The sequence below is a fragment of the Vibrio sp. 1159 genome (assembly GCF_033340395.1).
Lineage (GTDB): Bacteria > Pseudomonadota > Gammaproteobacteria > Enterobacterales > Vibrionaceae > Vibrio > Vibrio alginolyticus.
This window is the reverse complement of the sequence record NZ_JAWOWL010000031.1, coordinates 1-57,671: the sequence shown is the minus strand read 5'-3', so window position 1 is coordinate 57,671 and position 57,671 is coordinate 1. Positions and strand designations below refer to the sequence as shown.

Below are 57,671 nucleotides of genomic sequence, written 5' to 3'. Positions count from 1 at the left end.
GTCTCCGGCGATGGATGTGTACGCGAAGCAGATGACGCTACTGGGTGAAAACGGTCAGGGTCAACGCTGTAAGATGGTAAACCAAATCTGTATTGGAGGCGTTTTACAAGGCTTGAGTGAAGCTTTGCTGCTGGCACAAAAATCAGGCTTGGACATCGCTCAAGTTGTAGAAACGCTTAAGCATGGCGCTGCAGGTTCTTGGCAGATGGAAAACCGCGCAAATACGATGGCTGAAGACAAGTTCGATTTTGGCTTCGCTATTGATTGGATGCGCAAAGACTTAGGTTTCTGTCTGCAAGAAGCTGAGCGAGTAGGTCTAGAACTTCCACTGACTAAGAAAGTGGATGAGCAATACGCAGACCTTCAACGTGATGGTTTAGGTCGCATGGATACATCAGTACTGATCAAAGCGGTAGCTAAAAATCAGTAGTTGATGAATCAGTAATAGATAAACAGTTCTTTGGTATCAAAGAGCTTAAAGAAATCTAAGTTAATCATAATGAATCTCCTTGAGCATGGTTTGTGACTTGTGATTAAGGAATAGTGATTTGAAATCAGGAGGTGCTGTTGGGCACCTCCTTTTTTTCGTCTTTAAATCACACAGTGTAATGATTGCAGCGTTCGCTTACTTGTTTAAGCCTAGTGCAATCTCAAGACCTTTGCCGTACGCTTCGTCCGCTTGGTATGCGTGTTGAACCTGGCGCTGTTGGATGAACTCTGGTACACCGTCCATTGCGCGAGCTGTGTTGTCGAACAGAGTTTGACGTTGCTCTTCGTTCATCAGACGGAATAGGTCACCCGCTTGGCTGAAGTAGTCTTCGTCTACACGGTGATCGTAGTGATCAGCGTTGCCATTGATGCGTAGAGGTGGCTCAGAGTAATCTGGTTGCTCTGCCCATTCTTGTTTGTAGTTTGGCTCGTAACCTAGTGTTGAACCAAAGTTGCCATCAACGCGCATTGCGCCATCGCGGTGGTAGCTGTGAACGGGGCAACGAGGTGCGTTCACTGGGATTTGATGATGGTTCACACCTAGACGGTAACGCTGAGCATCGCCGTAAGCGAACAGACGACCTTGTAGCATTTTATCTGGAGAGAAGCCGATACCAGGTACAACTGCTGCTGGGTTAAACGCTGATTGCTCAACTTCTGCGTAGAAGTTTTCTGGGTTACGGTTCAGTTCGAACTCACCAACTGGGATCAGTGGGTAGTCTTTTTGAGACCATACACGTGTTAGGTCGAATGGGTTGAAGTTGACTTCATCCGCTTCTAGCTCAGGCATGATCTGTACGTACATCTTCCATTTAGGGAAGTCTTGACGCTCAATCGCTTCGTAGAGGTCACGGTGATGGCTTTCGCGGTCTTTACCTACGATTGCTTCTGCTTCTTGGTCAGTTAGGTTTTTGATGCCTTGCTGAGTTTTGAAGTGGAATTTCACCCAGTAACGCTCGTTTTCTGCGTTGATGAAGCTGAATGTGTGGCTACCAAAACCATGCATATGACGGTAAGAAGCGGGGATACCACGGTCACTCATTACGATAGTCACTTGGTGGAATGCTTCTGGTAGTGATGTCCAGAAATCCCAGTTGTTGGTAGAGCTACGCATGTTAGTGCGAGGGTCGCGTTTTACTGCGTGGTTTAGGTCTGGGAATTTTAGTGGGTCACGTAGGAAGAATACTGGTGTGTTGTTACCAACCAAGTCCCAGTTACCTTCTTCAGTATAGAATTTTAGTGCGAAACCACGGATGTCACGTTCTGCGTCTGCTGCACCGCGCTCACCAGCTACGGTAGTGAAGCGAGCGAATAGTTCTGTTTTTTTGCCGATGTCAGAGAAGATCTTAGCGCGAGTGTATTTTGTGATGTCGTGCGTTACTGTGAACGTACCGTAAGCACCAGAACCTTTTGCGTGCATACGACGCTCTGGGATCACTTCGCGGTCAAAGTGTGCCAATTTTTCAAGGAACCAAACGTCTTGTAATAGTTGAGGGCCACGAGGACCTGCAGTCATAACGTTTTGGTTATGTGCGACAGGGCAACCTGCTGCTGTAGTCAATTTCTTGTTTGTCATTTTTCTTCCCCCTCCAGGGTTCAATACCTTAGAAACTGTAGAGGAGGTTATTACGGAAAAGCTGGGGGAGAAAACTGATATTGCTTATCAATTCAATAGATGGTGACTATGGTCGAAACTATATTAGAATCAGAAATTTACTACATTAGCTTGATTGACATAACAATCGACGTTCTCGAAAGCGATTGACTGGGGGGAGCGCTATCCAGTTAGCGTGTCTACGATGTTAGTAATATCGCCCCTTAAATGAAGTTTTACGCGTCATCAAAGGGGCGAAGTAATTAAGAGTACTTCACTTCAAGTTGTTCAGCTTTTGCAAATGCTGGGTGTGTCGCGAGCTGTTTCCCATAACGTTCAATATTAGGGAAGTGATTAACTAAACCAAACTTTTGAACCAATTCGACAATGAAAGACATCATGATGTCTGCGCCAGTCAGACGCTCTTCTACTAGGTAAGTTTTGCCTTCTAAAGATTGCTCGAAGTAGCCTAGTACATTCATTGCTTCCTTGTCGGCATAGCCTGATAAAAACTGAGTTTCATTTGGCTCTTTGCTTACGAAGATTTTTAGCAGCATAGGTAAAATTGCAGAGCTTTCTGCAAAGTGCATCCATTGCAAATATTCTGTGTGTGCTTTTGTACCGCGCTCAGGAGCAAAGGCTCCGTCACTGTATTTCTCAATCAAATATTCGGTCATTGCACCTGACTCAATGATAATCTCGCCGTTATCTTCAAGAACAGGTGACTTTCCTAATGGGTGAACACTTTTTAGTTCTGGCGGTGCCATGAAGGTCACGGAATCACGGACATAGGGTACAATCTCGTAATTTACATCTAGCTCTTCAAGTAACCAAATGATGCGCTTTGAACGAGACTGATTGAGGTGGTGAAGTTTAATCATTTACATATCCCTTTTTATAATGGGTCGTTAATCTGTACTACAAGCTTGCCGAAATTCTTACCTTCCAACAGACCGATGAATGCTTCTGGCGCATTATCCAGTCCTTGTACTAGATGTTCGCGGTATTGGATCTTTCCTTCTGCCAACCATTGATTAATATCTTGCGCAAATTCACCGTAACGATGTCCGTAATCATCAAAAATGATGAAGCCTTGCACCTTGATTCGTTTGGTCAGGAGCTTACCCATTAGTAATGGAAGATGGTCGGTACCTTCAGGCAGCTCTGTCGTGTTGTACTGAGAAATCAAACCACAAAGTGGGATACGCGCATTTGTATTCAGAAGTGGCATTACAGCCTCGAATACTTTGCCACCTACGTTTTCGAAGTAAACATCAATACCTTTGTCACAGGCATTTTTCAGTTGTTCTGCAAAGTCTTCAGCTTTGTGATCAATACACTCATCGAAGCCAAGCACCTCTTTAGCGTAACGGCATTTTTCTTCTCCGCCTGCTATACCAACAACTCGGCAACCTTTGATTTTACCAATTTGACCAACTGTTGCGCCTACAGGCCCCGTAGCAGCTGCTACCACGATGGTTTCCCCTGGTTTTGGCTGACCAATGTCGAGTAAACCCATGTACGCGGTAAATCCTGGCATACCTGCAACGCCTAGCGCGTAAGAAGGATTTTGCGGTTCTTTACCAAGTTTAATGACCATCTCACCAGTTGAGATAGCGTAGTCTTGCCAGCCAACAGTGTAGGCAAGAACCCATTCACCTGCTTCGTAATCTGGGTGGTTTGATGTTTCTACCTGACAAACTGTACCACCGACCATTACGTCATCAATTGCAACAGGGTCAGCGTATGATTCGGCATCACTCATGCGACCACGCATGTATGGATCTAGAGATAAATAAACCGTTCTCAATAGCATTTCACCCTCTCTCGGAGTCGGTTTCGTTACCTCTTCTAAACGAAAGTTTTCTTGTGTCGGTGCACCATGGGGACGTGACGCGAGTACGATTCTGCGATTTGTTGCGTTAGTCATATCTATCTCACTTGTTGATTAGACCGGTCGTCTAGTATTTATTTCAAAATATCCCGCTTATTTAAAGCGGGAAGGTTTACTGTGTTAACACTGACGCTTTTTCTGACAGTGAAACGTGTGTAGGGTGTTCATTCTGCTTCCACGCCGCCTGTTATGGACAAGTGCGCGTATTCTGCAGTAAGTGTTGAGTATAGGTCAGACTTTGCGTCAATGCTGCCTGATCTTGATAAAGTTTGTTCAGCAAGCTAGCGCCATTCCAAAGGTAGTATATCTGCCTTGCTAATAACGCACTGTCACCATTGGGGATTGAGCCATCTTGAATGCCGATGTCTATGCAATCCGCTATCGCTTGAATGGTTTTGTCTGCTCCTTGGCGTAATGCCAAGCGCATTGACTCAGAGAGATCGGAGACTTCTGCACTTAACTTGACCAATAAACATTTGTTCGCATTACACACGTCGTCTTCTACTTTGACCATTTCTTCGAAATAGCTCATTAGGCGTTGGTAGCCACTCAGTTCAGTATTGGTAAAGCGTGCGTTTAAACGCTCAAAATACTTAGTAAAGTAGTCTTGAATCATCGCTTCACCAAATTGTTCTTTGGACTTGAAGTAATGATAAAACGAGCCTTTTGGCACTGCGGCCTTTTTTAACAGCTCTGAAAGACCAACACTCGTGAACCCTCGGTTTACGATCAACTCGTATCCGACGTCGAGAATATGTTGGCGTGTGTCATTCGTCTTTGCGTTCATGGAGTGTACTATAGAATGAATTAGACCAGTCGTCTAGTGTTTGTTGTGGGTTATTTAATCAGCTCATACTCAATAACAAAGAGCGTGTCGGTATTTGGGTAGATTTCTCGAATTAACTGCTTGAGTTTTGGTAGTTCGATGGCTTCTTGTTCTGCATGAAACTCATTAATATCTTCAAAGTGAAGTGGTTCTACAGAACGTATCTTGATATCGCAGACTTTACTATCCGTTTCTAAGGTAAAAACTTCGACTTCTGTATTGGGAACGTAATGGCTTTCTGATTCATCTCGAATCGTTATCGTCTTTTTGCCTGACGTGATCAACGGGGTTAAGAATTCAAAAAAAGTAATCTTGGTTGGATGAGATGGCATGATGTACTCGTTAGTCTGGATGTTTGGCGCAATTATATACCCAAATCCCCCAGAGATTCCTGTATTACTAGAACGATCGAGTGCGGATGAAGCGAATTAACTTGGCACTAAAGTAACCTGAGATAACGCCTATCCAGTTGGTGCTGAGATCATCAAAACTAAATGATCGATTTGGAATAAAAAGTTGGCTTATTTCTTCCATTGAAACGATAGCCAACAGCAGTAGCAAAAGACGAATCCCAAAAACGTCGGTTTTATTCGAGCTCACCAGAGAAGGGAACGTGAAAACCGATAAAAAGCCGATCAATAAACTGAAAGTAAAGTGAAGCGTACTCGATCCGCCTAAGTAGGTTTCCATTTGCAGGTAAGCAGTATGGTGTAGGTCAGAGCTTTTCCACAAAGAGAGTGAAGCGGTTAGCATCAGGACTAAAACAAAACTCGTGCGTGCCAGTATTAAAGCCATAATTAACCTATTGGAAAGAAGCCTAAGTAACGTTTTACAAAGTACAGTGCAGCTAAATTCTGGATAGCCATGCCAATTGCCATTGCCCACGCTGCACCAATCACCCCAAACATTTGGCAAAGCGTAACAAGTAGGCAGATGGACACCGTACCGGAGGAAATTGTAATGTATTTCATGGTTCTCTCATGACCACTCATTAATAATAAAAAACCTACTGAACCAGTCGCAACATTGACTAACTGCCCCAGAGAAAGGACGACTAATAGTGGCGCCGCGGCGAGAAACTCCTCACCAAAAAACTGCATTACAAACTCGGGGAAGAGGGTGCAAATAATTACGGGTACAATCGCTAAACCAACATTAGCTCGGCACGCCAAGCGGCTCAGGTTCTGCAGTTTGCGCATTTGACGCTCTTTGTAGAGAGAGGCAAACATCGGGGCGACCACAAAGTTAATGGTAATCAGCACGAAGCCAATCAGTAGTGATGTACGTTGGGCTGCGGCTAACAAACCGAGTTCCGCTGTTGAGATAAAAAAGCCCGTAATAACAAGGCTTCCCCATTGAAGAACATTCGTGAAGATACTGCCAACCCAGACTTGCTTGGCAGAAGAGACCATTTTTTTGTTTGGTACGAAAGCCGATGTTTGATATTGATCTGAGCCAAGCCAATTGGCACTAGATATGACCGCGACACCTATGCTCGCTAAAAGCAGTGCGGTCATTAGATTGTTGATATTTTGCTGACCGATATAGTCTAGGGCAAAGACAAAAATGACCATCAACATGCTTACCCCAAGCTGCAACGCAAACAGAGATGATACAACTTTTCTACATGCTTGAAGCACCCGACTGTTGGTTTGCGCAAGCACCAAGAAAGGTATGCAAAGCAAGCATAAAGTAATCGCATACATTGGTGATTGAGTCTGGTTTAGCTGTTCTGGAAACAGATTAAACCCTGCCAACAAAACGCCTATGGCGAGCAAGCAAAATGCCATACTTCGATAAAGTGCGGTTTTATAGTTTTGGCTTTGTTCAAGCTTCTCTTTGTTATTAAAAGCGATCGCATTGTAACGAACTAACGAGACATCAAAACCTAGCTGAGAAACGATAGCGAGTAGCGAGACTAGGTTGAATAAAAAGAAGAATTGACCGGCCGTCGAAGCGTCACTGGTCTTCGATACAATCAGAGTCAGTAAAAAAGCAAATAGCGCACTCAACACACGCGTGATTGCGGTTTTTAATCCGGTAGATAACAAGCTTTTTTTACCGCTGGGCATCAACAGTAATTTTTGTTGAACAGTGTGAAACATAGGGGCATTTAACCGTAAAGTTTATTGAGTGCGAGGCGCTGTTTTTCTTCACTGAAGGCATCGTTTAATTCTGCTGTATATTGGCGAAAATCGATGTCTTCATAATGATTGACACTATGCGCGATCTGCTTGGCCATTTCTTCAGGTGTGAGCGCTAAAAACGGGTAGTTGAGATCTTTGGTTGCGCCGATGGTCCGAATAACCATAGGAAGATGTAACTTGGATGCTTCTAGAATGGTTAACGGCATCCCTTCCCATGCTGCAGTATGTAGATAAAGGTCTGAACCCTTGAGCTTTTCAACTACCTCATCGCGAGGCAGCATGCCCGTTACATCCACATTTTCAGTGCGTAATTTCTGTTCGAGTACGTGGTCACCGCCACCTATCCATGTGATCTCTATCGGGCGGTTAAGCGCATACCGATTAAGGAACTGCAATGTGCTGATAAGAAACTGAGGATCTTTTTGGGGCGCGACACGACCAAGTACAACGAGCTTCAGCGCTTCTTGCTTGTTTCGCTCTATACGATCTTCACTTTGATAAGACACGTAGTTGTTGAGCAGTTCGGCACGTTTCGCACCAATGCTAATGGCTAGGTCACACTCTCGTTGGCTACAGCCTGCAACCACATCAATTTTGCTCAGTTTTACTTTCTCTAGTGCTTTATAGATCTGGCGTGCAAGCTCTGAGATATCTTCACGTTCGAAGGCATAACAGTGCGGTGTGTAAACCAAGCGTGCCTTGCCAAGCTTTAGAAATCGGCCGAGAAATCCCGCTTTACTCGAGTGCAAATGCACGACGTCGGGAGCAAGTGATGCAATCATGTGGTTTGCATCGCGAATAAATTGAAGCAAGCCGCCTTCTACCCACTTTGTCTGTACGAAAATGTGGTGGTTGTTCTCATTGGTCAAGTCGTTTTCTCGGGCTCTGGCTAGCAAGAAATGTTGATAAGGCTCGTCTCTGGATGAGTGAACATAACTATAGAGGGCGGTTTGAACGCCACCTCCAAACGCTTCTGTAACATGGAGTACTTTCTTCATGATGATTTTGTCCCTGGTGTTTGCATCCATTTGTGTTTAAAAGCATCACGCTCTTGCTCTGAATAAACGTGGCGATACAAGGGAAGATCGTACATATAAAACAGTTTTGAGAAGTCGTAGTGATTCTTAAAGTGTTGGTGGATATTGGAGTACCACTTGTTTTTCGCTTCGTTGCTGTTTTTCAGTACGAAGTCTTGCAACTCAAGAAACTCACCGATTTCTTTATCAAGAGAACTGAGCTGTTCGCATTTGATTAGCATGACGTTGGCCTGATCGTTCTGGAATGTGAAGAAAGGTTGAGTGTTGTCCAGCTCTTGGCGCATCACATCGATATTGAAATTACGCTTTAACTCGTTGTCGAACCAGTCCGCAAAATAGTTGAGATTGATATAGTTATCAAAGCAATGCTCGAGGTGCTGATACGTGACTTCCATATCTCGGTGAATTGCATCATTCTTTTTGCCTTCGATAAATTGCAAATGGAGGTCTTGAAAGAAACGAGAAAAGACAGTTGCGATTGGATCGCGGACCAGCGTAACGATTTTAATCTGCTCGCGTTTTTGTAAGATACGTTTTCGCTGCTTGAGCACTAAGCGATAGAGTGCGCGGTTTCGGAAGTCGAAGAATTTACTCACGTCTTTTTTATTGTGATACATGTGAAATTCTTCGTGATCATCAAAGGTGTGGATGTGATAGCTCGGGATATTTTTCTCCCCTAGCGTGTGCTCAATTGATGAGGAGCCAACTTTGCCCATTTGGTAAACTAAAACAAAATTATCAGCTTGGAGTTCTCGGTTCTTTTCAAATTGTCGAGAGATTGAATACTTCATCTATCCTATCCTTGATTATTCATATTCGTGGTGATGGTTTACCGGAAAAGTATGAGCAATGGCCCTTGAGTCGTTGCTCATGCTGATCATGACGGGTAATAAGAGTATTAAAATTATGGTGGTGTTTACCGCAACGAAAAACACCATGATGAGGGCGTATATCGCAAGTAATAGGCTTTTTCTGTTTTCATTAAGACTACGGAAGCAAAAGCGAATAAAAAGAAAATAACCACCAAACAGCAGACCGATACCAAACAATCCGTATTCAATTGCGGTATCTAACACAAAGTTGTGGGTGTAGATCGCCAGCTCATCATAATTAAAGTAACTGATCATAAAGTTGGGTAACATTTTCGCGCCGACACCTAACACTGGGTGTTGAAGTAAAATATCTAGCCCATTGGCAAGTAAAAGTTTTCTATGAAGATTTGATACCCAGCGCGCTTCACTTTGGTTGGCAAATAAGACGTCTTCTTGGGTTATTTCCAATGTGTCTGCTAGCGTTTCAAACCCAACGTAGAGTGTGGTTGTGACGGCAGTAAACACAATGAAGCTCAAGGCTAATAAAATTGTCCACGTGTACGTTTCGCTGAGCGATTTTCTCATTAAGTTTTTTACGAGCAGTTGGTCAAAGAAGAAAAGCAGACAAAAACCAAGTAGCGCTTTTCTTTCTTGTGACAACACCAGTAATACTAAAGCTACGAGCATCAAAAGGTGGAAAGCGCGAATTTTATCTCGATAAAGGTACAGTAGTGAGCACAGTACACCGAACCCGTATTTACTTACCCCGAGTAACTTAAACCCACTTTGATAGCCCTGAGCAAAGTGCCATAAGGCAACGAGCGAACAGATGAAAAACAACAGATACGTGAAATAAACCATTACCCGTTCGTCATCAAACACGCCATAGGCGTACATTAGGCTCAGTAGGCACAAAATCGCTAACCATTGCACAGTTTCTATAACTAGCGGCATTAAAGGGACGCGATTTAGCAGACCATTTATGAACACATACCCAGTGAACAATACGAGGAACCCCATACAGGGATGTATGAGTTTTTCAGCTTTTCCTTCCAATACCACTAATGCAGTAAAACCAATAGACAAAAGGCTTGCGATGTCAGATGGGGCTAGCGCTATTCCTCCAGCACGAAACTTCATTGGAATAAAGAACAATACTAATAGGCATGCTGCAAGCAATGAGGCGCGATGGCTCGATGGCGCGGAACTATTTGTTGGCGCAAAGCTGCTGGTAGATTCCATAGTAACCTTCACGAAATTTATCGATGGTGTAGAGAGAGGCCCTATTGACTGAGTATTGACTTGCAGCGTCATACCGCTCAACACTTTCACACAGTTGGAGAACTTTTTGGCTCAGTTCAGTGGCGTTACCAACTTGAAATAAATATTCGGCACGTCCGGTGACGTCATCCAAACCAGGTACGTCCGACGATAGTACGGGTAAGCCTGCTGCCATCGCCTCAACCGCCGCCAAACCAAAGCCTTCGACGTGCGACGATTGCACGTAAATATCCATGTCGTTCAAAAAGGCTGGAACGTCAGAAACTACGCCATGAAAGTGAACACGTTGCGCGACGTTGATTTTTGTTGCCAATGCTTGCAGTGACGATTTTTTTTCTCCATCTCCCGCAAGGTGGAGTTCGTATCGTCTTGGTAAATGGATAAGTGCTTGGATAAGCGTTTCATGGTCTTTATGTTGGTGAAGTCGGCCCACCATTCCAATCTTGATAACTGGTTTGTCGATTAGGTGGCTGGCGAATCTTGGCGTCATAGAAAACCTTTTTAAATCAACGCCATTGTGCACCACGTGATATTTATGTTGATAGCGAGGCATGAACTTCACCAGTTCATCTTGTACTTTTTCACTAATACTGACCGTCAAGTCGTGGCCCCAATATAAGACGTATTCCATGAACTTAAACAGCGGATAGTCACGTCGACGGTTATAAGAACAGTGCTCAGTCTGGATTCGTTTTTTTACCTACCGCCAATAGCGCTAGGTAAATGGAAGGGTAGAGGTGCCCGTGAACGACATCCGGCCAACGCAGCAAAGAGAATTTCTCACTCAATGACAATGTGCGCCAGTTAAAACACTCTATCCCTTGGGCGGATAGCATTAGTAAGTAATCATTTTCATCACACAAGACCAAAATTTTGATTTCGTATTCAGGCTTATGTTCTAAAACAAGGTCGACTAAGAACTTCTGAGCACCGCCGTTCTGAGAAAGATCATTAATAATATGTAGAATCTTGGTTTTCATGATTAATTGGTCAGATATTGCTGTTTAAGGTCGGTGATTTCTGCATTTGAGAAAAAGTGCTTCGTCAATTTAGAATTCAGCATTTCTTCAACGTACTCGGGTGTAGGTTGAAATTGCGTTTTGAATTCTTTCATTAGTGGCGAGTACCATTTGTTGTCTGATTGATTTTCATAAACAACATCTACGGGGTAACCTAAAAAGTCTTCAACTGCGGAGTTAGCCTTCGTTAGCTTGTCACTTCGAATGACCAACAGTGAGAAGTTATTGTTATGGTATGTTTGATAGCCTACTTCGTGATTAAAAGACTCGTTAAACACGTCAATCCCTGTTAGTTGTTTGATCTCGTTGTCAAACCACTGCAGCGCATATTGATGATTCATGTGCTTATCAAATGCTTCTTGGAGTAATTGCGGTCGTTCGGTACGTATTGCGCTGTCATCCTTTAGATATTTGTCCGCCATCCAAAAAGGAAGTGCTTGAAAGAACATTGAGACATTTCGTCCGATCGGTTCACGCACCAGCGAGATGATTCGAACTTTTTTCTTGCGCTTTAACATGTGGCTCATCGTTATACGCTTTAGTCGTCGCTTTAACGCATTGATCTGAGGCTTATGCAATTGCGCTCTAACGGGGGATATTTGTTTTTGCGCATCGACGGTCATAAGGTCGTGCAAGTGAATCGAGTCAGGAATGGAATGCTCTAATGCACTCGAACCTACTTTGCCCATTTGATAGATCAATACCGGCTGTTCTTGGCTTTTCAACGTTTGGTACCAAGATAGGTTTACGTTAGTAGGCGTATTTCTGGACATAGAGCGTCTCTCCTTCCTTGGCCTTGGCTTGTGTGATTAAGACGCCAAGAGATGGAACTGAGTGTTGTATTTGTTTAGATAACGCAAGGTTAACCAGTGATGATTTTGTTGATTCTGAGCGAATGACGGTGATCAGACCATTGGCATACTGACCAAGAATAAGTGCGTCACTCACTGACAGTAGGGGCGGTGTATCGATAATGATCCGGTCATACTTATTTTGAAAATGTTCGAGCAACTTTTTAAAGCGATCAGAAGCCAATAATTCCTGTGGGTTTGGCGGAATTAGGCCGGCCGGTAATACATCTAAGTTGGCTTCTTTTATATGTGTAACACAATCTTTGATTGGCGTATCCATCGTCAGGATATGCGTTAAGCCAGGGCTTGATTCAGCAATACCGAATCGCTTTGCGATGGAAGGTCGACGTAAATCGCAGTCGATGATCAATACCTTTTCCATTTTTGAAAACGACACCGCCATATTGATACTGGTTGATGTTTTTCCTTCTTCTGGAATAGCAGAGGTAAAGGGCAATATCTTTTGCTTCGTGTTGGTTAATCTGAGCAGAAGCGAGGTTCTGACTGAGCGGCAAGCTTCACTAAATAGCTTTTCTTCATCATCTAAATACGCGGTATAACTGACGCCGTTTTTACGCAAATTGCGTTTTTTGACCATAGGAATCACACCTAAACACGTAACACCAAGTTTTTCCTGCACGTCGGCTGTGCTTCGGATAACTTCTCGCATCGTTTCTAAGATGATGACTAGAGCGCAAGCAATGGCAAAGCCAAAAAGGGTGGCAATCAGTACCAGTTTGATTCGTTGTGGTGCCACCGGGAATAGAGGAATGATGGCTTTATCAGTAAAGCGAGCAGTGACATTCTTGTAGTCGCTGGTGGCGTTGGTCTCTTTCTCACGATTTAAGAACGCTTCATAGAGTGCCTTATTAGATTCAACCTCGCGTTTTAACTGTTCGTAACGCGCTTTTTGTGACCCTAACGATTGGAAGTCTGACTTTTTGTTATCGAGCTCTGCTCGAAGCATGTCCTCTTGCGCTTTTGCAGCAAGAAGGTCTTGTTGCTTACTGAAGGAAATGCCACGGATGAGTTGCTGGGTTCTTGATTGAATTTCAGCAAGCTGTGCTTTCGCCTGAATCATTCGATCATGTTTAGGTCCGTAGCGCTGTGCCAGTTCAGAGAGATTTTTGGCTGCCTGTGCTTCCGACAATTTTAGATCGCGGATTTGCGCTTGATTAGCGAATTCATCAATTGACAACAAGCTGTCTAAACTTTGCGAAGATTTACGTCGTAACAGTTGGATTAACGTCTGCGCTTCAATACGCTTATTAACAGCGATATTCAGCTTGCGAGTGAGTTCTTCTAGCTCATTTGCGTAAATTTCATCAATACCGTTTATATCGATCAACCCTTCTTTTAACAAGAATTCTTGCAGCGCTTGCTCCGAGTTACGTAATCGCTCCTCCAATTTTTGAGAGTTATTTGTCAACCAAGTAGCCGCATTTTGTGTAACGACCAATTTGGCTTCAAAATTTGCGTCAATGTAGGCTTGGCCGACCGCGTTGGCGATTGTCGTCGCAAGCTTAGGATCGGTAGAACGAAAGCGAATTCTGACTAATTGGGTGTTACGTACTGGCTCAATATCGAGTTTACTTCTGAAAGCTTGAAGTGCCTGATAATAGGACTCTGAAAACTGGGCGGTTTCTTTTGGGCTTGGTGCCACATTCAGTAGGTCTTGAACAAAAGGAATCGACTTTATTTGGTCGATTTTTTTATTTAACCCCCCTGAGCTTGTGAATTCAGGTAATTGGGTGAGGTTCAGCTCTCTAATGACCTTATCTGCAATATGATTCGATTTTAAAATGGCGATTTGCGTTTGAAAGTACTCTTTTTTTGTCGTGTCGACGCCATATACTTCCTCGATTGAAAGGGCGCTTTTTTGCTCCTCTTGGATGAGTAGCGTAGCTGTAGCTTGGTATATCGATGCTTTGGAGTAGATATACCAAGTACAAGTTAATGAGAACAGAAGCGTGAATGCTGCGATGCTTAGCCAATTCTTTTTAATCGCTTTGAAGTGATGGCCAAAACGAATCAGTTCTACTTTGTTCATCTGGAGATTATTTGGATGAGTCCCGTTCATTTGATTCCCTGTCACTTAAAAGAAGCTCTGGTCAATAAATACAATGTCACCAGGTTCAACGTTGCGGTGCATACTGACCCCTTCCATCGTTTGACCCGTTTTATGCTTGGTGAGGTTAATGCCTTTGCGTGAGGCTCTGTCGGTCAAGCCGCCTGCTAGAGCGATGGCCTTCTCTATGGTTAATCCTGGACGGTACTCAAATCCACCAGGCTTCCTGACTTCGCCATTAACGTAAAACAGACGAAAATTATTGATGGTGACCATCACTTTTGGATTGATGAGATAATCGCCTTTTAAGCCCGTTTCTATTTCGTACTTGAGTTGTTTTGGTGTTTTTTTGATTGCTTTAATTCGGCCAAGGTAGGGGTAATCAAAGTAGCCATCTGACGTTATTAGAATATTTTTAATCGTAAGATCTTCTTCACCATAGACCTGCACGGAAATGGTATCGCCAGTATCGAGTAAGTAATCTTCCTCGTTTGAGTCAGCGTTGACCAAAGTGCTAAATAGCAACAACGCTACACTCATGAATTTGATGAATGCCTTCATTAATAATCCTTTTTACAGAGAAAACTGTGCGCTTAAAGTCCAAATATTTTGTTCGAAGCTATAATCCGATCGGCTAGAGTTTTTATCTTGGTATTGCCAATCGGCTTGCAGCTGTATCCAACGTTTGATCTGATAATCGATACCAAAAGATAGAGTGTACCGATCGTCGTTTCTGGAGATTCCCGTGTAATCATCTTGTTGATAAACAGCACCTAAGCGAGTTGCAAGGTAACTATTCCAATCGTGCTTCAGGTTCAGTCGGTAACGAGTTTGTAGGTTGTAATCGCCATCTTGATCGGGGTTAACCGCCGCTTGAGTGGTTTTCACGCTGACTAGAGTTTGTTCTTGAGGCAACCATTCAAAGCCGATATCCCAACTAAAGCCTTTAAATGTCTCTCGTTGAGCGCTGTCAAAATCTTTGATTTGATAACCGAGTCGAGCGATGCCTTTGGTTTTTCCTGTGACTTCCCATTCGGCACCGGTGTAATAGAAACTGGTGTTGTTATCTTTCGATGGCTGCGCAGAATTTCGGTGCTGATACTCGGTTACGATTTGGTTTGTTCCGACTAACCAATAGGTTCTTGGCGTCGCTCTTAAATAGAACTCCAAATGTGCATTGGGAGCTCGAAAATCGTTGTATTTAGTTTTAGCGTTTGGGCGCCCAGGCAAGCCGTCACGATAGTTTTGATAGGTTTTATCACTATAGCCTAAACCGAATTCGAGTCTGCCTTTGGCACCGTTAGATCCAAAGACATAATTGGTTTTTACATCGTTACGGTTGAACTCTATTGGTGAGTCGATTGCGCTACCATTACCTTCGGTAATATCTTCTCCTCGAACTTCATGCTGGGCGCGAAAACGGTAATCAACCACTAAACGATGACGATGATTAAATTCGAAAAAGTTGGAAAACTGAAAAGTGTGGTCGTCGAAGTCGTTGCGATCGTCAGATGAAAAGCCAGCTTTTAACTTATATAAAATATCTGCGCGATAGCGATTCCGTTCTATACGTGCTAGTAAGCTTGGTTCTATACCCCAAATATTGACCGATTCTACATTGCCGGATTTTTCCGCTTTATTGATGTTGTCATCTCCCTCGTAGAAAGTTTTTACGAGGGGAATCAACTCTATACCAGACTCGGTTTGGTAAGCCATCGGTTCTGCGAGCAAGTCAGTAGAAGACAGACTCAATGCTATTGTCATTGTCAGTTTCTTCATAATCTCAACCTTAGTAAGCGTTAGCACCAGTGAAGCCTTTGAAAACGGTCATAAAGATGATTTTGATGTCCATCCAAACCGACCAATGGTGGATGTAATCCAAATCAAACTCGACTCTCTTTTCCATTTTTTCTAAGGTGTCGGTTTCGCCGCGATAACCATTAATCTGTGCCCAGCCAGTAATGCCTGGTTTTACTTTGTGACGTAGCATGTAGCGATCCACGATCTGACGGTATTCTTCATTGTGTGCCACGGCATGAGGGCGTGGGCCGACAATAGACATGGTCCCTTGCAGTACATTGATAAATTGAGGTAGTTCGTCCAAAGAGGTGCGACGTAGAAATCCGCCAAAAGGCGTAATACGAGGATCGTTCTTTGTCGCCTGTTTCACGTTGGAACCTTGATCCATGGTTGTCATTGAACGGAACTTCCAGACTTCAATCTTGCGTCCATCAAGACCGTAACGATGTTGTTTAAAGATGACAGGGCCTTTAGAAGTTGCCTTAATGCCAATCGCAATGACGAATAGAATAGGGGCGATTAAGACCAAAATAATGCTCGAAAACAAGATGTCTTCAAACCGTTTTACCCAAGAAGAAATTCCAGCAAAAGGTGTATCAAAGACACTTAGTGTTTGAACTTGGCCGATCTGCGCCCAACGAGAATGTAAAAGGTTATAAGTGAAGAAGTCGGGAATCAGATACGTATTTGCGGTGGTATCTGAGAATTGGTTAAGAAGTGACGCAATGCGCTCTTTTGCGTGCATTGGCATCGCGATATAGACGTAATCTACTTCCCCTTTTTTAGCTCGCTCAAGGGCGTGGTCAACAGCTCCTTTAATAGGATAATCAGAATTTGGCAATCTGTCGGAAGATCGTTCGTCGTAAAAGCCATCAAAAAGCACGCCGTGTTCTGTGTGGTTTTGAATTTCGTTAGCTAGGGTAATGCCGTGAGGAGTTTGGCCGATGATGATCGCAGTGCGAGTGTTGAATCCTTTTTTTCTCAAATAGGCTAATCCGGTACGGAATGTTACTCGCCATGCTAAAAGCAGAGCGGGCGTAATCGCAAACCACAGCGCTAAAATTGTGTTATCAAATAAGGTATGGACTTCAGAAAAATACAGCACAATAAAGATAAGTGCAGAAGTCACCGCCCAAGCAACACAGACAATAAACATCTGCTCTTTAAACGAACTGGTTCGCCAAGAGCGATACAGATTGCCGCTTTCTGCCATAAATAGAAAGGAGATGCCTCCAACGAAAGCCAATATGACGTAATCTTTCCCCATCGCAGTATTCATGTCTTTGAACACTAAAAGCAGCATAAAAGAGACGATGACAGCAAGATCTGAGATGCGATATAAAAAAGCGAACTCCATCTCATGAGAGCGGATAAGTCCTTTTTGTTTCATGACTCAGTTTCCCTTCTGACACGCTACCGCCCTTGGGTGTCTTCCCCAATTGCCGTGTCGTGAACGTTATTAGTAGTTAGTGCACAGAGCATTCTGTGGAATGCTGCTGAGTTTTTTGTCACGTGTAATTTCGTTGATAAGTGTAAAAATTTGCGTTGTTGAGGTAAGTGGAAATAAGAATGATATTTAGCCCTTTGGCTAAGTTTGGCGGGTTAGGAAAAAGCTGGTACTTACTTATGAGGAATGAGGAAAAGTATTAAAAATGAAGTATCAGTACAAAGACAATGGTTTATGTGAGGGTAGAAGAAACGGGTGATTTGATTCGTTCACGATTAATGATTTAGTATCGAATTGCTGATATTTATTAAGATAAAAAAATCCCTCTCACTTGAGAGGGATTTTTTGAGTAAGGACGAATGAATTATTCGACTTGTACGCCGTTTTCTTTGTATAGGCGGCGGCATGCGCGACCATCACTGTGGAATAGGTGACAACGATGAGCTGGAATACCGATCTCGATTTTATCGCCAGTGTCGACTGCAAGCGTGTCAGGCTGACGGAAAATAACGTCGGCGTCCGCACCTTCTAGGTTTAGGTATACTTGAGTTTCGTTACCTAGCTTCTCAACAATCATCACTTCACCGTGAATACTTGCATCAGCTTCAGAAGCGGATAATAGGTGCTCAGGGCGAATGCCTAAAGACATTCGGTCGCCGCGGTTAACTGTTGTACCATCCACCGGAATCCAGAAAGATACGCCGTTAGATAGTTGAACTTTGACGCGCTCTGCTTCTACTTCATCAATGAATACGCTCATGAAGTTCATTTTCGGAGAACCGATAAAGCCAGCTACAAAGCGGTTTTGTGGGTAATGGTAAAGCTCAAGCGGCTTACCAACTTGCGATACATAACCGCCGTCTAGTACAACGATTTTATCTGCCATTGTCATCGCTTCTACCTGATCGTGCGTTACGTAGATCATGGTACAACCAAGTTGGCGCTGAAGTTTCGTGATTTGTGCACGCATGTTTACACGCAGTGCCGCATCCAAGTTTGATAGTGGCTCGTCTAGAAGGAATACATTTGGCTGCGATACCAATGTTCGGCCAATCGCCACACGTTGACGCTGTCCACCAGAAAGTGCTTTTGGTTGGCGCTCAAGCAAGTGGCCTAGTTGTAGGATTTCTGCTGCTTGTTCAACACGCTTGTCGATTTCTGCTTTGTCTGCTTTTGCTAGTTTCAAGCCAAATGACATGTTGTCATATAAGTTAAGGTGCGGGTAAAGAGCGTAAGACTGGAATACCATACCAACACCACGTTTGGATGGTTCGACGTCATTCATGCGCTGGTCACCAATATACAAATCACCTGAAGTAATGTCTTCAAGACCGGCAATACAACGTAAAAGGGTAGATTTACCACAACCTGATGGACCTACGAAAACAACAAATTCACCTTCGTTGATTGTTAGGTCTACGTTCTTAGAAATCAGTACGTCGCCATACGCTTTACAAACATTTTTTAACGTGACACTCGCCATGTAGCTCGTCCTCGATCAATTTTTTATTATTCACCGCTCATCATTATATGAATTATCTAGCGAGCAGTAACAGTAGGAATCGGTAAGTTCTTGGGGTTGGTAAGAAAAGTAGGGTAGCACTTCAATAAAATGTCCTGAATAGAAGTGCTACCCATCATAGCCAAGTACGAGTTTCTCTCCCCCACATTATTCGTATTGTCTCCCCCGTGAAATAATTACCACAAACAACACTAATAATGACATTCCACTCGTCTGGCAATGCAAAACCAGCAAATCTTTTTCCTAATACGTAGGCACTGCTGGGAAAGGGTTCTTACCATCCACTCTTGGATGACTGCAGTTTCTAAGATTGTGCGTAGTGCGACATCCTCCTAATAGAAATAATTGTAGGGGGAGTAGAAAGGGAGGAGTAAAAAAGGAGGAGGAAGAAAGCAGTTGGTCGGAAATCACATTATTGCACCACCTAAAGTTGAAACCGATCACAGGAACTATCCATTTTGTGATTTGAGTCTCTTACCCTTGGCGATTTAGATCACGAAAATACGTCATAATTGTAAGGGCGTAGGGATTAGGAGGATGAGACATATTGGATTATTTCAGATGATATATGTCGAAATACGGCTGAACCTCAATGGACTAGCCCTACATCAAAAATATAAAAAGGATACGAACATGAAAAAGTTAAGCGCTGTAGCACTAGGTACTCTTGTTGCTTTGGGTTCTTTTGGTGCTAATGCTGCCATCGAAGAAGGACAACTTACTATCTGGATCAACGGTGATAAAGGCTACAACGGCCTTGCTGAAGTTGGTAAGAAATTTGAAGAAGACACAGGCATTAAAGTGACTGTGGCTCACCCAGATGGCCTTCAAGACAAATTCCCTCAAACTGCAGCGACTGGCGACGGTCCTGATATCGTATTCTGGGCTCACGACCGTTTCGGTGGTTACGCAGAAGCTGGCCTGCTAGCAGAAATTAAACCTTCTAAGAATATTCAAGAAGGTATCGTTGATTTCGCTTGGGATGCAGTACGTTACGACGGCAAATTGATCGGCTATCCAGTTGCGGTTGAGTCTCTATCTCTAATCTACAACAAAGACCTAGTTCCAAACCCACCAAAGTCTTGGGAAGAGGTTGCAGCATTAGATGCAAAACTTAAAAAAGACGGCAAGTCTGCAATCATGTGGAACCTAAAAGAACCGTACTTCACTTGGCCATTAATGGCGGCTGATGGCGGCTACGCGTTCAAATACACTTCTGAAGGTTACGATGTTAAAGACGCTGGTATCGCGAAAGAAGGCGTTAAAGACGCAATGAGCTTCGTAAAAGGCTTAGTTGATAAAGGCGTAATCTCTGCGGATATGGATTACTCCGTGTCTGAGTCTGCGTTCAACCAAGGCAAAACAGCGATGACGATTAACGGTCCATGGTCTTGGGGCAACATTGAGAAGTCTGGCGTTAACTACGGCGTGACTACGCTACCTAAGTTCCAAGGTCAATCTTCTAAGCCATTCGTTGGTGTTCTAACGGCTGGTATCAGCACTGCGTCTCCAAACAAAGACCTAGCAGTTGAGTTCATTGAGAACTACCTACTAACAAACGATGGCCTACGTATGGTTAACAACGATAAGCCTCTAGGTGCGGTAGCACTTAACTCGTTCCAACGTGAGCTTGATTCAGATACTCGTATCGCAGCAACAATGGACAATGCGATGAACGGCGAAATCATGCCAAATATCCCTCAAATGAACGCATTCTGGGGTGCGGCTAAGAACGCAATCATCAACGTAGTTGACGGTCGTCAAACTGTCGATGCAGCTCTTGCAGATGCAGAAAAACAAATGACTAAATAATTAAGTAAGACCTTTTTAAGGAGGAGGCAACTCCTCCTTACTTTTCTATATTTATTCTATATTCGCTAGCAGGTTCCCTATGCAGTCAGTTCAAGGTACAAATGCTATGACAGCACCAGAAGCCAGCCTTCCGAGCAGCAAAAAAGTGTTCATGAAATGGTCACTTTTAGGCACAGTCGGCATCATCAATGGCTACGCAACAATCCTTATGTATTCTCGCGGTGAGATTGCGTTTGCACTACTTACGCTCATTCTTACCGCTTTAGCGTTGTTCATCTTTGGTAGCAAAAAGACGTACGCACACCGTTACATCTACCCTGGTATAGCAGGGATGATCCTTTTCATTCTTTTTCCTTTGGCGTACACCATAGGTTTGGCGTTTACCAACTATAGCGCGAAGAACCAACTCTCTTTTGATCGCGCTCAGAACGTACTTTTGGACCGAACTTACCAAAGTGGTGATAGCTACCCGTTCACTTTGTATAAAACGGAGCAAGGCCATCAACTTGTGGTTGAAAAAGATGGTGAGCTACTTGCAAGCCCGACTTTTCAGCTTGATAACCTTTCAGCATCGGAGTTTGATCTTTCACCAATTGAAGAAGTAACGGGTGAAAAAGAATCAATCAAGGCGATTGTTAAGAACCGCAGTGCGTTGAGCAGTGTCGATTTACATTTGCCAAGTGGTGATGATATCCGCATGAGTGGGCTGCGCAAATTTGCTGCAGTTGTACCTTTGTACACATTACAAGAAGATGGTGAAACGCTTTACAACAACCGGACTGAAGAAACGCTACGTCCAAATATGGAAGTAGGTTACTACCAGCCTGTCGATGAAAACGGTCAATTTGTTGGTAGCACAGTGTCACCAGGTTTCGTGGTGAACATTGGTACCCACAACTTTGAGCGTGTTTGGAAAGATGATGGTATCAAAGAGCCGTTTATCAGTATCTTTATCTGGACCATTGTTTTCTCTGCGCTAACCGTATTGTTTACGCTTGTTATTGGTCTTGTCCTTGCCAGTGTGGTTCAGTGGGAAGCACTTAAAGGTCGCTCAGTTTACCGTTTGTTGCTAATCCTGCCTTATGCAGTTCCGGCGTTTATTTCTATCTTGATCTTTAAAGGTTTGTTTAACCAAAGCTTTGGTGAGATCAACATGTTGTTGGAAGGCTTGTTCGGCATTAGCCCGGCTTGGTTCTCTGATCCGTTCATGGCGAAAACCATGATCTTAATTGTGAACACTTGGCTTGGTTTCCCTTACATGATGATTTTGTGTATGGGCTTACTAAAAGCGATTCCAGACGATTTATATGAAGCATCAGCAATTGATGGTGCGAACTTTGTCACGAACTTTACACGTATCACACTACCAATGATGTTGAAGCCATTAACACCATTGTTGATCGCGAGTTTTGCATTTAACTTCAACAACTTCGTACTTATCCAGTTGTTGACTGGCGGTGGTCCAAACATGATTGGTACATCAGAGCCTGCGGGTTACACCGACCTGCTAGTAAGTTACACCTACCGAATCGCATTCGAAGGTGCTGGTGGTCAAGACTTCGGTCTAGCAAGTGCGGTAGCAACGCTTATCTTCCTATTGGTTGGCGCATTGGCACTTATCAACCTACGCGTAACTAAAGTAGCTCAGGACTAAGGAGAAATTACAATGGCAATGGTACAAGGTAAGTCATTAAAGTATCGTGTTTGGGCTACTCATATTGCAATGTGGGCATTCTTGGCACTGATTATTTTCCCTTTACTGATGATCATCGCGATTTCATTCCGTGAAGGTAACTTTGCAACAGGTAGCCTGATCCCAGACAACCCAACACTTGATCACTGGAAATTGGCATTAGGTTTCTCGGTGACTAATCCAGACGGTACAGTTACACCGCCACCATTCCCAGTAATGACATGGCTGTGGAACTCGGTAAAAGTGGGTGGTATTTCTGCAATCCTAATCGTGGCGCTATCAACCACATCGGCTTACGCGTTTGCTCGTATGAAGTTCAAAGGTAAGAACACCATTCTTAAAGCGATGATGATCTTCCAGATGTTCCCTGCGGTGTTGGCATTGGTTGCTCTGTACGCGTTGTTCGACAAACTGGGTCAGTACATTCCTTTCCTTGGTCTGAACACGCATGGCGGTCTGATCTTCGCTTACTTAGGTGGTATCGCACTGCACGTTTGGACCATTAAAGGCTACTTCGAAAGTATTGACTCGTCTCTAGAAGAAGCGGCGGCTCTTGATGGTGCTACACCATGGCAAGCATTCCGTTTGGTATTGCTGCCACTGTCTGTGCCAATCCTAGCGGTAGTCTTCATATTGTCGTTCATCATGGTAATTGGTGAAGTTCCTGTAGCGTCACTACTGCTTTCTGATGTAGACTCGTACACACTTGCAGTGGGTATGCAGCAATACCTATATCCACAAAACTACTTGTGGGGTGACTTTGCCGCAGCTGCTGTACTTTCAGCAGTGCCAATCACTGCCGTATTCTTACTTGCGCAGCGCTGGTTGGTTGGTGGTCTAACCGCTGGTGGTGTAAAAGGATAATCTCTTGTGGTCTGAGATTGATAAGAATAACTAGAAAAGGGCGACCACATGGTCGCCCTTATACTTAGCACGGATATTACAATTTTGGTTTGGCCGCCGATCAGTAATATCTTGGCTTTTATTGGCGTTACGCATAGCTGGCTGTTAGCTTAGTTCCTTACGATTCAATCACTAACAGTTTTTGTAACCATAACCTGAGTTTAGACTCAGGTTTTTTTATGCCTGTTAAAGGCAATTTTGCAATAAGTAGATAGAGATTAGCGGCTTTGCAATGGATTACACAGGGCTTGAATAATGCCCTGCGTAGCACTTCACATAAATAACTAGAGCTTAGTAAAAAGCTAAATTGAGGTAGGGAAGGAAGAGATTAAAACTCTCGGCTGGAAGGTGCGCATCCAACGTATTGAAGCAGCGTGTACAAACTTTCTTGCTGCAGTGCGACGCGACGAAATAGATTAGCAAAGGTAACGTCGCCGCCAAAGCAAGTTTGAATGTAATGATTAATTTCTGTTTCGTTATACCCCTCGACGTACATGGTTCTCACCCACTGGTACTCGACCGCTTTTAAATTGGTCAACGTCTCTTCACTTAAGGTCGTTTCTTTTAGTCTCAAGATCCAAACTCTATCCAACTCTAAAATAATGGATGGATTTAAGCAAAGCTAGGTGAAGGATTTATGACAGAGAAGGGCGAGCGTGAAACAAATGGCAAAACCATGATGTAGCTCCACACTCTGGGTCTAGGTAACGTTGAGGTACTTAATAGCGTTCTTAACGGATGCCAGTTACTTGAGATATTTAACGTGTGCTTCCATTTCTTCCCCAATCTCTTTACGCATGTTCATAAGACGGATAGCGGATTGCTCTAAGGCTTTGTCTTCATCTGACTCTGGAATCCATTTCGGTACATCGGTTGGTTTTCCGTTTTCATCTACAGCAACCATGATAACGATACAGTGAGTGGTGAGTCTGTTTTTCATTTGCTTTGGATCACTGGCTTGCACGTCAATCGCAATGTGCATTGAGCTTCGTCCGGTATAAATGACTTTCGCGCTAACTTCGACTAAGTTGCCGACATGAATCGGCGCAACAAACCGAATGCCGCCAGCATATGCGGTAATGCAATATTTACCACTCCACGCTGCAGAGCAGGCGTACGCTGCCAAGTCGATCCATTTCATTACGGCGCCGCCGTGCACTTTTCCGCCAAAATTTACGTCGCTGGGTTCTGCTAAAAAGCGAAGGGTAATGTCTCTTTGACCACTGCTCATCTGTCTTTCCTTGATGGGTTATTGTTTTCCCAATTTAGCAGCAAGATGAATTTTCGGGAATAGCGAATGAAACAAAATTTTAACTTTTATTCGAACGCTGGAAGTGACAAGCCACAGCGTAGTTCTGTGGCTTGGGGTGTAGATGTTAATTGGCGGTAGAGGCAATCTCAGAATTGGATAATGGTTTTCTCTGTCTTACTTTTACTTGCGACAGGATAACGCCAGAGATGACTAACAACCCACCAATAATGTGGTAAGCGTAAATTTTCTCACCAATTAGTGTTGAAGCAAGTATGACGGAAACCACAGGCATTAGGTTCATGAACATAGCACTTGAATCAGCACCAATTGAATCAATCGCTTTTACCCACATCAGCGGCGCGAAAATGGAAGCTGCAATACCAGCATAAGCGATTAACGGCAGCGCATCTTGGCTTGGTAACAGTTGCTCACTAGAGAGCCAAAGTGGTGTGAGCATCAAAACAGAAAAGAAGCCCTGCATGTAAACCAGAGTCAGACTACTGAATGGCATTTTCCAGCGTTTTAGCAGAACACAATAAGCCGCGTATACCATGGCAGCAACGAGCATTAAGCTGTCACCTTGCGTTAAGTCTTGATGTAAAAAGTAAGTGATATCACCGTGACCAAGCATAAATGCCAAGCCGCCGAGCGAAATGACACCACCGACGATACTTAACATTGATATAGATTTACCGAGTAATGGGACACTTAAAAACACACTGATCAAAGGAACTAAAGAGGTGATCAGGGCCATATTAGAGGCCGTTGTTGTTAAACCGGCATAGTATCCAAGTGACTGGTTGAGAACCATACCAAGTAACGCAAGAAACGCCAACTTAGCTAAGTGAGGTCGAATAATGTGTCGTTGTTTGATGATTGCAGGCAGGCAAAATGGCGTTAGGAGTACCATTGCGACAAACCAACGGTAGAAACTCATCGCACTTGGTTCAATGGCGCTCGCAGCCATCTTGTTCACAATTGAGTTACCACCCCAAATCATAACGGTGAAAAACGGAAGTAAATAAATCATGAGAACCCTATAGCACAATTATTGATGGCGCTAGTCTGGCAGGTCTTTATAATAAAAAGTATCTCTTAAAAGACATCGTAAGCGATAGGAAGACAATTTTGAAAAAGAGCGCCAGAAATCTTCACCCCTCCTTATCAATCGATCGTGCGCCATCAGATGTATTTATGAATTTCGAAGCGTTTCTCTCTAATACAGAAACACGAATTCATAGCCACCCTTGGGGGCAAGTGCAACTGATCAGCGGTGGGATTCTGGAGATGGATGCAGAAGACACAAGATTTCTAGCACCTCCACATCTTGCTATTTGGGTTCCCGCCGGAATTCGTCACACTAGCTACAACCGTAAGCCAATCGAATATTGTTCTTTGAATATTGCCCCTGAATTGACGGCGCATTTTCCAACTAAAACGAGCTTGATCAAAGTGACTCCAATCGTGTCATCTATTATTGAGGACTTTCGTCAGCGAGACATTAACGTGGCGCAAACTGATGAAGACAAGCGCTTGGTACAAGTGTTATTGGACCAGCTTGCAAAGCAAGAAGTCGAACATCACTTTTTACCGACTACCGACAATAAGTATCTTGAACCGATTTTAAAAGCAGTAGAAGAATCGCCGACGGATGAGATCAGTTTGGCGGAGTGGGCGGCAAAAGTGCATACCACAGAACGCACGTTAGCGAGACATTGCCAGAGTGAGTTAGGAATGAGCTTTACTGAGTGGCGCTTACGTGTGCGATATTTACATTCTATGGAGTTGCTGCGTAAAGGGCAGACCGTAAAAGAAGTCGCTCTGACGTTAGGTTATAACCAAGCTAGCCCTTTTATCGCGATGTTCAAGAAATACTCCGGCATGACACCGGAGCAATACAAGAATCGATTGTTGTAAAAGTGTAGAGTCTATTTTAAAAAAATTGACAATGCGCTGTATGATGACCGACTCGAAAAGCTGATGGTATTGGAAAGACCTACGTCTATCTTGTGTCAGATTGAGTCAGAATTATAACCTTGAGAATTCGCTTTATTATCATTGCTTTACAACATGCCTGTAAGATTCTTTAGATGATACAATGTGCTAAAGTGACAAAAAACTCAATTGACACCGCTTAGATTTAAGTATTGATTGTTATTAGTTTCTTCAGCCGCCAATTTGTCCCTACTTTTCAAGGAAGTAGAGTTGTACTGTGCAACTATAACTCTTCTACCCTCAATCGTGAGTTCCAATGTGGGTGACCATATATTCTGATCGCGATGCGTCACAATAATCACGGTCGAGTTCAATGTTTGAATATGTTGAGCAATACTTTTTTCGGTTGCTTCGTCTAATGCTGCCGTCGCTTCGTCGAAAATGAGGATTGGCGCCTTTTTAATGAGAGCTCGCGCAATTGCAACTCTCTGTCTTTCACCTCCTGACAACCCTGAGCCTCTTTGTCCTACTGTTTGATGTATTCCTTTAGGAGATGAGTCAATAAGTTTGTCCAATTGTGCGTGTCTTGCAAAGCTCTCAACTTCATAATCACTTGCATTGGGATTACCTAACCGAATGTTATCCGCCAATGTGCCAGTAAAAATGACCGGTTCCTGAGCAACATAGGCTATATGCTGGGTGAGCACGTCATAAGGGATATTCTTTAGATCTATCCCTCCGAGCGAAATAAGACCTTGGTCAGGATCATCAAACCTTAGAAACAGGCCCAGTAAAGTGCTTTTCCCACTGCCACTGACTCCATTGATGACGACGGTATCACCTTGTTTGATCTCCGTGCTAGCATCTTCAAAGAGATCTAAATGGCCCACAAGGTTCAGTTCGAACTTATGGTTTTTGGGGGAGGTTGCAAATTGAGGATTAGGCTCAGGCAGAACAGGGACATTCGTTAACTGAGCGTAATTTTTAATTGAGGATTTTACGTCGTTAATCGCAAAGCCTGCCAACGCGAGTTCACCCAAAGGTGCAGCTGCACGGGTAATCAATATCAATAAAGCCAAGGCTAATAAGGGTTGAGTAATCGGCTCTAAGACGAGATAGATGGCGATACCTGCAAGGGGTAAAATCGTTGCCAATCCTGATACTAAGGTTGCGATAGAAGCGTTACGATTAATAGTTGAATGAGCTTCTTCTTGTGCGTGCCAACTCTGTTCAATACGCTCGATTGAGCGCTCAGGCCCCGCTGTTGAGCGAAGTAACTCAAGGTGATCTATGAGCTCAAGTGTTGATTTAGTCGCTTGAAGCTCTGCGTCATGTCGGTCGCTATCTGAGCGACTTAGGTATCTTTGCGCCTTGTACTGAACGAGCAGTGCAACTAGTAACAATACGGCACTGAGTAGTGCAATTTCACCTCCTCCAACGACCCCAATACCGATAATTAAAAATATGGGTAACATTGGAGCGTGCAAAAATGTTTGTAGCTGATGAGCAGGAATGGCCATAAAGCCAGGTATTCCTCGTTCTGCTAGTTGAGTGAGCTGAGTTCTATGCTGATCATTAAACCAAGCTAACTTTGCTTTACTGAGCGAATGACCTACTGATGAATAAAGATCCCCAGCCAGTTTCGCACCAGAGAGAAATCCAGAACGAGTTACAATAACGGTAACTATCACAGTTAGAACAGCAGCTATTATGACGTTCAATGGTGAAGCTTGTTCGACAATAGATATTGCAAGAAATGTGTAAGCCGTTGCCTCAAATAATGCAACTAGTCCCCAACCTATAGCGACTCGATATAGACGGTGCTTTGCACTTTGTGGAATTGTCGAATTGGAATAGAGGGTATTGTGAGCCGTCATACTTCTTCATCCTGTCGTTGAGCCTTTCTGTTGAGCATCAATGTAGTGTCTGCAAGTTTCGCGAGTTCTGAGTCGTGAGTAATTATGATCAATATCTTGTCTTGTGTTTTCGCAAACTTCGCGAGATTTCTGATCACAGTGAAGGCCGTATTTTTATCGAGAGCACTGGTTGGTTCATCCAGTAATAGAACGTTGGCTTGAGTTAGAAATGTGTTAGCTATTGCGACACGTTGTTGCTCGCCTCCTGAAAGCACGCTTGCATCAGAATTGAGGTCAATCTTTAATTGAGCTTGTTGCAAAGCTTGGTTCAGCTCGTCGTCACTTGAACTTGGCGTTGATAGTTTCAAATTCTGCCTAATGGTAGTTTTGAGTACACCGATATCTTGGGGTACATAGCGTATGGCGGAGTATCGGGATATCTCAGAGAGTTTAGACAGTTGATTGCCTCCTAAGGTAACGAAGCCTGAAAGAGGTGTTTCTTGACCTGCTAATAGACGTAGTAACGTACTTTTGCCTGCTCCGCTAGGCCCCATGATGGCTGTAAATGAACCCCGTGGGAAGTAGTGGGAGAAGTTATCAATAATATTAACAGTTCCATTAGCCACTACGATATTTGATGCTTGTAGTGATAGCGGTTTTTCTCCCGCGCTCAAACTGCCACTTTCTATTTGTGGTTGCTGTAAAAAGTCGCTGATGTTCTTTGCAGCATTCTTTCCTGCGTTAACGTAGTCCAATCCATGGCCAAGCTTCAGTGCGGGTGATACGACGGCCAAACCAAAAAAGAATAGCGACGCCATTGCCACGGGACTTAATTCATAGCCAATGGTATAGGCCATTGCGAAAGTCGAAACCGCTTGAAGTAATGCGGTAGCAATTGCTGCTGGAAGGGCAACGCTACCAACCCATTTCACTATGCCGTGAGTAAAGCGTCTTGTGGCATCATTATAGCTGTCGAGTGCTCCTGCTTGCGTGCCGTAAATTCGATTTACTCGGATACCTCTTGTGTAGTCGTTTACTGCGGTAACGATATCACCCATTATTGTCATGCGCTCTTTGCCATGTTTAGCGGCGAACCTAGGTAAAAAGAGTAGGTAGTACAATGATGCAATTAGACCAGGGAGCAGAGTAAGCATCGCTACCGGACCTGTGAGATTCAACATGATAAAAATAGAAGTTGCGGGTACGACAATGAATGTCACGAGTTCTGAAGGCAAATGCGCAACCATGTGGTGAAGCGTGCTGATGTCTTCGGAAACTATGCGACGCAGTTGATTATCACCATATTGAGAGATGGTCTTGCTTGGCAAGCGCGTCAAGTGCTGAGCAACTTGGCGACGTAATCGAGTGGAAAACTGCGACTCGGCATCATGAACTAACCACGAGCCCACTGATGAGGCAAGTGCGCTAGCCGCCCAAAGTCCTATGGCACCGTAAATCCATTGGTTTGCAAATTTATCGATAAGGTTTATCAAGCATAGCAGTGCACCAACTTTTGCCACAGCGGCAAGTGCTTCACAAAACGTTCCCAAAGCAAGCTTCTTAATCGATGGCTTTAAGGCTGGCATTAAGCTAGGCGTAACGTAATGTTGGCTGATTTTACTTATCATATTGTCACCTTATCTAGCCTATCAAGCGAAAATAAGGAGAACGTGGTAGAGCATATTGAGCTCTTATCGTTTTTCATATAAAGCCTATGGAAGTGGACGTTGATGGATTATGTTTTGAATTAACTTTGGCCGTAGGTGTTGCGAGCTCTTTGTCTGCTTGAATGTTGAAGATGAGTACTTCCTTTGATTTGTTGTGAATTTTCATGAATAGCCAAATGGGAGTAAGTCCCCCTTAGAAGGCAGGCTAAAGGGGAGGTTGAGGGATTAGAAATCCGCAGTAGCTGACAGCATCACTGTACGTGGTGCGCCAAGAGCTAGGTCCGCATAGTGGGTGGTTGTCCAGTAATCTTCATCCAGTACATTGTTTACGCTAAGGCGCCAAACCACGCTTGTTTCAGCAATTTTTGAGTTGTAGCGTGCGCCAAGATCAAGAATAGTCTGTGCAGGTAATGCCTGAGTGTTTTGTGCATCAATGTATTGTTCAGACATATAGTTCGCTTGGCCGATAAGCGTGAGATCACGCATCGCAGGGAGGTTCCATTCTAATGCGAGTTTAGCTTGTAAATCGGGTAGCTTAGTTGCTTGTTTCCCCTCCTCTGTCACATCTGTTGCTTTTGTAATCTCTGCATCTGTATAGGCGATACCACCGATGAGTGTATAGTCCTTTGATAGTGTGCCGTAGAACCCCCATTCAATACCGCGATTGCGCTGTTCACCACCGAAAGAAAAAATGTTGGTATCCGGATCTTGGTACCCATTTGGCTTTTTAATCTCAAATAAACTGAACGTATGAGCAAAGCCGTCCAGGTCAAGCTTCACGCCTGCTTCAGTCTGTTTGGTTTTTTGGGGTTCAAAAGCCTCTCCTGCGTTTGCAGCGCTAGAGCCTGCTGTTTTCCCATTCGTTAAGCCTTCGGTGTAGTTACCATAAAGCGAAACTGAGCTCGAAACTTTGTATAATGCTGCAAGTGCGGGAGTGTAAGTACTTTCCTTAAACTTGGTGGTAGGAAGCGACATTCCGTTCATTATTATTCCAGATTCATAATCAATGCTCTGGTAACGCAAGCCGAGCGTGATTTGGTATTTCCCATCAACAAAAGATAACGTATCGGCAATGCCATAGCTGACCTGAGTTGAATCGATAGGTAAACCATAGTAGTTGTCGTAAACTGAATTTTCTGGTCCCCAAACAGGATCATAAATATTCGAGTTCCAAGGGGCTGGATTATTATTACCTGTTGGAGAATCATTTTTATCTTCTCTAAAGTAAGTACTATTCAGTACAAGGTGGTGTTCTACTGGGCCAGTGTCAAAGTTGCTACGAACACCTATCTCACCTGAAGTCCGTTTGTTCTCAAGCTTAACTGATCCGAGAGATACCTCTAGGTTACCCTCGTTATCGATGATTTTGATTCGTTGCGGTACATTTGAATGAAAATCTGTACGGCTACCACCCAATGCGCTGTATACAGTTACAGAGTCACTAACGCTTAGCTCCCCGCGAATCATCATCCCTTTATCTTCGCTATCATTGTAGGCCCAACTTGGCGTCAATAATGTGTCAGATGGAGGAGGTGATGGGATTTTGAGACCAGAAGCGATGCTTAACCCACGGTTTGCACCTTCAACTCGCTCTGTACTGTAGTAAAAATCTGCTTCAAGGAAAGCAATGTCATTACGCCAATCAAGGCTTAATGATGCAAGTTGAGTTTTGTTGCTTTGGTTGTTTATCGCGGTGTCTCCATCTTTAAATGCACCGTTGAAACGAATACCAAATTCTTCATTTGTACCAAAGCGACGTCCAATATCGATATGTCCTCCGAATTGAGTGTCCGATAAGTAGCTGCTGGTGAAAGATGTGATTGGTGTTTCTTGTGCTCTTTTTGTCACTAAGTTGATGGTGCCACCAACAGATCCATTCGGTGGCATACCGTTGAGCAAAGAAGCAGGACCTTTAAGTACATCAATACGTTGATACATTTCAGGAGAGGTTCGGTAATAAGGAGCGATACCATACAATCCATTAAACATAACGTCGCTAATGTCTGAGTTGAAACCTCTTATTTTGAAACTTTCTTTGTTTAAGCCGGTTTCACCGCTGGTGAAAACAGAGGGATCAGAAGCTGAGATTACATCTGAGATATCGCGTGCTTGTTGGTCTTGAATGTGTTTTTCTGTGTATCCAATCGTATTGAAAGGCGTTTCCATGAAGTTTTTGTCGCCAAGCATTCCTATATTACTCGCGTGAGAAACTTTGCCAGCGGCATAAACTCTGTTTGCTTCACCATAAACTGTCATTGATTCATCTACGACTTCTTCAGCTTGAGCGATACTAATTGGTACGACAAAAGTACTAAATTGAAGTGAAATAAAGAGGGCGATATGACATGGGCTTGGTTTGTTTTTCTGTGAAGAGTCCATCGCTATCTGATGATAGTCATGAGTCATTATAGATTCCTTTTCTTTGTTTGGGCTAGCTCACATCCGTTCTGACGTCGATTGAGTGTTGAATTACTTAAGATCCAACTCATTGTTATTAGATTTAGCTTTGGTAACCTTTTAGGATGTCTTTAATTATGATTTTCAGAGATGTGATGCTTGCTGAAGTGATGTACCAAGCATCGGCATCAACAAAAACGACGTTGTCGTTTTTCCATGCTTTGGTTTGACGGAGTAGTGGGTTTGCTAAGTGTTCCGCATCAATGACAGGCTTTCCTTCCATTACTGCTGTTCGATCAATGATGTAAAGAATGTCTGGATCAGCTTGGCTAATGAACTCGCTAGAAATTGGCTGACCATGCAAACCTGTCTCCACTTTTTCACTCGCTGGTTTTACCCCCAGAACATCGAAAACGAAGCCATAACGAGACTCAACGCCAAATGAGCTGAAAGCACCATTGTTATGCATGACAACCAAAGCTTTTTCAGAACGCTCTTTCGTAACAGCGCGCACTTCTGCGACTTTTGCATCGATTTCGGCAACTTTCTGTTGGGCTAGCTCCTGCTTTTCAAAGATCTCACCAAGCTCTACAAGGTGTTTCTTAATGGTATCGACGTGATGGTCACGACTATTACGGTAGTTGATGTCAAAATGTAAAGTCGGAGCGAGTTGAGAGAGTTCTTCATACTGATTAGCATGTAGCGGAGTCATCAATACGAGATCTGGTTTTAGGGCATAGATCTTTTCCATATTAGGCTGAACTATCGCACCAAGATCCGCTATCTCAGGTGTGTCTTTGTATTTCGCTAGAAAGTGAGGAACAAAGTCTTTCACCATTCCTGAGATTGGAACATTTAGCTGATCTAAAAAGTCCACTTCGTTCATATCTAATGCTGCCACTCGTTGAGGGCGATGAGAAATAGTAGTTGCTCCGAGATTGTGTTCAATCACGATGAGCTTTTCTAATGGCTGAGTATCTTCAATTTTAATTATTTCCGGCTCGCAACCTGATAAGGTTCCTAGAGCGCAGCAAGCAAGCGCGATACTCAAACGTAGGGGGCTCTTAAACATGGGGTATTTCCTTTTTGTCAGTGAGTTGTCTTTAAACAGGCGAGTAACAGTTTTCATATGTGGCTTCTTGTTCTTATCGTGATGGCTAGGAAATATCCCCCACAAAGGACATTCACCAAAATAGAGACGGTGGTTTTAAAGTTAAATAAGTGCTCTACCAGAAGTTGACCAGACAAGAACATGACAATTGCAATAGCACAAGCAACGAGCAATATGTGTCTGTAGTTCGGTGCGCTAGTAACGGAATAAGCAATATTGGCAATAAAAATTCCCATAAAAGCCGTTGGGCCAATCAAGCTCGTCGAAATTGCTACTAAAATGGCGATTACAGCAAAGAACTTTGGTACATATTGCTTATCATTTAGTCCTAATGACATCGCTTGGTCTCGACCTAGACCTATCACATCTAGCTCGCGTGACCATCTGTTAGCAAAGAGTGCCAAAACGCTTAACGCAATACTGGAAAAAAGTAACGTAGAAGGTTTCGCTCGCTCAAACGAGGTATAGCTGAGCCCTTGAAGGATAGAGAATTCTCCAGGGCTTATTCTGAGCTGGATAAATTGAGCAAGAGTTGTCAGCACCATTGTCAAAACAAAGCCAATCAGCAGAACTTGGTGCATGTCATGTTTAAATCTATTGAGTACCCAAGATTGAATCGCTAAGGAATACAACAGAATGAGTATTGCAGAGACAGCGAAATTACCGACAACACCTAATGTAGCAATGCCAGAAGTGCCCCTAGTAATAAGAGTAGGGTTTGCCAAACCAGATAAACCGACTCATATCCCATAATGGATGGCGTAAGAATACGATTACCAGCTAAAGCTTGGAAAATAACAGCAGAGATGGCCACGCAGCTGCTCCCAATAACTATGGCACCAAGTTTAATCAGCCTCTTAGGGATGACGTAATCAAAATCCCACCCAGAGCTTGTAAAGATAAAGGCGATAGACAGTATGCAAACGAGTATAATGCTCACTCGCATGTTTGAGTAATGTGATCTCATACTCGTGCTCCTTTCAAAAGAAACACAAGAAACATGACTCCCCCGATGGCACTGGCTGTTAATCCAATTGGGACTTCAAAAGGAAAGGCAACAACTCTGCCTATGACATCGCAAAAAATAAGTAACGAAGCGCCGCCTAGTGCAACGATTGGTAGGGTGTTTTTAAGGTGATCGCCATATTTTAGTGCGACTAGGTTAGGTATGACTAAACCGATAAAATGAATGGCACCTACGGTCACCACTGTTATAGCAACTGTCACGGAAACTAGCATTAGACCCAAGGCGGCAGTGAACGCAATATTAATTCCTAAGTTGGACGCAACATCTTCGCCCATTCCCATCACAGTAAACTTATGTGCATATAAGTAAGTCAGTAGGGTGATGGGTAAAATCAAGAAAATTATTTCATAGTGTTCTTGGACCACTTTGGAGAAATCTCCCATTAACCAACCGGACATACTCTGTAAGATGTTGTTTTGATAAGCATAAAACTCCGCTATAGCACTTAGTACACTACCAAACATAAGCCCAATCACAGGTATTAACGCAGAGTTACTGAATTTAATTTTCCGTACGATGGCAATGTAGATAAGGCCAGCGGCGAAGCAAAATAGTACGGCGAAGAGCATACGTTCAAGCTTGTCTGAGGATGGAAGCATGACGATAGATACCAAAATACCGAGCTTTGCCGCATCGATACCGCCTGTGGTGCCCGGCTCAACAAAACGATTTCTAACAATATGTTGAAGAATAACACCACATATTGCGAGACCAGATCCGGTAAGAATTAGTGCGATTAGCCTTGGTAATCTGCTAGCAGTAATCGGTAGCCAAGCTTTGTCATCCATGGTCAGCAATAACGACCAATCTAGTTGGTTTGCGCCGACGAAAATTGAAGTTAAGCACAGTATAAAAAACAGGCTTACTACGTGAATACTCATACAGAATCTGCCCCAAAATAAAATGAGTTTCTCTTAACTTATGACTTGGGGATGGAATACGAATAATGAATATCTATTCGCATATAGGTTCTAAATTCCAACAAAACATAACCAAGTTATTTTTTATAAACATTAAGGTCACAATCCAGCCCTCAAAGTATCACTAGGCCATACCTAAAAATTCAACGTGCTGATTTGGCTTTAAAACTGGATTAACTAGCAAAAGAAAAGTGCCGCTTTCAATGCAAAGAGAAAGAGGTTCTCGATTTAAAATACAAATGATAATTATTTTCATTATATCTTTGTTTTTTTCGGTTAAGCAATGAGGTTCATATATGTTTCTCTAAAAAGATCAATCGCGTATAAAAAACAAGGCAATGGCTAATGCATGTGCTTTTGGGTAAGTGATTAAAAAATAAAGCCAAAGAGCATTAAGCTTTCTTATTGTTTAAGGATGTTTTTCGCTTCAGAAGCTCGTTGGTTGAGGTTTGATTTAAATGGTATGACGATAGTTTGTTCAGGAAGAGGAGTTAGTAGTGACGATGATGTCTAGATGTCGTTTGTATTTTAGGATTTATTAGATACCGCATTAAAATAGCGTCATAAAGTCGTGATGCTTCGCATCTTCAGTGTTAGCGATGTTAATGCGGTAATTTCTAATAAACTAGCGGATTAATGTCTCAACTTGCTTTTGGAGCAAAGTAAAGCTGATTCACAATTCAAAGACATCGTCAGTTGCTTTATTGTTAACCTGTGTTATTCGAGCTTACTTAGTACGTAATTCAAACCACCCACCACGGCTGCAACCTGTGCATCGTTACATTCTTCGTCGGTCACCGTTGGGCTGTCTGGGTACACTTCCGTTGTCGTGCCGTAAACGCAATTTGTTACGCCGCCACACAGGCCCAGTTTTACCATTGGGTAGTTGATAACGCCAAACTGTACGACGGGTGAACCGATGATTTCGCCGTTTTCATCTGCTGGTGCAATGTGAGTCACTTTTGCAACTGACTCAATGACCGCTTTTTGGAAGTCAGGCTGAGGGTTTTCACTATCTCCCACCGTGTAAAAGCCATCTGGGATCATACCTTCAATGTACTCAATACCATCACGAGCAGCTAAGGCTGGACGGAACTCAGTTTCGTCAGAGTCTGTCGTTTCATGTAGATCAATGTGCATTAACACATCGCCTAAAGTTGCAACGAGCTTCATGAGGTTAGCGGACTCTTCGGCAGGGCTATCCTTATAGAAAGAGCGGTTTGGATCAATCGCGTTTGGATTCCAGCGGTTGATCACCTCGTAACCCCAAGGGCTTACGCAGGGTGCAACGACAATATTGAAATGCTCTGCATAGCGCTCTGCTTCTGTTTCTACAAACTTTAATGCGCCATGTACACCGCTGGTTTCGTAACCGTGCACGCCGCCTGTGACCAACACAGCAGGTTTAGTTGAATCCCAATTGCGTGTTTTGATACAAAACAGAGGGAAGCGTGCCTCGTTGTATGAGAGCGCACCATATTGTTCAACATCAAAACGCTCGCGTAGGGCATCGATTTTACTGACGACTTCATCTTGGTAGCTACGTTTTACTTCTTGCGTTGCTAACCAAGCTTTACGTTCTTCTTCGTTCCAAGGTTGGCCAGGAGTACCGATCGGGTAAATGTATCCACTTTTCATCTATACTTTTTCTTTTGACTGCTGAAAGGTATCACAAGACTAGACCTGTCTTATCTTTACGGCAATATAAAACACCATTTGGGGTGGTATTCTTTGCAAAATCATCACTTTGATGAGTGATTCATTGGTGTTACATTTTGTTACTTACTCAATTTCATATAAGAGACAAAAAATGGCTGGAGCAAGTTTACTCACACTGTTGGACGATATTGCCACGGTGCTTGATGATGTCGCCTTAATGTCAAAAATGGCTGCAAAGAAAACCGCAGGTGTGTTGGGAGATGATCTAGCGTTAAACGCTCAACAAGTGTCTGGTGTTGCATCTGAGCGAGAGATTCCAGTGGTTTGGGCGGTTGCAAAAGGCTCATTCAAAAATAAATTGATTTTGGTTCCTTCTGCTTTACTTATTAGCGCCATTATTCCATGGCTTATCATGCCATTATTGCTAATTGGCGGCTTATTTCTCTGCTTTGAAGGGGCAGAGAAAGTACTTGAGAAAGTGTTTCCTCACTCGCATCCGCACGAAGAAAAAGAGGAGCTAGTTAATACTGGCGAGTCGATAGAAGAGTATGAAAAGCGTAAAGTTTCTGGTGCGATTCGAACAGACTTTATCCTTTCAGCAGAGATCATCGTGATTGCGTTAGGTACCGTGACAGGAGCCAGTCTTGTTACGCAAATTTTAGTTGTCAGTTTAATTGCAGTGATTATGACGGTTGGAGTTTATGGACTAGTCGCTGGGATTGTGAAGCTAGATGATTTAGGCCTTTACCTCGAAAGTCGCTCAAACGGTAAAGGTTGGGTAGCGAAAGTCGGAGGGGCCTTGGTCGCTTTTGCACCAAAGTTGATGAAGTTGTTAACCATTGTAGGAACTGCTGCGATGTTTTTGGTGGGTGGAGGAATTGTGGTGCACAACGTGCCAGCCATTCATCACTTTGTAGAGCCGATTATTATGAACTTTAGTGGTCATTCGGTTGCTACAGCCATTTTGCCTATTTTACTGAACGGTATTATCGGCTTTGTGGCGGGGTTGGTTGTGGTTGCGGTATGGACGATGGTTGAAAAGCTTCGTGGTCAATAATCACATCTAAAACATGAGACGATAATAACAAGGGTCATGACTTCTTTTTACAAAAAGCATGACCCTGTTTTATAGGTGAAATGTCAGTAAAGTACTTACTTCACTTTCCACTCGATCTGTTCATTTGCTCGAATAGGCACAACGATATCATTGCCAAATGGCATCGTTTCTGGCACATCCCAAGCGGATTTTTCTAACGTTACCGTATCTGTGTTACGTGCAATGCAGTAAAAATCAGGACCGTTGAAGCTTGCGAAAGCTTCCAAGTTTTCCAACTTGCCTTCTTTTTCGAAGACTTCTGCATAAAGCTCTAGCGCAGCGTGTGCAGTGTAAGAACCAGCACAACCGCAAGCCGATTCTTTTGCCCCTTTCGCATGTGGCGCTGAGTCTGTACCTAGGAAAAACTTCTTGCTACCACTAGTTGCTGCTTCGATCAGCGCTTGCTGGTGGGTTCCGCGCTTAAGAATTGGCAAACAGTAGAAATGAGGTTTAATACCACCCACAAGCATGTGGTTACGGTTGAAAAGAAGGTGGTGGGCAGTGATGGTAGCCGCTACGTTGTCTGAGGCATTGTTAACGAAGTTTGCTGCGTCGGCGGTGGTGATATGTTCTAGTACGATTTTAAGATTAGGGAAATCATTGACGATAGGAGCGAGGATGGTATCAAGGAATTCTTTCTCTCGGTCGAATATATCAACATCGTGATGTGTTACCTCCCCATGAACCAAAAGTAACATTCCTACTTCTTCCATTGCTTCTAAAACGTGATAAATGTTCTTCGCATTGGTCACACCGGAATCTGAGTTTGTGGTAGCGCCTGCAGGATAGAGCTTGGCAGCAACAATGTGTCCGGTTGCTTTAGCCTTACGTATTTCGTCTGGTGTCGTGTTATCTGTAAGGTAAAGCGCCATTAAAGGCTCAAACTGTTCGCCATGTTGCTCTTTGAGAATTCGGTCACGGTAGGCTAGGGCGAGCTCAGTTGTAGTAACAGGTGGGACGGTATTTGGCATAATCAGCGCACGGCCATTGTAGCGGCTGATGTCGCGAACGGTGTCTTTAAGAACTTCCCCATCGCGTAAGTGAACGTGCCAGTCGTCAGGACGAGTGATAGTCAGTGTTGTCATTAATTGCTCCCACCATTGAAAAGTTGTCTGATTGGAGCCTAAGCGCCGTATTTGCTTTTGAGCAAACGCTTGCGCTTAGGCGACAGGATGATAGAGGAATTGCCCTCATATTTCATCCCATTTTTCAATTTTATAAAGAGTGAGAGTGTAAGTGGTTACTTCATTGTTAACCAAAGCGCGTGGATCGTACCTGGTAGAAAGAAGAAACACGTCAATATTAGATTAATCAAAAAGTCTTTATTTAGACCTTTCTCCATAAACACCGCGACAGGCGGAAGAAAGATACATAACAAAATCAGAACCAGTTTTCTTGTATCCATAATTAAGCTCCAAATCGATAAATGGGAGTAGTGATAACTTGGGTGAATTATGTGTGTCGTATCACACTTTATCAAACGGTATTTGGTCAGAACGGTGTTAAAAAACGCGAATGTTGAGTGTAGTAAATACTTGTCACTAAAACCAAATTTATAAGAATATGGTTTCGAGAAAGTTGCGATGGATGAAGAGGCAGTAGACTCTGCAACTTAATGTGATTTGAGTATACAATACCGCAACAAATAAAAAACACCCGTAGGAAGAAGGCAATGTCGCAACCCGTTTTATCCCAAATTAATGTTTTTCCGGTTAAGTCAGTTGGCGGATTATCGCTGTCGTCCGTATGGGTTGAGAAGCAAGGATTGAGCTTCGATCGTCGCTTTATGATTGCGAAAGCTGATGGCTCTATGATCACTGCGCGAAAGTATCCGCAAATGGTAACCATTAAGTCTGCCTTATTGTCCGATGGAGTGGTGTTTAGTAGTTTGGGTATGGAGCCACTTAAAATCCGTTACCAAGATTTCAAAATGCAGGAGACACCTGCAACGGTTTGGAAAGATACATTTACTGCCTATACCACGACAGATGATGCAGATGACTGGTTTAGTCTTGTTTTGGGGCAGCGCGTTGAGTTGTTATTTAGTGGTGAGCAATCGAATCGTGTCCGTGAAAAGCTAGGTCAAAACGTCAGTTTTGCTGATGGTTATCCGGTTTTAGTGATCAGCCAAGCTTCACTTGATGAGCTGAATCGAAGAAGTTCAGAGCTGCACTCAATGGATCAGTTTCGTACTAACTTAGTTGTCTCTGATACTAAGCCATTTGAAGAAGATTCATGGAAGCGCATACGAATCGGTGAGGTAGAGTTTGAGTCTCTCAAACCTTGCGAGCGCTGTATCCTGACTACGGTGAATACCCAAAGAGGCACATTCCGTGAGAGCAAAGAGCCGCTCAAAACCTTGCAACAGTTCCGTGCAAACGATGTCGGTGGTGTGTTCTTTGGCCAGAATCTTGTCGCGCGAAATGAAGGCATTATTCGTCAAGGCGATAAAGTTGAAGTATTGGAGTACAAAGAGCCGGAGTTTTACGCAGATAACTCGCCAGTGCGCATGAAGCTTACATGTGTTGAGCGTGAAGAAATTGCCCAAGACTTTGTGACCTTATGGTTAGAGCCAAACAAAGGTTCGTTGCCTAATTACTTGCCAGGACAACACCTGCCAATAGAGGTGAATATTGATAGTAAGAAAGTGGGTCGACGCTATACCTTATCATCCAGTCCTTCTCGTCCGGGTCGTTATGCTATTTCTGTAAAGCGTATCGCGGGCGGAAGAGTCTCTAACTCACTCTTAGACAACTTACAAGTCGGTGATGTTTTAGAGGCAGAACAACCTGACGGTCAGTTCCACCTTAAAACGCATGAAGCGCAGCCTCTGCTGTTACTCTCTGCGGGTAGCGGAGTAACACCAATGTTATCAATGGTGCGTTACTTAGCGGATCATAATCAGTTGGAGAACGTGGTTTTCTACCATCAATGTCGGACCGAAAATGATATTCCTTGTCGCTCAGAGTTGGAGCAGTTAAAGCGTGAGCACCCAGGGCTAGAAGTAAAAGTCTGTTTAACGCAGCCTGCCGTTGATTGGTTTGGGTTAAAAGGGCGTTTAAGTTTGTCACACATTAAGCAAATCAAAGATGTTGAACAGCGCCAAGTGTTTGTGTGTGGCCCGGATGGCTTTATGGATAAAGCAAAAAGTCTTCTACTAAGAAAAGGGCTGCCAGAGGAAAACTACCATCAAGAAGCGTTTGGAGTTTCTTCTCTTACGTCAAAGCCAGAGAAGAGTCTCGCTATTGACTTTAATGGAACTAAATTCGTAGGCAACAACCAAAAAACGTTGTTAGATCAGCTCGAAGATGCTGGGAAGGTCATCAGCAATAGCTGTCGTGCAGGCTTATGTGGTGCCTGTAAAGTTCAGCTTACGTCGGGTCAAGTACATCATCCGGACGTGCCCGCGTTGACTGATGAGGAACGTGCAATGGGAACCGTATTGGCGTGTTGTGCTGTGCCAGAGACGGACGTAACAGTAACCAACTAGGCGAGAGCAACTTTGTCCTTCGACAAAAACTGTTCCTAGACAAAAAAACGCTGCTATTTTTAGCAGCGTTTTGAGTTTTAAAGAGAGCTGAAAATATCGCTTAGTCGTAAATCGTCGGGATTGGCTGGCGTTTGTGCTGCGTTGCTTTGTAAATCGCTACCAGACGGTCACTAACTTGCTGTGGAACAGGTTTGCCCTCTAAGAAGTCGTCGATTTGCTCGTAAGTTAGGCTTAGGGCATCTTCATCTGCTTTCTGTGGAGCAAGCTCTTCTAAGTCTGCTGTTGGCACTTTCTTCACTAGTTGCTCAGGTGCACCCAATGTAGCAGCCACTTCACGAACTTGGCGTTTACTTAATCCGAACAATGGTGCCATGTCACAAGCGCCATCACCAAATTTAGTGTAGAAACCAGTGATGTTTTCTGCTGAGTGATCAGTACCAAGAACAAGGCCGCCTACGTAGCCCGCGATCTCGTATTGAGCAACCATGCGAGCACGCGCTTTTACATTGCCTTTTACGAAGTCGACTTTTGCTGCATCAGTTGGTAGAAGATCTGTGCCTTCTAATGCAACGTGAGAAGCCGAATGAAGCCCGTCAACACCTGCTTTGATGTTCACCGATACAGAATGGGTTGGCTGGATAAAAGACAGAGCGAGCTGAGCCTCATCTTCATCTTTTTGCTCCCCGTAAGGCAGGCGAACTGCGATAAATTGGTAGCTGTTGTTGCCCGCTTCTTCGTTCAGTTGGTCTACAGCCAACTGAGCTAAACGACCACATGTCGTTGAGTCAACGCCACCGCTGATGCCAAGAACAAGAGACTTACAGCCCGCTTCTTGCAATTTACGCTTAATAAAAGCGACACGGCGTTCAATTTCAAAATGCGGATCAATTGAAGGGAGTACGCGCATTTCGTCACGGATGGATTGTTCCATTTAGGGTTCCTTTTCCTGCAAATATTTCAGACTCTAAAGCACATTTGCTCAAATGGTGATAAACCATACAGTTGAGGCTCATTAAATGCGACTTTAGGGTCAAAAGCTGTAAAGATTAGTAGTATCATACCGAAATCATCAGATTAGAAAACTCTCTTCAACCAGGTAATCACCGGATATGAAAAAAATCGCCATTTTTGGTAGTGCATTTAACCCACCTAGTTTAGGGCATAAAAGTGTTATTGAGTCTTTGAGCCACTTTGATCTTGTGCTACTTGAGCCAAGCATTGCACACGCTTGGGGCAAGAACATGCTTGATTACCCAACTCGGTGCAAAATGGTTGACGCGTTCATCAAGGATATGGGGCTTTCTAATGTTCAGCGTTCTGATGCGGAGCAAGCTTTATACCAACCTGGACAAAGTGTGATGACCTATGCGTTGTTAGAAAAAATTCAAGAAATCTACCCAACTGCCGATATAACTTTTGTCATTGGTCCTGATAATTTCTTCAAATTTGCTAAATTTAGTAGAGCTGAAGAGATTACGGAACGTTGGACTGTTATGGCATGTCCTGAAAAAGTAAAAGTCAGAAGCACAGATATTCGCAAAGCATTGGCCGAGGGTGAAGAGATCGGTGCCTATACAACACCTTCCGTACGTGATTTATTACTTAGTAAAGGCTTATACAGAGAAACATTGTCTGGGAACTGAGAGGTCAGATTTTCATGGTCAGAGTCGTTTTATTTAGTGCATGTGCGCTGCTTGTGGTGACACAAGCTCATTCCGCGTGTAACTATTTTTCTGATCGTTCCGTGGTGTTTGAAGATAACACTCTTCCAATCTGTGAAGAAATTTTAGATTCCATCGGCGTGTTAAGTACTGAAGCATTGATTTGGTATGCAGCGGAAGCGAAGCTTGAAGGACCAACAGAAAACTATTGGGAGGAGTGGGCGATTAAGCCGGAAGACACCCCACTTCTAACTCAAAACTTAGAAAAGAATTACTTTGGTCTTGGTTTTTGGATGCCGGAAGAGCTTCGAGACGAAGAGAGTAAAATGGATACAGAAGAGTGGCTTCGTAGTCACGGGTTGATGTTCAGCGTTGGTTTTGGTGATAAATCCGACGGGCAGCCAAGAATGCGGTTTGATTATCGTTGGCACGAATATTATGACGCTGACTGGATGATGCAGATAGAGGTACCTTTCTAGACACCTCAAGCAAATGAAAAAAGGGCGTACATTATCAATGTACGCCCTTTTTGTTTTAATCTACTTTCTGTGTCCGTAATGCTGAAGACGTAGCTTGTTGAAGAGCAAGTTATAGCGCTTCTCCAAAGACTAAAAAGCAAAGCTGTTCATATTCTTCGGTGTTACCAGCAAAAAGAGAGTCAACAATTTGCTCTTCCTTCTTCCCCGACAGTTTCATTTTTCTTGCTTCACGTAGTGTTAGTACCAAGCAAAGCTCTTTAGAAATATTCATGTCACAGCCAGGAGTCCATTGATTGATGGTTCTCGTTAACGTTGAGTGCGCTAGTTTAGGAGACAGCGTCAATACTTCATGTCTTACTACTGTCAGTAGATCGGTTTGCAGACCCGAGCGTTCGGCAGTTGTTGCTAGCTTCTCGACGAGCGCTTTTAGTAGCGGTGAAGGCTTCACAAAGCCCGCCTGTTGTGAGAAGTCGTCATTTAAACGCACAGAAAAATCACAACGATATACACGAGAATTAGGTAAAAAGGTGAGGGAGCTCAAACATCCTTGAGGAATCCAAAAATATTGGCCTGGTTCAATGGCATACTCCTGCTTACCCAATTTAATGACGGCTAACCCTTCGATGACAGATAGTAGACTGTGCTTCAGTGCTTTTTTACGCGCAGCTACATCAAGAAAGGGGTATTTAGCGTCGTGAAATTCAATTGCGTAGTTCATTATGAGTACCAGTGTTTTTTGGCGCTAAGGGTAACGTTAAACCCATACGATTCCAACCTGCTGAGAGAATTTTTTAGCATGATAAATGGTGGCTTAACTGGTATGACCATATTAAAAGTATGGGTTGAAATGCTGCTTGTCAGCAAAACTACGCGTAAAATGTGCCAGCTTTTTTTGATATGTAATGAACAATGACAGCCAATACCGATCCTTATATTGAAATTCGTCCTTACAACGACGAAGAAATTCCAGCAGCGCTGGATCGTCTAATCCAAGATGATGAATTTATCACTGCTATCCTAGAACATCGCTTTGCTAATAAAGCAGCGTGGTTCAAAACGCTAATGAGCCCGATCCTGCGAATCTACCTGAAAGCCAAGTGGAGCAAGCTTGATTCTGTCGAAGCAATTCAGATTGAAGTGAAGAAGTATCTGAAAGATACATTGAATAAGACAACGGATGGCGTCACTTTTTCTGGTTTGGATAAGCTGGATAAAAACACGTCATACCTATTCGTTTCTAACCACCGTGATATTGCGATGGACCCTGCGCTCGTAAATTATGGCTTGTACCAAAGTGGGCACCGTACAGTTCGTATAGCGATTGGCGATAACCTGCTGAAGAAGCCATGTGCGACAGAATTGATGCGACTCAATAAGAGCTTCATCGTTAAGCGCTCTGCTAAAGCGCCTAGAGAAATGATGAAAGCATTGGGACAACTGTCAAGCTATATCAAACATTCGCTTGATACTGGCAATTCAATTTGGATTGCCCAAAAGGAAGGCCGTGCTAAAGATGGAAACGACTTTACTGATCCTGCGATTTTAAAAATGTTCCATGTTGAAGGTCGTAAACAAAAGATCAGCTTTGGTGAGTACACGCGTTCTCTGAAAATCGTTCCTGTCTCGATTGCCTATGAAAATGATCCATGTGACATTGCCAAAGCAAAAGAGCTGTACGAAAAAGCAGAAAATGGCCGCTATGAAAAAGGCGAATTTGAAGATATCGAAAGCATCATTCAAGGTATCGTTGGCTATAAAGGCCGTGTACATGTTGCGTTTGGTGATGTGATTGAGCAAGAGTTTGAAACGCCGGAATCTCTTGCTGGTGAAATCGACCGCCAAATTCACAACAACTACAAGTTGTACCCAATCAACTTGTTAGCTGCTGGGCATGAAGATTCGAGCATCATTACGGAAGCAGTTAAGCGTCATCTCGCGGATAAGTTGGATCAGCTACCTGAAGGCGCAAGACCTTATTTGGTGGCGAGCTATGCCAATCCTGTGAATAACCAAGAGTAACTTTCGTCACTGAACTCTGTTGATTCAGAATGCCTTAAAGCCTCGGTCTGCCGGGGCTTTTGTTTATCTGCTCTTTAAGGTGCGACGGCGCCACCAAGGGTTAAATTGCTAGGCCATTTGGTGATCCTGTTACCACCTAAATAGATATTCCCTTTCACCGTCATTGTGTCTGGAAATACTTTCAGCGCTGATCCTCCAATATAAAGATTACCATCAACCACCAATCCTTCAGGAAGTTCAGAAATGGGAGTGCGAATAACACTTAGATCACCTTTTACTCGAAGTTTAGCTGGAAGCGCTTTTAACGGTGTATCTGTCAGATTTAGGTAACCGCCTAGTTTGATGCCTTTAGGCCAGTTTTCGATCTTACTACCTAGTAGGTTTGCATAGCCTTTTATCTTTGTTCCTGAGCGAATAACTTTGAGTGCGCTGTTAGTTGCTTCCAGACTGCCTTCAACATCAAGCCCTTTAGGCAAGGTTTTGATAGGGGTTTGTGAGATGTTTAAGTTGCCCTTTACCACTAGGCCAGAGGGTAGTTGGGTGTAAGGCTTGTTTCTAAGGTCAAGATTGCCGTAATTATCGATGTGACCAAACTTAGAATAGTAATCTAGCTCATATGCCAAAGGAGACGAGCAGAGCAGGATTGAAGTAAGGCATAGGGAAACAAAACGCATAGTCAAAGATTTAGTTAAATACCGAGATCAACAGGTGCTTATCTTATACTTAAATAAACCTATTATGCATTTTTTGCTCACAGTTTTTGATTCATAACTTAAATATTCAAATTAGAGATACACGCTAAAAGTGTGCGCTTCTTTACTGCGCTAAGTAACTTCAAGCTTACTAAAATGAGATAAATTAAATGATTGAATGTGAAGCAGATTCAAGCGTAGAGGTGAGAAAAATATCAGTAGATATTTGAATAATATGAGATTCTTCCAAGAACTTCACAAGGGTCCTTGTTAGTATTATTGAAGTTTGAGGGAGATTTTCATGAAGTTAAAAAGTGTATCTATTTTTACCGCTGGTGTTTTTGCAGTACTGCTGTCGGGTTCCGTTTTTGCTAAATCATACAGTACACCAGAAAACAAAGCGCTAATAGTTGCTGACGGTAAGGTAGGTCAGCGTATCTGTTACTACGATGATAAAGCCTACACCACAGGGGCCGTGATTAATGTTGAAGGCGTATTACTGATGTGTACCGCTGAGAACGATTTTGAAACCAATGGCTCGTTAAAGTGGGTCGTGTTCAAAAAAGATAAATAAACGCGCCGAAGTTGTCTGTTTCATTTAGAGCGGTTTAAGATTAAGAGATTGGAAAAATAAAAAGCGAGCATCATGCTCGCTTTTTTCATTAACGCGCGAGTGAGCGAGTTTTTAATTCAAAGATAAGTTTTTCAGCACTTACTTCAAATTTGAATCGAGCCGTCGCTTGGTTCGCTTCTTCGGTTATTTCTGAAACATTGTATTCAACATCAGCACATACTGATTTAGCGAGCTCGATGTATTTTTGTAGTTCAGACTCTAGCTCTGTTTTTGTCTGTGCGAAAACCGTTACGTCGGCAACCTCGTCACCTTCTTTGATGATAAAGCCTATCTCGCCAGCACAGCCGCAGGCCTCACATACTTGGTTTTTTTCTAATTCGACACTCATAACGAATCCTCTTGTAAATACTAAGGGTATTCTATCAGGTATTTGATCTGTATCTACAAAAATGACGACTTTTGCGTAAAAAAGGAACAGAATAGGCACCTGTTAAGTAAGGGTTAAAGATTGGATTACTAAATCATCAAGAACGTTAATGTGATATATATCAACATTTAAAATCAATTAACGAACATAGTGACGAGATTTTGCTCAGTCCAGTTGAACTAATGGTTAATTTATAAGACTATTTCTTGATTGATTATTTTTAATAATTATCATTCTTGGTCTTTGAATAGTTTCGATGAATAATTGGCGCAAGGTTTTGATGAGACTAACTTTTCGCCTTATTTTGAGTAGCATGTATTGACAAAAACATAACTGAAAATTACACATTACGCAGTGTAAAGACGTTATGGTTTGGAACTCGACATGATATTAAATAGTCGCAATACATATACCCAAAGCGCTTTCAAGTGCAGCGCTTAGCAACCTGATTTCTAGGTTTTCGCTAATCGAACCGCATCGGCGAGCCGGGTATAATGCTAAGAATGATTTCATTCTGGCCTCATTTAATAGTGAGTTAGATGGATTTACAAAGAGAAGAGCTTAAAATATGCCAAAGCGTAGTAAAGAAGATACCGAAATCACTATCCAAAAGATCATGGATGCCGTTATTGATCAGCTACTCAGATTAGGTTACGACAAAATGTCGTACACGACGCTAAGCCAGCAGACAGGTATATCGCGTACCGGTATTAGCCATCACTTCCCTAAGAAAACGGACTTCACCGCCGCACTGGATGGCCGTATCTTTAAAATGTTTATTGAACACTTAGAGTTTGATAAAGGATTAAATGCATTTTCACAAAGTTGGATTAAAGCGCTGGAAGATGCTGAATTCCTCGCGATTTTACGACTGCTATTCCATCACATTGTCACCGCTGAAAATGCGCAAGAATTTGCTGCTAATGGTATTGACCGCTTATACAAAATGGTTGAAAGCCAGTTTGGTGCGGGTGGTGACAAAGAGCTTGAGTGGTTGATTGGTCGATCATTGATCCAAATGAGCAAGTAATAGCCTTTAAAGCAACAAATTCTGCCAATATAAAAGCAAAGGCCCGCAACTCTCATATTGCGGGCCTTTGTCGTATCAAAGTGTTTTCGAGACGGCTTAGAGGAGATACGCTTTATGCTGCGGCATGCACTTGAGGGAAGTCTAGCGTCGGATGTTTTGTCACAATAGAGCGATAGCCATAAACTTGCTCAATGCGCTCTGACGTTAGTGCATTCCATGGCGTGTCATCACAAACTAGTTTCCCGTTATGCAAGAGTACAAGGCGGTCCGCGTACTGAGAGGCTAGATTCAAGTCATGTAACACCACAACCACCGCAGCGTTCTGTGCTTTTGCCGTTTCACGAGCAATTTTTAACGTGTTGTGTTGATGGGCGAGATCCAACGCTGAGGTAGGTTCATCAAGCATTAAGATTCGTTTTTCGCCAGATTGATGTAGTTGTGTCATCACTCGTGCTAGATGCAGTCGTTGCTTTTCTCCACCAGATAAAGACGGGTACAGGCTTTCTGCTAAATGCAATACGTCGGTTTGTTCCATGTAATGTAAAGCCAGTTTAGTGGTTTCTTTATTGGACAGTGATAGCGGTATTGCCCCCAGCTCTACTACTTCTCTGGCTAGAAATGGGAAGGTTAAGGTGCTGTGCTGCGGGAGCATTGCAATATGTTTGGCGCTTTTTTCAGGCTCCCAATCATGCTTTTGTTTACCGAAGTAGGTGATGTGATGATTCGAAGAGATCTCACCGCATAGAAGCTTGAGCAAAGTACTTTTACCTGCGCCATTGGGGCCGAGTAGGGCGGTCACTTCACCAGCTCGGATATCAATGTTGATGTCATCGAGCACCACACGGTTGCCATACGTCATCGAAATGTTTTTCCCCGATAAAACGATCTGGTTCATTACAAAATCTTCCCTTTTTGCTGGAACAATAAGTAGATGAAAAAGGGCGCGCCAATCAATGCGGTCACGATTCCAACTGGTAATTCAGCTGGTGCCACTGCAACACGAGCAAACATATCTGCGGCAGTAAGAAGCAGTGCTCCCATTAAGGCAGATATTGGTAATAGCGTTCGATGGTCAGGCCCAGCGAGCATGCGCCCTAAGTGAGGAATCACGAGCCCAATAAAGCCAATTGCACCACTGATGCTCACCGTAATACCAACACCCAGTGCAGAAAGTAAAATAAGCTGACGTTTGAGTTTTTGAACCGGAACTCCTAGGTGTCTTGCTTCTGATTCCCCTAACAACAGAGCATTCAGCGCCATCGACTTCTTCTGAAACCAGAGCAATAGGATGACGAGTGTTACAGCAGATAGAGCAATCCCTGACCAATTTGCACCAGCTAATGAGCCCATCGACCAAAGCGTCAAATCTCGCAGCATCTGATCATCTGCGATAAAGTTCATGTAGCCAATCGCAGCACCCGAGAGCGCGCTGATGGCAACGCCGGCTAACAACATAATTGTAACTGAGGTACCAAACTTACTTGTGCCGAGTTTATAAACGAGAATAGTCGTTAGTGCACCGCCAAGGAAAGCAAAAAGAGGCAGAGCCGCTAAGTTCATTAGTTGCGGATAGTTTTGGCTAAATTCAGCAAATACAACAATAGCGAATGCACCACCAAGAGCAGCGCCAGCAGACACACCAATGATACCAGGCTCGGCTAATGGGTTACGGAACAAGCCCTGCATAACCACACCACAAATTGCCAAAATGGCGCCGATGAACATACACAAAATGGTGCGAGGCAATCGGATTTCGTTAATGACCAACTGAATGTGAGGAGCGAGATCAGAACTGCCTCCCGTTAGGCTACGCAAACTGTCAGCAAAGCTAATGTTCATTGGGCCAACGGTAATAGAGGCGATAGCAATAAATGCTAAAAATCCACTAAGCACTGATAACGTCGTTGAAAGGGGGATGCGTCTTAACAACATGTCATGTCTCTATGGGTAAAGCAGTGCATTCAAGCGTTTAGCTTCTGCAAGGCTTTTAAGGCCCAAACCACCTACCAGAGCATGGCCATCAATCGTTATGATGTCTTTGTTCTTTCCAGCGGGTGTTGCAGCAAGAAGCGGCATTGCTTTTAAAATTGCATCGGCACCACCCAACGTTTCATAGCTGCGACCACTAACAAGAATCACGTCAGGCTGCATCTCTACCATCGCTTCTGTGGATAGAGGCTTGTAAGACGAGAGTTGTGTAGCGGCTGGGTTTTGTCCGCCGGCGAGTTGAATAATTGCATCGGGTGTCGTTTGTGAGCCCGCAACATTTGCAGGTCGCCCTTCATGGATCAGCAGAAAGAGCACTTTCTTTTTCTTCGCTTGATCAGGTTGGTTTGCATTGAGTGCTTGTACTTGCGCCTGGACATCTTGCTTTAAGCTTTCAGCTTGAGCTTTGCGATCCATAAGGTTCGCAATTTGATCAATACGTTGATAAAGGCCCTCGACATTTGCATCAGTATTAACGATTTCTACATCTACGCCAGCCGATTTCAATTGGTTCAATGTTGTTTTCGGCCCCATCTCATCAGAACCAATGACTTTTGTCGGACGTAAGGCGAGCAACCCCTCCGCTGAAAGACGACGATGGTAGCCCACTTTAGGCAGTTCCATCCCTTTTGGTAATTGACTGGTGACGTCGATAGCAACCAAGCTATCTTTAGCGTCGAGTTCAAGCAAGAGTTCAGTGACGGCGCTGCCTGCGCTAACAACGCGCTCTGAGGATGGCGTTTCATTGGCAAAAAGTTGACTACTCGCAAGTAGGGAAATAGCTGCCGTGACAACAGCATGAATAGTGATGCGTGTGTTCTTCATTTTGAAAGGATCTCTATCTTACTTATTTTTATGATGGCTCTTCAGTGAGTAACTGAGTTGCTTGAATTCCGTTTTCTTGTAAAAAGCCGAGAAGTTGTACTAGCGACTGAATATTCGCGGTTTTTTCTGCTCCAATTACAATCGGTTTATCGCTTGACTTACTCTCTTCTAACAGCGCGAGGGTAAAGTTGTCCCAATCGATATATGTCTTGCCGTTAATAGCCCAGTAAGGCTCGTCTTTAAGAATATTTACCGTGATGGATTGCTTATCGACATCTGCAACAGCCTGAGATTCTGTGCTCGGTAAATTGACGTCTAATGAATCGAGTTTGACCGCTGCGGTTAACATCAGGAAAACCATGACGATAAAAATAATGTCTAACAGCGGTGTTAAATCGGGGGTTAAACCGTTACGACTATTTTCTTGTGGTGTTTTAATCATTGACTTGCGGCCTCAATCTTCTCAGAAGAGCGCAGTGTTACTTTTGAGTGGTTTGGCGAGACATGCTGTAACGATATACCTTCAAGCCATAAGTTGACGTAGTTTAAAGTGTGCTCAAGCTTGGCGATTACACGATCCGCCCACAAACCAATGATCTGCGCTCCTGAAATAGCAGGAAGTGCGATAATGAGACCCGCGGCAGTGGTGCGCATAGCAAGACCTAGGCCGTCAGCCAAATCATTCGGAGTGATATTCCCCGTTGAAACCGCGATGCCTTTGAACATGTCAATTAGGCCAAGTACCGTACCAAGCAAGCCAATTAAAGGACTGATGACACCAATCAGCGTCAGCAAACGAAGGCCGGAATGCAGCTGATGGCGTTTTTCTTGCAGCCAAATACCTGCGGCATCTTCTCTTAAAGATTTCGAGAAAGAATGATGAGCAAGCAACATCGCAACACCACGGTACAGAAGCGGCCGCTTATTCGACAACTCTTCAGCAAGTGCTTCAAGCTCGCTCCCATTTGTTGGGTCTAATCCTGTGAGCTTTTGGCGAATGGCTCGCTTTCCTACACCAAGGCTAATTAACACATGGAATAATCGCTCGGCGATGATCATCACCGTTAGAGCTGAGCAAATGATCAAAGGCCATGTCATCAGCCCAAATTGAGTTTGTAATTCTTGTAGTTGTTCCATTATCCATCCAACTTAAAACGAACAGGTACTTGTACTCGGTGAGCGACTTTTAGCCCACCTAAAATATGTGGTGTAAATTGCCACTGTTTGATCGCACGAAGTGCTGAGGCATCTAGCGACTCTGTGCCGGAAGACTCAATCAAAACCTGTTTAATCTGGTTACCATTCTCATCTAGCCATATCTCATACAAGGCTACACCCTCAATACCGCGTCTTTGTGCAGATCTTGGGTAACGGGGTTGTGTTGGTTGACTCACAAACGTTGGTTTGTCGACCAAGACAGGCTGAGACGTTGCCCCTTTGGATTGGCTCGCAGGTGCGGATTGTTGAGCTACCGTCTCTTTCTTCACTGGTTCCGTTTTTTTCTTTGGTTTCGCTTCGGGCTGAACCTTTTGCTTTGTTACGGTTTTGGTGGGCTCGACCGCTTTAGGTTTAGATTGTTTAACCGGTTCAGGTTTTTTCTCTACTACCTTCTTCTTAACAGCGTCTTTCTTGACGACCTGTTTTTTTACAATCTTCTTTTCTGGTTCAGGTTGGTCTTGAGGCTGCTGCTCTTTTGGTGGCGCTACATTTTCTGGTGTAGATTTTTCGACAGCGGGAGGAGCAGACACAAGATTTAGACTTACCGAACTTGCTGGGTTTCCAGCCGGCATCGCGAACACCTTTGTCTCTTGAGAAACAAAAAGAAGTGCGGCATGGATGGCAAGGGAAGCACCTCCTGCAATGACATATCTTTGTACGTTCACGGAATATCTCGGGAAACTATGAAAACTTGGGCAGATTATTACTTACAATGGAAATAAGATCAATTATCAATTGCATTATCATTACGCTCAAATTATGATTCTTGCAGAATTTTTAAGATCAGCTTCCATCCCTTACATGATGGGAGTTAAGCGAGTATATATGAGCGTCGATATCGATAAGCTTGATGAATCAGTGTTGGGCAGTGATAGTCCTGATCCATTGCGATTTGCTTTTGTTAAGAAGCATTCTGCACATGCCGGGGGAGCGAGCGTACCTGTGCCCTCGTCTCAACAACAGGCGATTTTTTCGAGTATTACGGCTAACTCAATTAAAGCGACCAATAAGCGCTGTCTTTATATTCATGTTCCGTTTTGTCGCGTTCGTTGCACTTTTTGTAACTTCTTTCAAAATGCTGCAAGTCGCACACTGGTTGATGAGTACTTTGAAGCATTAATGCAGGAGCTTAGAGAGAAAGCGGCATTACCTTGGACACAAAATGGTATTTTTCACGCCGTATATATCGGGGGCGGAACGCCAACGGATTTATCTCCAATACAGGTTCGTGCGTTAGGCCAGGCTATCCGAGACCACTTTCCTTTGGCCGCAGACTGCGAAATCACCTTAGAAGGTCGCATCAATCGTTTTTCTGATGAGTTGTATCAAGGCGCTTTAGACGGTGGGTTTAATCGTTTCTCTTTTGGTGTGCAAAGTTTTAATACACAAGTGCGCCGCAGCGCAAAACGTTTAGATGATAGAGAAGATGTCCTCAAACGGGTGAGCGAGATCGCCAAAGAAGACAAAATTCCGGTCATTATTGATTTACTCTATGGCTTACCTTATCAAACCAAAGAAGTGTTAGAGCAAGATTTAAATGATTTCCTCTCGACTGGCGCACACGGACTGGACTTGTATCAGTTAGTGGTTGGTGGGTCAGCTCCCATGCTCAACCTCGTAGAAAAGGGAAAAATCCCGCCACCTGCGACCACACCAGAAAAAGCGGGAATGTATGAGCTCGGTGTGAACTTTATGGCCAAACACCATATGAAGCAACTGAGTGTGAACCATTGGGCAATCGATAACCGCGAGCGCAGTTTATACAATAGTTTAGCCAAGACTTATGCAGAGGTATTGCCAATTGGCTGTGGTGCTGGAGGTAATATCGGTGGCTACGGGATGATGCAACACCGCACACTAGAGACCTATATTAAAGCGGTCAAAGAAGGTCAAAGCACCATCGCGATGATGATGAAGCAAAGCCCTCTAGAACCACTTTTTTCTGCACTCAAATCTGCGTTTGACCGTGGCATTGTTCAAGCAAATCAACTTCCATCATTTATGGGAGAGGACGCGTTCGGGTTTTTATTGCCTCTATTTAAAGTGTGGCAAGCGAAAGGCTTAGTACAACTACATGAACGTAGCGCAGTCCTTACTCTTGCAGGCAGCTTCTGGGCTGTGTCATTGGCTCAAAGTTGTATTCAGGTACTCACGTCAGAGATGAACGAAACCGTACCGAAAGCATCCAATAATTAATGAAAACAAATTGAATAAAAACGGAAGACACAATGGAATCAATCAAGCAACAAGTTGAAGTATTACTAGAGCAAGAACCACAATTATTGCCAGCTGCGATGGCAGAGCGTCTTGGCATTTCCGAGTTTGAGGTTGTTGCGGCTCTACCTCAGGAAATGGTGGCTATTGCACCAGGAGAGCAAGCGCAAAGCATCTTAGAAAGTTTGGTTGGTTTTGGCCCGGTGACGACCATCGTCCACTCTTTTGGTTCTATCTTTGAAGTTAAAGCGCCGTTTCCAAAAGGAAAAGTGGCGCGTGGCTATTACAATTTAATGGGTAGAGAAGGTGAACTGCACGGCCACCTTAAATTAGATAACGTTAAAAATGTCGCATTAGTCAGTAAACCGTTTATGGGTAGAGAGAGTCACTATTTTGGTTTTTTCTCGGAGTGCGGAAGCAATATTTTCAAGGTTTATTTAGGCCGTAACGAAAAGCGCGAGTTGATTGAAGAGCAAGTCACCGCATTTCGCGCCCTACAAGCCGAATTAAAAAAGTAATCACAAACATAATCGAGGCTTAACTCGAATACTAATTAGTAAAGTCAGGTATCAATATGGATCAACAAGTTAAACAAGAGCGTTTGCAAGGTCGTTTAGGGCCAGAGATCAAAGAGTTCCGTCAGGAGCGTCGTACACTTCAGCTTGCAACTGTCGATGCAGAAGGTCGCCCGAATGTAAGCTACGCGCCTTATGTCCAAAACCAGGAAGGTTATTTCGTTCTCATTTCTAAAATCGCTCGTCATGCCCGTAACCTTTTAGAAAATCCAAATGTTTCATTGATGATGATCGAAGATGAAGAGTCTTCAAAGCAGCTGTTTGCTCGTAAGCGCTTAACTTTTGATGCGGTAGCAAATGTAGTTGAGCGAGACACAGAGATGTGGCAACAAGTTGTTGAACAAATGAAAGAGCGTTTTGGTGAGATTATTGATGGTCTAAGCCAGCTAGAGGATTTCGTTTTGTTCAACTTAAAGCCAGAATCGGGGCTATTTGTTAAAGGTTTTGGTCAGGCGTATCAAGTGTCTGGTGATGATTTAGTCGATTTTGTTCACCTTCAAGAAGGTCACAAGAAAGTCGAAAGTGCCTGATTGTAAACCGATCATATGAATGTCGATTATTTGGCATAATGAACGTTTAAAGGGAGTTAGGTTATACTGACTCCCTTTTTTATATTGGAACAAAAGCATGAAACCTGTAAGCAAGGAATTGAGCGAGATTTGCTATCCGTTTATTTACGAGGACAGTCCGGTTTGTGACTTTGAAATTACAGCAGATGAACTTTGTAGTCGTATTGGCCTTGTTCTCGCTATGGAGTTGGACGAGTTTAGCCGTGATATACTGACAAGAATGCAGCCTAATGTTTATCATCTAAATGGTTCGGTTCGCGGAAAATTAGCGATTACAGAGACGGAAGTTGAAGAGTTAAAGGCCGATTATGCTTTGCTCAAGCAACGCATTGATGGTGGCTTCAAAGGCTTTGTTCTACCCGGAGGACACCCGGCAGCCAGTCAATTGCATTTGTGTCGTTGCCAAGCTAAAAAAACGGTACGAGCATTAGTTGCCGTTGAACATACAGGTAAGAAGCAGCCCGCACCTATTTTGTTTCGTTACGCGAACTTATTAGCGAATGTACTTTACAGCCTAGCTTCTTATATTAATCATACTCATCAAGTCAAAGAGACGGAATTCGTTTCTCGTAGTTACGCGATGCCAAAGAAGTGAGCTGAGAAATTAGCGGATGTGAGCATCAGGGATAGGACAAGCACTGCATTATATTCTCAAATCAACTCGTCCAATAAGAGTTAAGAAGTCATAGCTTTGGCTTCTAGCTCTTTTGCTCCGCGAAGCATCGCTTCGATTAGTTCTCCTGCATTGAATTTCTCAAGTGCCTCATGCGCGCCAACTTGGTGAGCTCTGTCTACACAGATTTCGCTCGATAACGATGTATGTAAAATGCGGTATGAATGGTTCAGAGAGGAATTATTCTGAACTTCAAATGCTAATTCATAACCGTCTAATCCGGGCATTTCAATATCGCTGACCAGAATATCAATTGGGCGATGAGCCGCAGCGTCACTTTTCATCAGTTCCAATGCATCTAAACCATTTTTACAGATTTGATACCCAATATTGATGCTATCGAGTGCGTCACACAGCTGTTTACGAGCGATGGAAGAGTCATCCACCAATAGAATACTGAGTGCTTTTAGGCGTTCTCGCTCAATATCTGTCAGCATTGGGATCTTTGAATTCTCGTACTGCGGATAAATTTTGGAAAGTAGCAGCTCCACATCCAGCATTTGAACAGTTTTGTCCTCGTAGCGAGTAATTCCAGTCACGAAAATATTTTTTCCAGCGCTCGGAGGTGGCGTTTCAATAGCTTTCCAATCGCACTCAATGATCTTCTCTATACTACGAACCATAAAAGCTACCACGGTTCGCAAGCAATCTGTCACGATCAAGTAGCAGCTTTTATATTCTTCTTCACTTATAGGACGAAAGCCAACAGCCGCTGACATATCGATCACTGGTACTGTTAAGTTACGTATCGTAACGGTTCCAATGACGTGATGATGCGAGTAAGGGATCTTTGTCGTTGGCATGTACGGGACGATTTCACGGACTTTTAGCGTACCGATAGCGAAACTCTGTTGCAGGGTGAGCTTAAACATCAACATGCCCTGAGATTGATTCGCTTTGCTAATGACTTTTGCCATGAAAATAACCTTATAAACACCACCGAATTGTGTCTAATCTAATCTTATCAGACGAAGGCTTCAACCATCGGAGAGACAAATGTGAGCTTTTTAGACAATCTTTTAGAGACATAGTGATTAACTGAGCAAAACGGCTTTGTTGCGTAATTCAGACGAGAAACCAAACCTCCTAAAGTTGAGCGACTTTTATACAATATACTGAGTTTC

General features: G+C 43.5%; 54 protein-coding genes and 2 pseudogenes (1 of these 56 running past the window's edge). 16 read left to right on the top strand and 40 right to left on the bottom strand.

All coding sequences use genetic code 11. The annotated features are described in order from the left end of the window. Positions 1–430 carry the end of an NAD(P)-dependent oxidoreductase gene (locus R7127_RS20200; protein ID WP_017821261.1) on the top strand. It extends 449 nt beyond the left edge of the window, so only the last 430 of its 879 coding nucleotides appear in the window; the start codon falls outside the window, past its left edge; its stop codon occupies positions 428–430. A gap of 195 nt (positions 431–625) precedes the next feature. On the opposite strand, the gene R7127_RS20195 is transcribed toward R7127_RS20200, so the two are convergent. From R7127_RS20195 to malK, 17 genes and pseudogenes are all read right to left on the bottom strand, one after another. Then, on the bottom strand, positions 626–2,065 hold the full coding sequence (locus R7127_RS20195) for a catalase (protein WP_213895277.1): 1,440 nt from the start codon (positions 2,063–2,065) through the stop codon (positions 626–628). Between the two features lie 281 nt (positions 2,066–2,346). After that, positions 2,347–2,964: a glutathione S-transferase family protein gene (locus R7127_RS20190; protein ID WP_005375238.1), complete on the bottom strand. Its 618-nt coding sequence runs from the start codon at positions 2,962–2,964 to the stop codon at positions 2,347–2,349. Positions 2,965–2,978: 14 nt separating this feature from the next. Next, a complete protein-coding gene (locus tag R7127_RS20185; protein WP_064376750.1) occupies positions 2,979–4,013 on the bottom strand; it encodes an NADP-dependent oxidoreductase in 1,035 nt (344 codons plus the stop codon). A gap of 151 nt (positions 4,014–4,164) precedes the next feature. Continuing rightward, positions 4,165–4,764, bottom strand: a complete 600-nt coding sequence (locus R7127_RS20180) for a TetR/AcrR family transcriptional regulator (RefSeq protein ID WP_005385858.1) — start codon at positions 4,762–4,764, stop codon at positions 4,165–4,167. A gap of 50 nt (positions 4,765–4,814) precedes the next feature. Next, positions 4,815–5,135: a N(4)-acetylcytidine aminohydrolase gene (yqfB, locus tag R7127_RS20175; protein WP_064376751.1), complete on the bottom strand. Its 321-nt coding sequence runs from the start codon at positions 5,133–5,135 to the stop codon at positions 4,815–4,817. A gap of 67 nt (positions 5,136–5,202) precedes the next feature. Continuing rightward, on the bottom strand, positions 5,203–5,598 hold the full coding sequence (locus R7127_RS20170; protein ID WP_053350073.1) for a VanZ family protein: 396 nt from the start codon (positions 5,596–5,598) through the stop codon (positions 5,203–5,205). A gap of 2 nt (positions 5,599–5,600) precedes the next feature. Further along, positions 5,601–6,908, bottom strand: a complete 1,308-nt coding sequence (locus tag R7127_RS20165) for an oligosaccharide flippase family protein (protein ID WP_021707644.1) — start codon at positions 6,906–6,908, stop codon at positions 5,601–5,603. A gap of 8 nt (positions 6,909–6,916) precedes the next feature. Beyond that, the gene (locus tag R7127_RS20160) at positions 6,917–7,948 is read right to left on the bottom strand and encodes a glycosyltransferase family 4 protein (RefSeq protein ID WP_172563909.1); all 1,032 of its coding nucleotides are present in this window, start codon (positions 7,946–7,948) and stop codon (positions 6,917–6,919) included. Further along, positions 7,945–8,778, bottom strand: coding sequence for a putative capsular polysaccharide synthesis family protein (locus R7127_RS20155; protein ID WP_005375258.1), 834 nt, complete (start codon positions 8,776–8,778; stop codon positions 7,945–7,947). Before R7127_RS20155 ends, R7127_RS20160 begins: the two co-directional genes overlap by 4 nt. A 15-nt stretch (positions 8,779–8,793) precedes the next feature. Beyond that, positions 8,794–10,041 carry an O-antigen ligase family protein gene (locus R7127_RS20150; RefSeq protein WP_053303828.1) on the bottom strand — a complete coding sequence of 416 codons (1,248 nt, stop codon included), beginning with the start codon at positions 10,039–10,041 and terminating at the stop codon, positions 8,794–8,796. Continuing rightward, positions 10,007–11,060, bottom strand: a pseudogene (locus tag R7127_RS20145) (glycosyltransferase). Before R7127_RS20145 ends, R7127_RS20150 begins: the two are co-directional and overlap by 35 nt. A gap of 2 nt (positions 11,061–11,062) precedes the next feature. After that, positions 11,063–11,872 carry a putative capsular polysaccharide synthesis family protein gene (locus tag R7127_RS20140; protein ID WP_005385848.1) on the bottom strand — a complete coding sequence of 270 codons (810 nt, stop codon included), beginning with the start codon at positions 11,870–11,872 and terminating at the stop codon, positions 11,063–11,065. Beyond that, positions 11,850–14,030 carry a polysaccharide biosynthesis tyrosine autokinase gene (locus R7127_RS20135; RefSeq protein WP_318142048.1) on the bottom strand — a complete coding sequence of 727 codons (2,181 nt, stop codon included), beginning with the start codon at positions 14,028–14,030 and terminating at the stop codon, positions 11,850–11,852. The genes R7127_RS20140 and R7127_RS20135 overlap by 23 nt, the downstream gene beginning before the upstream one ends. Before the next feature lie 15 nt (positions 14,031–14,045). Next, positions 14,046–14,579, bottom strand: coding sequence for a polysaccharide biosynthesis/export family protein (locus R7127_RS20130; RefSeq protein ID WP_005375265.1), 534 nt, complete (start codon positions 14,577–14,579; stop codon positions 14,046–14,048). Between the two features lie 12 nt (positions 14,580–14,591). Beyond that, positions 14,592–15,797 carry an outer membrane beta-barrel protein gene (locus R7127_RS20125; protein ID WP_172563907.1) on the bottom strand — a complete coding sequence of 402 codons (1,206 nt, stop codon included), beginning with the start codon at positions 15,795–15,797 and terminating at the stop codon, positions 14,592–14,594. Positions 15,798–15,807: 10 nt separating this feature from the next. Then, entirely contained in the window at positions 15,808–17,208 is a 1,401-nt protein-coding gene (locus R7127_RS20120; RefSeq protein WP_033906767.1) for an undecaprenyl-phosphate glucose phosphotransferase, read from the bottom strand. A 421-nt stretch (positions 17,209–17,629) separates the two neighbouring features. Beyond that, positions 17,630–18,748 carry a maltose/maltodextrin ABC transporter ATP-binding protein MalK gene (gene malK / locus R7127_RS20115; RefSeq protein ID WP_172563906.1) on the bottom strand — a complete coding sequence of 373 codons (1,119 nt, stop codon included), beginning with the start codon at positions 18,746–18,748 and terminating at the stop codon, positions 17,630–17,632. A 672-nt stretch (positions 18,749–19,420) separates the two neighbouring features. Here malK and malE point away from each other — a divergent pair. The 3 genes from malE (at position 19,421) to malG (ending at position 23,156) form a co-directional block, all read left to right on the top strand. Beyond that, on the top strand, positions 19,421–20,599 hold the full coding sequence (gene malE / locus R7127_RS20110; protein ID WP_005375272.1) for a maltose/maltodextrin ABC transporter substrate-binding protein MalE: 1,179 nt from the start codon (positions 19,421–19,423) through the stop codon (positions 20,597–20,599). A gap of 79 nt (positions 20,600–20,678) precedes the next feature. After that, entirely contained in the window at positions 20,679–22,253 is a 1,575-nt protein-coding gene (gene malF / locus R7127_RS20105) for a maltose ABC transporter permease MalF (protein ID WP_005375273.1), read from the top strand. Positions 22,254–22,265: 12 nt separating this feature from the next. Beyond that, positions 22,266–23,156 carry a maltose ABC transporter permease MalG gene (gene malG, locus R7127_RS20100; RefSeq protein WP_005375275.1) on the top strand — a complete coding sequence of 297 codons (891 nt, stop codon included), beginning with the start codon at positions 22,266–22,268 and terminating at the stop codon, positions 23,154–23,156. Positions 23,157–23,523: 367 nt separating this feature from the next. Here the strand turns inward: malG and R7127_RS20095 are convergent, their stop codons facing one another. From R7127_RS20095 to R7127_RS20085, 3 genes are all read right to left on the bottom strand, one after another. Continuing rightward, complete coding sequence (locus R7127_RS20095) at positions 23,524–23,769, bottom strand: hypothetical protein (RefSeq protein WP_005375277.1); 246 nt, start codon at positions 23,767–23,769, stop codon at positions 23,524–23,526. A 171-nt stretch (positions 23,770–23,940) separates the two neighbouring features. Next, positions 23,941–24,426, bottom strand: coding sequence for an acyl-CoA thioesterase (locus tag R7127_RS20090; RefSeq protein WP_005375279.1), 486 nt, complete (start codon positions 24,424–24,426; stop codon positions 23,941–23,943). Between the two features lie 145 nt (positions 24,427–24,571). Then, entirely contained in the window at positions 24,572–25,477 is a 906-nt protein-coding gene (locus R7127_RS20085; RefSeq protein ID WP_172563905.1) for a DMT family transporter, read from the bottom strand. A 98-nt stretch (positions 25,478–25,575) separates the two neighbouring features. On the opposite strand from R7127_RS20085, the gene R7127_RS20080 reads away from it, so the two are divergent. Continuing rightward, complete coding sequence (locus R7127_RS20080; protein ID WP_005385013.1) at positions 25,576–26,364, top strand: AraC family transcriptional regulator; 789 nt, start codon at positions 25,576–25,578, stop codon at positions 26,362–26,364. A 203-nt stretch (positions 26,365–26,567) separates the two neighbouring features. Here R7127_RS20080 and R7127_RS20075 read toward each other — a convergent pair whose 3' ends face one another. The 7 genes and pseudogenes from R7127_RS20075 to R7127_RS20045 form a co-directional block, all read right to left on the bottom strand. Then, complete coding sequence (locus R7127_RS20075; protein ID WP_017821247.1) at positions 26,568–28,259, bottom strand: ABC transporter ATP-binding protein; 1,692 nt, start codon at positions 28,257–28,259, stop codon at positions 26,568–26,570. Beyond that, a complete protein-coding gene (locus tag R7127_RS20070) occupies positions 28,256–29,866 on the bottom strand; it encodes an ATP-binding cassette domain-containing protein (RefSeq protein ID WP_005375287.1) in 1,611 nt (536 codons plus the stop codon). The genes R7127_RS20075 and R7127_RS20070 overlap by 4 nt, the downstream gene beginning before the upstream one ends. Before the next feature lie 264 nt (positions 29,867–30,130). Next, positions 30,131–32,311 carry a TonB-dependent receptor gene (locus tag R7127_RS20065; RefSeq protein WP_064376755.1) on the bottom strand — a complete coding sequence of 727 codons (2,181 nt, stop codon included), beginning with the start codon at positions 32,309–32,311 and terminating at the stop codon, positions 30,131–30,133. 94 nt (positions 32,312–32,405) lie between these two features. Continuing rightward, positions 32,406–33,374: a siderophore ABC transporter substrate-binding protein gene (locus R7127_RS20060; protein WP_033906770.1), complete on the bottom strand. Its 969-nt coding sequence runs from the start codon at positions 33,372–33,374 to the stop codon at positions 32,406–32,408. A gap of 53 nt (positions 33,375–33,427) precedes the next feature. Beyond that, positions 33,428–34,380, bottom strand: a pseudogene (locus tag R7127_RS20055) (iron chelate uptake ABC transporter family permease subunit). Next, the gene (locus R7127_RS20050) at positions 34,377–35,321 is read right to left on the bottom strand and encodes an ABC transporter permease (protein WP_033906772.1); all 945 of its coding nucleotides are present in this window, start codon (positions 35,319–35,321) and stop codon (positions 34,377–34,379) included. The pseudogene R7127_RS20055 and the gene R7127_RS20050 overlap by 4 nt, the downstream one beginning before the upstream one ends. A 756-nt stretch (positions 35,322–36,077) precedes the next feature. Continuing rightward, positions 36,078–36,998, bottom strand: a complete 921-nt coding sequence (locus R7127_RS20045; protein ID WP_017821243.1) for a M14 family metallocarboxypeptidase — start codon at positions 36,996–36,998, stop codon at positions 36,078–36,080. Between the two features lie 172 nt (positions 36,999–37,170). On the opposite strand from R7127_RS20045, the gene R7127_RS20040 reads away from it, so the two are divergent. After that, positions 37,171–38,076 (top strand): DUF808 domain-containing protein, encoded by a 906-nt coding sequence (locus R7127_RS20040; protein WP_017821242.1) that lies wholly within the window; start codon positions 37,171–37,173, stop codon positions 38,074–38,076. Positions 38,077–38,171: 95 nt separating this feature from the next. Here the strand turns inward: R7127_RS20040 and pyrC are convergent, their stop codons facing one another. Together pyrC and R7127_RS20030 are read right to left on the bottom strand one after the other, a co-directional pair. After that, positions 38,172–39,200, bottom strand: a complete 1,029-nt coding sequence (pyrC, locus tag R7127_RS20035; protein WP_033906773.1) for a dihydroorotase — start codon at positions 39,198–39,200, stop codon at positions 38,172–38,174. Positions 39,201–39,355: 155 nt separating this feature from the next. After that, positions 39,356–39,520, bottom strand: a complete 165-nt coding sequence (locus R7127_RS20030; protein ID WP_005375297.1) for a YqaE/Pmp3 family membrane protein — start codon at positions 39,518–39,520, stop codon at positions 39,356–39,358. 267 nt (positions 39,521–39,787) lie between these two features. On the opposite strand from R7127_RS20030, the gene R7127_RS20025 reads away from it, so the two are divergent. Continuing rightward, complete coding sequence (locus tag R7127_RS20025; RefSeq protein ID WP_033906774.1) at positions 39,788–41,605, top strand: hybrid-cluster NAD(P)-dependent oxidoreductase; 1,818 nt, start codon at positions 39,788–39,790, stop codon at positions 41,603–41,605. A 100-nt stretch (positions 41,606–41,705) separates the two neighbouring features. Here R7127_RS20025 and nadE read toward each other — a convergent pair whose 3' ends face one another. After that, on the bottom strand, positions 41,706–42,536 hold the full coding sequence (nadE, locus tag R7127_RS20020) for an ammonia-dependent NAD(+) synthetase (RefSeq protein WP_005375299.1): 831 nt from the start codon (positions 42,534–42,536) through the stop codon (positions 41,706–41,708). A gap of 178 nt (positions 42,537–42,714) precedes the next feature. Here nadE and R7127_RS20015 point away from each other — a divergent pair, with 178 nt between their 5' ends. After that, positions 42,715–43,248, top strand: coding sequence for a nicotinate-nicotinamide nucleotide adenylyltransferase (locus tag R7127_RS20015; RefSeq protein WP_318142047.1), 534 nt, complete (start codon positions 42,715–42,717; stop codon positions 43,246–43,248). Positions 43,249–43,262: 14 nt separating this feature from the next. Next, a complete protein-coding gene (locus R7127_RS20010; RefSeq protein WP_017635276.1) occupies positions 43,263–43,745 on the top strand; it encodes a hypothetical protein in 483 nt (160 codons plus the stop codon). Between the two features lie 109 nt (positions 43,746–43,854). Here the strand turns inward: R7127_RS20010 and R7127_RS20005 are convergent, their stop codons facing one another. Further along, positions 43,855–44,463, bottom strand: coding sequence for a hypothetical protein (locus R7127_RS20005; RefSeq protein WP_033906775.1), 609 nt, complete (start codon positions 44,461–44,463; stop codon positions 43,855–43,857). Positions 44,464–44,654: 191 nt separating this feature from the next. Here R7127_RS20005 and R7127_RS20000 point away from each other — a divergent pair, with 191 nt between their 5' ends. Then, complete coding sequence (locus R7127_RS20000) at positions 44,655–45,764, top strand: 1-acyl-sn-glycerol-3-phosphate acyltransferase (RefSeq protein ID WP_005385027.1); 1,110 nt, start codon at positions 44,655–44,657, stop codon at positions 45,762–45,764. A 74-nt stretch (positions 45,765–45,838) separates the two neighbouring features. Here R7127_RS20000 and R7127_RS19995 read toward each other — a convergent pair whose 3' ends face one another. After that, complete coding sequence (locus tag R7127_RS19995) at positions 45,839–46,438, bottom strand: hypothetical protein (RefSeq protein ID WP_017821237.1); 600 nt, start codon at positions 46,436–46,438, stop codon at positions 45,839–45,841. Positions 46,439–46,757: 319 nt separating this feature from the next. Here R7127_RS19995 and R7127_RS19990 point away from each other — a divergent pair, with 319 nt between their 5' ends. Beyond that, positions 46,758–47,030 carry a YnjH family protein gene (locus R7127_RS19990; protein WP_005375306.1) on the top strand — a complete coding sequence of 91 codons (273 nt, stop codon included), beginning with the start codon at positions 46,758–46,760 and terminating at the stop codon, positions 47,028–47,030. An 88-nt stretch (positions 47,031–47,118) separates the two neighbouring features. Here R7127_RS19990 and R7127_RS19985 read toward each other — a convergent pair whose 3' ends face one another. Then, positions 47,119–47,418, bottom strand: a complete 300-nt coding sequence (locus R7127_RS19985) for a YfcZ/YiiS family protein (RefSeq protein ID WP_005385031.1) — start codon at positions 47,416–47,418, stop codon at positions 47,119–47,121. 607 nt (positions 47,419–48,025) lie between these two features. Between R7127_RS19985 and R7127_RS19980 the strand changes: the two genes are divergently transcribed. Then, positions 48,026–48,487 (top strand): TetR/AcrR family transcriptional regulator, encoded by a 462-nt coding sequence (locus tag R7127_RS19980; RefSeq protein ID WP_005385033.1) that lies wholly within the window; start codon positions 48,026–48,028, stop codon positions 48,485–48,487. A gap of 112 nt (positions 48,488–48,599) precedes the next feature. Here R7127_RS19980 and R7127_RS19975 read toward each other — a convergent pair whose 3' ends face one another. The 6 genes from R7127_RS19975 to R7127_RS19950 are packed head-to-tail and all read right to left on the bottom strand — an operon-like array spanning position 48,600 to position 53,181. Then, complete coding sequence (locus tag R7127_RS19975; protein WP_005385036.1) at positions 48,600–49,382, bottom strand: heme ABC transporter ATP-binding protein; 783 nt, start codon at positions 49,380–49,382, stop codon at positions 48,600–48,602. Continuing rightward, positions 49,382–50,419, bottom strand: coding sequence for a FecCD family ABC transporter permease (locus R7127_RS19970; RefSeq protein ID WP_005375318.1), 1,038 nt, complete (start codon positions 50,417–50,419; stop codon positions 49,382–49,384). The genes R7127_RS19975 and R7127_RS19970 overlap by 1 nt, the downstream gene beginning before the upstream one ends. Positions 50,420–50,428: 9 nt before the next feature. Further along, positions 50,429–51,298: a heme/hemin ABC transporter substrate-binding protein gene (locus tag R7127_RS19965; protein ID WP_136976507.1), complete on the bottom strand. Its 870-nt coding sequence runs from the start codon at positions 51,296–51,298 to the stop codon at positions 50,429–50,431. A 28-nt stretch (positions 51,299–51,326) separates the two neighbouring features. Beyond that, complete coding sequence (locus R7127_RS19960) at positions 51,327–51,740, bottom strand: ExbD/TolR family protein (protein ID WP_005375322.1); 414 nt, start codon at positions 51,738–51,740, stop codon at positions 51,327–51,329. Continuing rightward, a complete protein-coding gene (locus tag R7127_RS19955) occupies positions 51,737–52,435 on the bottom strand; it encodes a MotA/TolQ/ExbB proton channel family protein (RefSeq protein WP_318142046.1) in 699 nt (232 codons plus the stop codon). Before R7127_RS19955 ends, R7127_RS19960 begins: the two co-directional genes overlap by 4 nt. Then, a complete protein-coding gene (locus tag R7127_RS19950; protein ID WP_172563903.1) occupies positions 52,435–53,181 on the bottom strand; it encodes an energy transducer TonB in 747 nt (248 codons plus the stop codon). The genes R7127_RS19955 and R7127_RS19950 overlap by 1 nt, the downstream gene beginning before the upstream one ends. A 160-nt stretch (positions 53,182–53,341) precedes the next feature. On the opposite strand from R7127_RS19950, the gene hutW reads away from it, so the two are divergent. The 4 genes from hutW (at position 53,342) to R7127_RS19930 (ending at position 56,469) form a co-directional block, all read left to right on the top strand. Continuing rightward, complete coding sequence (hutW, locus tag R7127_RS19945) at positions 53,342–54,712, top strand: heme anaerobic degradation radical SAM methyltransferase ChuW/HutW (RefSeq protein ID WP_172563902.1); 1,371 nt, start codon at positions 53,342–53,344, stop codon at positions 54,710–54,712. A gap of 32 nt (positions 54,713–54,744) precedes the next feature. Further along, complete coding sequence (hutX, locus tag R7127_RS19940) at positions 54,745–55,248, top strand: heme utilization cystosolic carrier protein HutX (protein ID WP_005385051.1); 504 nt, start codon at positions 54,745–54,747, stop codon at positions 55,246–55,248. A 56-nt stretch (positions 55,249–55,304) separates the two neighbouring features. Continuing rightward, complete coding sequence (gene hutZ / locus R7127_RS19935; protein ID WP_017635270.1) at positions 55,305–55,835, top strand: heme utilization protein HutZ; 531 nt, start codon at positions 55,305–55,307, stop codon at positions 55,833–55,835. Positions 55,836–55,932: 97 nt separating this feature from the next. Then, positions 55,933–56,469, top strand: coding sequence for an ATP:cob(I)alamin adenosyltransferase (locus R7127_RS19930; RefSeq protein WP_033906781.1), 537 nt, complete (start codon positions 55,933–55,935; stop codon positions 56,467–56,469). 80 nt (positions 56,470–56,549) lie between these two features. Here R7127_RS19930 and R7127_RS19925 read toward each other — a convergent pair whose 3' ends face one another. Next, on the bottom strand, positions 56,550–57,464 hold the full coding sequence (locus R7127_RS19925) for a chemotaxis protein (protein ID WP_033906782.1): 915 nt from the start codon (positions 57,462–57,464) through the stop codon (positions 56,550–56,552). Positions 57,465–57,671 lie beyond the last annotated feature (207 nt).

What these genes read in the sequence shown, in the direction of transcription:
- R7127_RS20195 (WP_213895277.1), bottom strand. Translation starts at nt 2,065, where the DNA reads ATGACAAACAAGAAATTGACTACAGCAGCAGGTTGCCCTGTCGCACAT.
- R7127_RS20190 (WP_005375238.1), bottom strand. Translation starts at nt 2,964, where the DNA reads ATGATTAAACTTCACCACCTCAATCAGTCTCGTTCAAAGCGCATCATT.
- R7127_RS20185 (WP_064376750.1), bottom strand. Translation starts at nt 4,013, where the DNA reads ATGACTAACGCAACAAATCGCAGAATCGTACTCGCGTCACGTCCCCAT.
- R7127_RS20180 (WP_005385858.1), bottom strand. Translation starts at nt 4,764, where the DNA reads ATGAACGCAAAGACGAATGACACACGCCAACATATTCTCGACGTCGGA.
- yqfB (WP_064376751.1), bottom strand. Translation starts at nt 5,135, where the DNA reads ATGCCATCTCATCCAACCAAGATTACTTTTTTTGAATTCTTAACCCCG.
- R7127_RS20170 (WP_053350073.1), bottom strand. Translation starts at nt 5,598, where the DNA reads ATGGCTTTAATACTGGCACGCACGAGTTTTGTTTTAGTCCTGATGCTA.
- R7127_RS20165 (WP_021707644.1), bottom strand. Translation starts at nt 6,908, where the DNA reads ATGTTTCACACTGTTCAACAAAAATTACTGTTGATGCCCAGCGGTAAA.
- R7127_RS20160 (WP_172563909.1), bottom strand. Translation starts at nt 7,948, where the DNA reads ATGAAGAAAGTACTCCATGTTACAGAAGCGTTTGGAGGTGGCGTTCAA.
- R7127_RS20155 (WP_005375258.1), bottom strand. Translation starts at nt 8,778, where the DNA reads ATGAAGTATTCAATCTCTCGACAATTTGAAAAGAACCGAGAACTCCAA.
- R7127_RS20150 (WP_053303828.1), bottom strand. Translation starts at nt 10,041, where the DNA reads ATGGAATCTACCAGCAGCTTTGCGCCAACAAATAGTTCCGCGCCATCG.
- R7127_RS20140 (WP_005385848.1), bottom strand. Translation starts at nt 11,872, where the DNA reads ATGTCCAGAAATACGCCTACTAACGTAAACCTATCTTGGTACCAAACG.
- R7127_RS20135 (WP_318142048.1), bottom strand. Translation starts at nt 14,030, where the DNA reads ATGAACGGGACTCATCCAAATAATCTCCAGATGAACAAAGTAGAACTG.
- R7127_RS20130 (WP_005375265.1), bottom strand. Translation starts at nt 14,579, where the DNA reads ATGAAGGCATTCATCAAATTCATGAGTGTAGCGTTGTTGCTATTTAGC.
- R7127_RS20125 (WP_172563907.1), bottom strand. Translation starts at nt 15,797, where the DNA reads ATGAAGAAACTGACAATGACAATAGCATTGAGTCTGTCTTCTACTGAC.
- R7127_RS20120 (WP_033906767.1), bottom strand. Translation starts at nt 17,208, where the DNA reads ATGAAACAAAAAGGACTTATCCGCTCTCATGAGATGGAGTTCGCTTTT.
- malK (WP_172563906.1), bottom strand. Translation starts at nt 18,748, where the DNA reads ATGGCGAGTGTCACGTTAAAAAATGTTTGTAAAGCGTATGGCGACGTA.
- malE (WP_005375272.1), top strand. Translation starts at nt 19,421, where the DNA reads ATGAAAAAGTTAAGCGCTGTAGCACTAGGTACTCTTGTTGCTTTGGGT.
- malF (WP_005375273.1), top strand. Translation starts at nt 20,679, where the DNA reads ATGCAGTCAGTTCAAGGTACAAATGCTATGACAGCACCAGAAGCCAGC.
- malG (WP_005375275.1), top strand. Translation starts at nt 22,266, where the DNA reads ATGGCAATGGTACAAGGTAAGTCATTAAAGTATCGTGTTTGGGCTACT.
- R7127_RS20090 (WP_005375279.1), bottom strand. Translation starts at nt 24,426, where the DNA reads ATGAGCAGTGGTCAAAGAGACATTACCCTTCGCTTTTTAGCAGAACCC.
- R7127_RS20085 (WP_172563905.1), bottom strand. Translation starts at nt 25,477, where the DNA reads ATGATTTATTTACTTCCGTTTTTCACCGTTATGATTTGGGGTGGTAAC.
- R7127_RS20075 (WP_017821247.1), bottom strand. Translation starts at nt 28,259, where the DNA reads ATGACGGCTCACAATACCCTCTATTCCAATTCGACAATTCCACAAAGT.
- R7127_RS20070 (WP_005375287.1), bottom strand. Translation starts at nt 29,866, where the DNA reads ATGATAAGTAAAATCAGCCAACATTACGTTACGCCTAGCTTAATGCCA.
- R7127_RS20065 (WP_064376755.1), bottom strand. Translation starts at nt 32,311, where the DNA reads ATGACTCATGACTATCATCAGATAGCGATGGACTCTTCACAGAAAAAC.
- R7127_RS20060 (WP_033906770.1), bottom strand. Translation starts at nt 33,374, where the DNA reads ATGTTTAAGAGCCCCCTACGTTTGAGTATCGCGCTTGCTTGCTGCGCT.
- R7127_RS20050 (WP_033906772.1), bottom strand. Translation starts at nt 35,321, where the DNA reads ATGAGTATTCACGTAGTAAGCCTGTTTTTTATACTGTGCTTAACTTCA.
- R7127_RS20045 (WP_017821243.1), bottom strand. Translation starts at nt 36,998, where the DNA reads ATGAAAAGTGGATACATTTACCCGATCGGTACTCCTGGCCAACCTTGG.
- R7127_RS20040 (WP_017821242.1), top strand. Translation starts at nt 37,171, where the DNA reads ATGGCTGGAGCAAGTTTACTCACACTGTTGGACGATATTGCCACGGTG.
- pyrC (WP_033906773.1), bottom strand. Translation starts at nt 39,200, where the DNA reads ATGACAACACTGACTATCACTCGTCCTGACGACTGGCACGTTCACTTA.
- R7127_RS20030 (WP_005375297.1), bottom strand. Translation starts at nt 39,520, where the DNA reads ATGGATACAAGAAAACTGGTTCTGATTTTGTTATGTATCTTTCTTCCG.
- R7127_RS20025 (WP_033906774.1), top strand. Translation starts at nt 39,788, where the DNA reads ATGTCGCAACCCGTTTTATCCCAAATTAATGTTTTTCCGGTTAAGTCA.
- nadE (WP_005375299.1), bottom strand. Translation starts at nt 42,536, where the DNA reads ATGGAACAATCCATCCGTGACGAAATGCGCGTACTCCCTTCAATTGAT.
- R7127_RS20015 (WP_318142047.1), top strand. Translation starts at nt 42,715, where the DNA reads ATGAAAAAAATCGCCATTTTTGGTAGTGCATTTAACCCACCTAGTTTA.
- R7127_RS20010 (WP_017635276.1), top strand. Translation starts at nt 43,263, where the DNA reads ATGGTCAGAGTCGTTTTATTTAGTGCATGTGCGCTGCTTGTGGTGACA.
- R7127_RS20005 (WP_033906775.1), bottom strand. Translation starts at nt 44,463, where the DNA reads ATGAACTACGCAATTGAATTTCACGACGCTAAATACCCCTTTCTTGAT.
- R7127_RS20000 (WP_005385027.1), top strand. Translation starts at nt 44,655, where the DNA reads ATGACAGCCAATACCGATCCTTATATTGAAATTCGTCCTTACAACGAC.
- R7127_RS19995 (WP_017821237.1), bottom strand. Translation starts at nt 46,438, where the DNA reads ATGCGTTTTGTTTCCCTATGCCTTACTTCAATCCTGCTCTGCTCGTCT.
- R7127_RS19990 (WP_005375306.1), top strand. Translation starts at nt 46,758, where the DNA reads ATGAAGTTAAAAAGTGTATCTATTTTTACCGCTGGTGTTTTTGCAGTA.
- R7127_RS19985 (WP_005385031.1), bottom strand. Translation starts at nt 47,418, where the DNA reads ATGAGTGTCGAATTAGAAAAAAACCAAGTATGTGAGGCCTGCGGCTGT.
- R7127_RS19980 (WP_005385033.1), top strand. Translation starts at nt 48,026, where the DNA reads ATGCCAAAGCGTAGTAAAGAAGATACCGAAATCACTATCCAAAAGATC.
- R7127_RS19975 (WP_005385036.1), bottom strand. Translation starts at nt 49,382, where the DNA reads ATGAACCAGATCGTTTTATCGGGGAAAAACATTTCGATGACGTATGGC.
- R7127_RS19970 (WP_005375318.1), bottom strand. Translation starts at nt 50,419, where the DNA reads ATGTTGTTAAGACGCATCCCCCTTTCAACGACGTTATCAGTGCTTAGT.
- R7127_RS19965 (WP_136976507.1), bottom strand. Translation starts at nt 51,298, where the DNA reads ATGAAGAACACACGCATCACTATTCATGCTGTTGTCACGGCAGCTATT.
- R7127_RS19960 (WP_005375322.1), bottom strand. Translation starts at nt 51,740, where the DNA reads ATGATTAAAACACCACAAGAAAATAGTCGTAACGGTTTAACCCCCGAT.
- R7127_RS19955 (WP_318142046.1), bottom strand. Translation starts at nt 52,435, where the DNA reads ATGGAACAACTACAAGAATTACAAACTCAATTTGGGCTGATGACATGG.
- hutW (WP_172563902.1), top strand. Translation starts at nt 53,342, where the DNA reads ATGAGCGTCGATATCGATAAGCTTGATGAATCAGTGTTGGGCAGTGAT.
- hutX (WP_005385051.1), top strand. Translation starts at nt 54,745, where the DNA reads ATGGAATCAATCAAGCAACAAGTTGAAGTATTACTAGAGCAAGAACCA.
- hutZ (WP_017635270.1), top strand. Translation starts at nt 55,305, where the DNA reads ATGGATCAACAAGTTAAACAAGAGCGTTTGCAAGGTCGTTTAGGGCCA.
- R7127_RS19930 (WP_033906781.1), top strand. Translation starts at nt 55,933, where the DNA reads ATGAAACCTGTAAGCAAGGAATTGAGCGAGATTTGCTATCCGTTTATT.
- R7127_RS19925 (WP_033906782.1), bottom strand. Translation starts at nt 57,464, where the DNA reads ATGGCAAAAGTCATTAGCAAAGCGAATCAATCTCAGGGCATGTTGATG.